The organism is Pseudoalteromonas sp. TAE56 (assembly GCF_000497955.1).
Taxonomy (GTDB): domain Bacteria; phylum Pseudomonadota; class Gammaproteobacteria; order Enterobacterales; family Alteromonadaceae; genus Pseudoalteromonas.
In genome coordinates this window covers 1-57,671 of sequence record NZ_AUTN01000157.1, presented here as the reverse complement: position 1 = coordinate 57,671, position 57,671 = coordinate 1, and the positions used below count along the sequence as shown (strand labels likewise).

Below are 57,671 nucleotides of genomic sequence, written 5' to 3'. Positions count from 1 at the left end.
CACGGTGTGACTGATAAAAAAATTGAGCAAACAATTGACGATGGTGCAACAACCATGCGTGAATTAACTAAAGAGCTTAAAGTAGGCAGCCAATGCGGTAAGTGTTGTGGTTGTACTAAAAAGATCCTTAATCGCAGACTTATTCAGATTGCGGATGTGACGGATCAAGTTGCTTAATTACATATAAAATTTAGATATAAAAAAAGCAGCTTTTTAGCTGCTTTTTTTATGCTTGTTACTATTTACAGTTGAGACTGCAAGTAGTTTTTAATGCCCGTATTTTTAATAAGTAATTGTTGGGTTTCTAACCAATCAATTTGCTCTTCTTGCTCATTTAAAATGTGGTCAAGGGCTTCACGGGTAATATAATCTTTTTTGCTTTCAGCCAGTTTAACTGCGCTTTGTAACTCACCAATAGTATCAAGTTCAAAACTCATGTTAGCTGCAATCATTTCTTCGCTGTTTTCACCAATACGCAGTCGGCCTAGGTCTTGAAGATTTGGTAAACCTTCTAAAAACAAAATACGTTCGATTAAACGATCGGCGTTTTTCATTTTTTGAATAGATACTTTGTAATCTGCTTTGTCTAGTTGAGTGAAGCCAAAATCTTTAAACATGCGTGCATGTAGAAAGTATTGGTTAATACCAACAAGCTCATTAGCGAGTACTTTATTAAGCGCTGCAATAACGTCTTTATCGCCTTTCATAATATGCTCCTACTAAGCCATTTGTGCTTGATGATAATTTTCAGAACCAATCTTATCAATTAAGCCAAGTTGTTGCTCTAACCAGTAAACATGATCTTCTTCGGTATCAAATAACAGTTTTTCTAAAATGCTACGAGATTGATAATCTTGTTGTTCTTCACATATTGCGATAACGTCTTTAACACACGCAACTACTTCAAGTTCTAGTGTTAAATCGTTTTGCATCATGCTTTTTACGTCGTTACCGATAAGTAAATCACGGCGCTTAGTCATATTTGGTACACCTTCTAAAAACAAGATGCGCTTAATAAGCCAGTCTGCGTGATCTTTTTCTTCTTCCATTTCGTGGTTAAGGCGCTCGTATAGTTTGTTTAAACCCCAGTCGTCATACATGCGCGAGTGTATAAAATACTGGTCGATTGCTGCTAATTCGTTAGCTAACAATGTATTAAACGCATCGATTACTTTTTGATTACCTTTCATGATAAATCGCCTTAACTATTTCAATTGTATGCAGTGTAGTACAAATAGCCTATATTGCAAGTTTTCTCTATAAAAATCATTGCGTTACTATTGGTTTTGATTCTTATTTAAGTTTGCGTTACTGCTTGGTTTATGGACAGTTTTTTATTTGCATTAGCATCTAATAGACGCCTTAAATAAAAAAGTGAGACGTCTATTTATGTGGGATTTGTTAATTAACCTGAACTCTGGATAATAAATCTATCTCGAGCAGCTATTTTCAGCGCTAACTGCGTTGAATTTACTTGCAATAGGCTAGCTATTGACGCGTAAAGTCGCCTTGTTTTCACTGAGAATCTCTGGCTAGAGAAAATCAATTTAAATATCTCCATGATTCTATACGTCAGTAAATCTCTTAACCAGAGCTCAGGTTAAGCATATAGGCATGCAGGGCATGCCTATAGTGTGTGTTTATTTGTTAAAATTGGTATGTAGCACCCAATGTTGCAGTTGTGCCTAATCCTTTAATGTTGTACCCACCGTAAGTATATGCTTGTGCGCGGGCTGGGTAGTAATCACTATTGAAAAGGTTTTCTATTCCCAAATAGCCACTCCACTTGGCGTTAACATTGTATTGGCCACTTAAGTTAAATGTGTTGTAGCTACTAACAGGGCCCTGATCGCCGGAGTATTGCCCTTGTGCGTTTTTATCAAAGCGCTTTCTGTCGCCTACGTATAAAAAGCTCATTGCAAGTGATAGTTCGTCATTTGTTTGCCATGTTACATTAGCTGTTGCTTTAGGTGGGCTAATTTGGCTTGCGCCTAAATAGTCATCTGTCTCGGTGTTTTTACCTTCAACATAGCTGTAAGTAGCACTTAATTTAAGGTCTTGGGTAATAGTGTAGTTAACTAGTCCTTCGTAACCCCATATTTCTTGTGGTGCACGCACGGGTTCGTAAACACCCGTTACTTCATTATATTCACTACTTGTACCAAGCTCTGAGGTACTTCTGTAAAGTGCAAATTCAAAACGCACGTTTTCAAACTGTGAGGTAAAACCAACTTCGTAATTATCGATTATTGAAGCTTGGGTTTGAATAAGCGCAATATCTTCAACGGTCGCAGAGCGAAGTAGGCGACCAATATCAGAAATGTCAGAGCCCTGTGAGTAACTAAAAAATGGACTAAACGCCTCTGTTAAATTGTATTTTATACCAGCGTTATAGGTTGTCGCGTCGTAATTAATACTGTCGCCACGCACACTCAATGGCACTGAGCATTGTGATTCGGTTCTGCACAGTTTTAATGTTTGATAATCACTTACGCTCAAATCGATGCTTTCGTTTCTTACGCCTGCTTTTAGGATAATATCATCGTTTATTACCCATTTTGTTTGTAAAAAGCCGGCAATACTTTCCATGTCCATTTCTGGCACCCACACTCGGCCATCTACTAAAGGTTGCGATGTTTTATCGTTTAAGGCATCAATGCCGTAGATTAGGGTGGCTGTTACATTTTCAAAATCAAACTGGCTATTAAACGTGGCTCGTGCACCTTGTTTATCTGACTTAATAACCGATTGACCACCGCTGTAACCTTCATCAAGATTGGCTAAAGCGGTTGAGAAAAAGAACACGTTTTCTATATTTTGTTTATATAGATCGAGGGTCATTTGTGTGTTTTCAAACAGCGCGTAATCAACATATTTTAGGGTTATATTCTCGTTGCCTTCAGGGCCTTGCGGTTTACCTTGTTTTTGAAGCTCTAAAGGGACGTGTATAGCGTATGTTTTTTCCCCTATATTGCCATCGCCAGTCACATCGCCTAAGTCTGTTTTTTGTTGTGAGCTGTAAAAGTTGTAGCTAAACTGAAGTTGTTTTTCGTCGTCAAAATCGTAACTTAACTTTGTAAAGTAGTTTTGAGTTTCAGAATCAGATAAACCATATTGCAAGCCTAAAATATCGCCCTGTGCATCGCGTTGTACGCCGTTTTCTTCATAGCTTGCTGTTAGTAGATAGCTTAGTTTATCAAGTTTACCGTTCACTGCTGCTGATATTCTACCGCCGCCACTTTCTGCTAACTTAACAGCGCTAAAGCGACTTGAAATACTTATTTCGCCTTCCGGTTTACCATCACTACGCGCTTGTTTTGTTATGTAGTTAATAATGCCACCTGAGGCACCATTACCATAAATAGAGGTTGCTCCTTTTATGACTTCAATGCGCGCTATTGCGCTTGCGTCTAACGTTTTTACACCTAATGAACCATTACGAAGAGGGGTTGATTGCGGTACGCCATCAATCATTATTAATGGCGCGCGACCACGCAGTGTTTGTCCTGAATTACTTGAGCTGCCAGTGTTAGGTGCAAGGCCTGGAACCATTTGCGCGAGTAAACTCCCCAGCTCTGAGCTTACTTTTAAATGCTGCTGTATTTGTTGCTGATTAATAACGGTAATTGAGGCTGGTACTTCGTCAATGCTTTCTGATATTCGGCTGCCAGATACAATCACATGCTCTAACTGATCAGAAGTGTATTCATTTTTATTATTTTCATTTGCTAACGTGTTAGCACTTATTGCAACAGCAATAAGGCAAAGCGAAGTTTTTAACATGGGAGGGTCTTAGTTGATAATAAGTTGCGTAATGGTAATTATTATCAACTAATGACGCAAGTGTTAATGAGATTTATTTCCATTTTTGGCGTTTTAACCAAAAATACACACCGCTTACAATAAAAAATGCGAGTGAAAGGGCTATTAATAACCATAAAAACTGCACTATAGGACCTGCAAAATCACCAATGTGAAATTTATACTTAAAGTTCCATGCTTGTGTTGTGAAGTTGGTTTTACTGGCGTCAAATGAGTTTAATACTTTACCAGTAAATGGGTTAGTCCAAACCCAGCTGTAAGCATGGCTTTCGCCAGGGTTTTGCATTCTCAGTGCAATTGCTTCATCATCTTTTTTAGGCAAGTAAATTCTATATGTTTTGCCATCAGGGAATACGCTCTCGGCATTTTTTATTGCTTCGTTATAATTTAAAACAGCTTGAGAAAGGGGGATTATTTTTGGCGCTTTAGGTCTTTGCTCTACTTTGTTAAACGTTACAAATTCTAATACAGATTGAGTTTGTGTTTTCCAGTTAAATGCCATGCCAGTAAAGGCAATAAGCATAAGGGGTATAAAAAAGTAAACACCAAGCACTGTATGTAATTGATACATGAGCACTCTAAATTTGGCTTTTGGTTTTATAGCTAAACGTTTAACTCTATTTTTTGGTTTTACCCATAAATAAAAGCCCAGTAATACATTTATTAAAAGTAGCAATGCACATACCGACATCCAATTTCGAAAGGTTTTTTCACCCTTACTATTTTCAAACAACAGCCAGCGATGTAAGCCTTGGGCAAACCCATAAATAGTATCGGTTGATTCATAGACGTTTAGTACACTCCCTGAATAGGGATTAACACTAGCGTAGTGTTTATCAGCTAACCTAAACTGCCATGCGGCGTTTGGTGCTTGCTCTGGCATAAAAAAAGTGATTTTTTGCTTAGTTTGAGTTTGTACATTTTGTATAAGCTCATCGTAATGCATAAAAGTAGCTTGTGGTGTTACTTGCCATTTTGCGGGTTCTATTAAGTGCTGAATGTCTTTTGCATAAATCATAACAGCACCGGTTAAGCTCACTATTAATAAAAATAGTCCGCTAATAAGGGCAAGGCCTAAATGAATTCTACGTAACCAAATTTTCAAAAACGGTATCTCATTATGAGTTAATAGTAATATTGTAAATGATAATACGAGCTGTTTTCAATTAAATAGTTGTGTATTTGGTTGGATTTCTATTATGCAATTTTCGATATTATAATTATCGTGTAAAAATATTTTTATGGCTTGCAAATTAATTGCTTGCTGAGTGCTAATAATAAGCTCGCAGTAGCTTTCTTTATCGTCTAATTGCCAAAGCTTAATACTGGTTACCGATTCGATATTAAATTTACTACTAATAGCATCCGATATTGCGTGTGTGTCGATGTTGTCAGGCGCTGCTTGCATTAAAACTTTGCAGCTTTGTTTTAAAAGTAAAATGCCATGATAAATTACATACATAGAAATAAGTACAGTGGCGATTAAATCAACAATATACCATTGATATAAAATAATTAAGGTGCCAGCAATGATTACCACAATAGATGCCATTGCATCTGATACGTTATGAATGAAGGCTGCTTTTATATTTATACTGTGATTTGCACCAGCTCGATAGGTTAAATACGCTGTTGCTAAATCAATCACTAACGCTATTGCGGCCACCCACACAACTATCCAGCCATTAATTGGTTGAGGGTTTAAATAACTCGAAATTGATTCAAAAATTAAATACACACCAATTATTATTAGTGTGCTGCTATTAAAAAGAGTGGCGAGTATTTCAGCGCGTTTATAGCCAAAGTGATGAGTGTCATCAGCTGGTTTATTGCCGATTTTTCGTGCAATCAAGGCTATAAAGATAGCGGCGGCATCACTTAAGTTATGAAGTGCATCTGCTATAAGTGACAAACTGCCCGAAAATAACCCACCAATAACTTGGGCTATGGTTAGTAATACATTAATAAAAACTGCAACGGTGAGCTGCTTATTACTTTGGTTTTCGTCTACATGACTATGTGAATGATCGTGCGCCATTGCCATAATCCCTTCAAATACATTGACTGAATATTGCTTATATCATGGGTGGTTTAAAACAGCTACAGAAGTTGTCGCGTACATGAACGTAATTTTAAGTTAATGATAAAGGCGTATTTTATTAAATGCGTGAATTTAAGTTTGTCGCGCTAAATGTCGAGTTTTTAAGGAGTTTACGGCTCAAAACTTGCGTCTTTATATATTTAGTGCATTAATGTAAGTAATATTAAATGATTAAAAGGTGCTGGGTATTAAGCATGGACAAAGGTTTAAACTTTGGTGAATTAACAGGTAAAGGACAATCTGTTCGAAGTAAGTTAATTATAACCTTTATAATTATAGCTTTAGTGCCACTTTGTATACTTACATGGTTTAGTCTTGAACACGTAAATCGCACCCTTAAACAAAATGCAGACACCGAACTTAACGAGCTTAATAATATAGGCAAGCAATTTGCTGATATTTGGTTTGCAGACCATGTTAAAGATTTATATTTGCTTAGGTCACAACTTGATATTAGCTCTGCTAAAAAACAAAAATTAATAAATCAATTTGTTGAGCAGTATGACTTCGTTAATCATGTAGAGCTTATAGATATAAACCTTGTTAACTCACGACCTTTATCACCTTTTTTTGATGTTATTAAAGAGCAGCGCTTTGACGACATACGCACAGGTATTAAAAATACAGGCAAAATTCAGTTTCGGTCAATGACTGCCTCAGGGCGCGACTATCATATTATTGGCTTGCCAGTATTAAATGATGAAAATAAGTTACAAACAATATTGATCGCAGATATAAATTTAAACGGCTTATTAAATAATTTAAGTAAAATACACGCTGCTAATAAAGACATAACATTTTATGTTATGTACAAAAATAAAATTCAAAAAAGTAATAATTCAGACGATACCCAACCACTATTTTTCTCTCAAAACGGATCACCAACACAACGTGTTTTTACTTATAGTGATAAGAATGAAGTCACTTTATATGGGTATATTAATTCATTAGAGTTTTTAAATGAATCTGGCTGGCAGCTACTCGTATCAAAACCAAAAGAAGTCGCACTACAAGGCGCCAATTACTATAAGCAGCTTGCTGTATTGACTAATACGGGGGCGTTATTGCTTATATTAACGCTGTCTTGGTGGTTTGGTCGCCGGCTTTCTCAGCCTTTAATTAACTTAGCTAAAATTGTTGAAAATATTACAAAAGGCGATTTGGTTAAAGTTCCAATAATAAACGACAGTATAGAGTTTAATCAGCTTTCATTAGGTCTTCGTAAGTTAGTGGACGTAAAAGCAGAGCAACAAAGTATATTACAAAAACAACGTTCGGCACTTCAAATTGCATTAAAACAATTAGCTGAACAAAAAAGCGCATTAGATGAACATGCAATTGTTGCTGTAACCGATTTGCATGGCACTATCACTTTTGTAAATAAGAAATTTTGTGAGATTAGTGGTTTTGATGAGCATGAATTAATAGGCGAAAACCATCGCCTTTTAAATTCGGGAAAACACGAAAAAGAATTTTTTAAAAATATGTATAAAACCCTTAAACATGGCGACATATGGAACGGGCAAATATGTAACAAAGCTAAAAATGGTGATTTTTATTGGGTAGATACGACCATCGTGCCATTTTTAGATGAAAACGGTAAACCACAAAACTATATCGCTATTCGTACTGACATTTCAGCACTTAAATTACAAGAGTTGGAGCTTGAACAGCACAAAACACAGTTACAACTAGTGATTGACTCAACAGCCGTGGGTATTTGGGATTGGTATATCGATTCTAAAAAAGTGACATTTAATAATCGCTGGGCCGAGATTATAGGTTACAAACTCAGCGAGCTTGAACCATGCACTATAGATACTTGGTATACATTTGCTCACCCTGATGATTTAGCTATATCGGAGAGAAAACTTAAAGCGTATTTTGCCGGCGAGATTGACTATTATGTTAGCGAAGCCCGCATGAAGCATAAAAATGGAGATTGGATTTGGGTTCTCGATACTGCAAAAATAGTTGAGTGGAATACCGATGGCTCTCCAAAACGTATGATAGGTACGCATTTAGACATATCTGATCAAAAATCTACACAGCATGAATTGCAAGGAAGTCGAGATAGGTTTGCATCTTTAGTATCAAATATACCGGGCATTATTTATCGATGTAAATTTGATGACAAATTAAGCATGCTTTATATGAGCGACCAAGCGAGTGAAATAACAGGCTATTCGCCTGATGAGTTGATACATAGCGAAGCCATTAACTTTTTTGATTTAATATGCAAAGACGATTCTACAAAAATAAAAGCTGAAATATTAAGCTGTGTCGGCGCCAAGCAACCATGGTCTGTTGAGTATAGAATTACAGCCCGCGATGGTTCCTTGCATTGGGTAAACGAAAAAGGCCAAGCGATTTACGCAGATGATGGCAACATATTGTATTTAGATGGGTTTATTTTAGATATTACGGATCGTTATAACACTCAATTAGAAATAAATCGTCAGCAAAATTTACTCGAATCAATGAGTAAGCAAGGTCAGATTGGCGCATGGGAAATTGACTTAGAGGCGCATACGCTTTATTGGTCTGATGAAGTTAAAGTTATTCATGAGGTACCAGAGGGTTATGAGCCTAGCATAGATACCGCAATTGATTTTTATAAACCAGGAATACACCGAGACACTATAAGTACCTTGTTTGAATGCGCTGTGACTTTAGGTGAAAGTTGGAGTGTTGAGCTTATTATTTTAACTTATTCGGGGCAGGAGCGTTGGGTTAAATCAATGGGCCAAGCAGAGCTTAGAGATGGAAAATGCGTACGTGTTTTTGGCTCGTTTCAAAGTATTGATGCGCATAAGCGACTTGAACTCGAAAGCGAAAAAACAAACAGGTATAACAAAAATTTAGCTGCACTTACTGTTGCCCCTGAAGTACAAAACAGTAATGTAGAGCAAGTTAAAAAGTTAGCAGTTAAATCTATGTGTGAAGTGCTAGATATTGCTCGCGCTTCGGTATGGATTTTTAACGATAAACGGGATGTGATGACATGTCATAGTTTATACATTAAAGGGCAAGGTTTTGTAGATACAAATGCTGTTTTAACTGCTAAAGACTACCCTGCATATTACAACGCCATTTATAAGCAAAACTTAGTAGCTATTGATGATGTTTATACGCACCCAGCAACTGCTGATTTTATAGAAGCGTATGCAAAACCACTAAATATTAAATCGATGCTTGATGCAGTGATAGCAACTGGCGATGGTAATTTAGGTATTTTGTGTGCTGAAACGGTAGACGAGCACCACAATTGGACGCAAAGCGAAGAAACGTATCTTCGATCATTAGCTACTTTAGTGGGAAGCTCTTTAGTTTCTCAGCAGCGTAAAGTAATCAGTGAGGAGTTAAAAGTAGCGCTTGTTAAGGCTGAAGATGCAGCGCTTGCTAAGAGTCAATTCTTAGCAACTATGAGCCACGAAATAAGAACGCCAATGAATGGTGTGCTCGGTATGCTAGAGCTTGTTCAATTAGAATCATTACCTAAGCCAATAGAGACAAAAGTAGACATTGCCAAAACAAGCGCACATTCTTTATTAGCCGTGATTAACGATATTTTAGATTTTTCTAAAGCCGAGGCTGGTAAAATCGAACTTGAAGAGATTAACTTTAATGGACGAGATTTAATTGGCGAAGTTGCTGCCGCGCAAGCATTTACTGCTCAAGACAAAGGCATTGAAATAATTTTAGATTTGTTAGCCTTGGAGCCTTCGCAATTATGTGGTGACCCCGGGCGAATTCGCCAAGTGCTTACTAATTTACTGAGTAACGCCGTTAAGTTTACGGCTAAAGGCGAGGTTGTGGTAAGTGCGAAAATTAATAAAGTGGTTCAAGGTTTAGAATTTGTTGTAAGTGTAAAAGATTCAGGCATAGGAATAAGTGAAGACAAACAACAGCAATTATTTACTCCGTTTTCTCAAGTAGATGCATCAACAACGCGTGAGTACGGGGGCAGTGGCTTAGGGCTTGCCATCTGTAAACAACTTTGCGAGTTAATGGGAGGAGCTATTTCTGTCACTAGCGAAGCAGGTAAAGGAAGCACCTTTACTGCCTCTATAATGCTAACACCGGGAGATCAAAAAGAACGTTATATTCCTAATATTAATATGGAAGAATTAACTGTTTTAGTTGTTGATGATAACGAAACTAATAGAATAGTAATTTTACAGCAGCTTGAACACTGGGGCGCGAAAGTTGTTCTGGCATGTGACGCACACCAAGCACTTGATATGTGTGCGCAGCAATATAAAAGCGAAAATTGCATGTATGATATTGCAGTGCTTGATATGCAAATGCCAGGAATGGATGGCATAGAGCTTTGTAAAGCATTAAAAGCACATGAACATTATAAATCAATGCCACTTGTAATGATGACTAGTATTGCTGGTATGGAAGGCGCTCAGCGCTATTCGGATGCTGGTTTTCAGGCATATTTCCCTAAACCAGTAACCACCGCCGATTTAATTTCTGCATTGTCCGTTATTACGAGTAATGGAGCAGGAGAAGCGCTTCCACTCGTTACGTCAGGTTATATTTCGTCACTCAAAAAAGAAAAGGTACAGGAGTCTTCCCAAATATTATTGGTAGAAGATAATCCCATTAACCAACAGGTGGCTAAATTAATGCTCAAAAAGCTTAATTGTGATGTTACGATTGCCGGGAATGGTCAACTGGCAATTGATATATTAAAAGCTCACGATTCAGGGTTCTTTAAGTTAGTACTTATGGATTGCCAAATGCCTGTTATGGATGGTTTTGCTTCAACCGCGGCTATTCGCAAAGGATTAGCGGGTGAACAGCACAAAAATATTAGAATTATTGCTATCACCGCTAATGCAATGGACTCCGATAAAGAGCGTTGTATTACAGCTGGAATGGATGATTATTTGAGTAAACCTATTCAATTAGATATTTTAAAAGATAAATTAGAGCAGTATATTTAAGGTAAAAATACGATGAGCCAACCCGTTATAATACGTGATGCAAAACCAAGTGACGCAAAAACAATTTTGCACTTTATTACCGAACTTGCCATATACGAAAAAGAACCGGATGCGGTAAAAACCGATGAACAAGCAATTTTAGATACTTTGTTTAGCGAAGGGGCAACCGCGCAAAGCATAATTTGTTTAGAGGGCGATGAGCCAATTGGTTTTGCAGTATATTTTTATAATTACTCTACTTGGTTAGGTAAAAATGGCCTATACCTTGAGGATTTATATGTAAGCCCAGATAGTCGTGGCAATGGTGCAGGCAAAGCCATTATGAAGCACTTAGCTAATAAGGCGATTAGTAATAACTGTGGTCGTTTTGAATGGGTGGTGCTTGATTGGAATAAACCCGCTATCGATTTTTACAACAGTATTGGCGCAAAGCCTCAAAACGAATGGATTATATATCGCTTAACAGGGCAGGAATTATTAGACTTCGCCAAATAGTTAATGAAAATCATTTGCATTTGGGTTGTTGGGTGTGTAAGTTAAATACACACTCAATAATTAAATGTGCAGATGATTATATGATCTCAGGTCAAAAACAGCCCCACCCAGATCTACTCTATCTTGAGCAAGCATTAAGCCCTTGGCAGTCGAACATAATGCAAGGTAATTATGCATTTGAGCAAGGTGCTTTACTCGAAGCACGCGATAAATACTTATTAGCCAAAACGCTTGCGGATCATCTCCTTCAGCAGTTTTTATATGCTCAGATTAATAACAATGCCATTCATGCTATTGAGCATTGTATACCCGCACTTGTTGTTGCGTCGCATAATTTAGCTGATACCTATATAGCTATGCAGCAGCCAGAAAATGCATGTAAATGGCTATGCGAAATACACCTAACGCTTTGTTCTTTAACAAAGCATACTCATTACGATATACAAAAAGTGAGTAAGCATCATTACATTAAAACTTCCTCTGAACTTGTGTCATTTGCACGCCGGTACCCTTCTCTTCCAGAACTGATTGAGCAAGTTAATTTTTGTTTAAGCTCAAACACACCTTCAAACAAACAATTGCACTAAAAAGGACTATTTATGACGTTTACTTTACCTAAACTAGATTATGAATACGATGCATTAGAACCTCATATTGACAGTAAAACGATGCATATTCACCACACACTGCATCATCAAACGTATATCAATAAAGCCAATGCTGCTTTAGCAGATACTGAGTATGAAAACGTAAATGTTGAAAAATTACTTAAGGGAATAAACAGCCTGCCTAGTAATCTGCAAAAAGCAGTACAAGAGCATGTAGGAGGGCATTTTAATCACAGCTTATTTTGGCAAGTAATGAGCCCACAAGGAGGCGGTAAACCTGAAGGTATTGTAGGTCAGGCTATAAATGAGCAACTAGGCGGTTTTGATAAGTTTAAAGAGGAATTTACAGCCGCGGCAATTAGCCAATTTGGTAGTGGCTGGGCATGGTTATGTGTCACGCCAGATAAAAAGCTGATTATACAAAATAGCGCTAATCAAGATAGCCCTTTAATGCAAGGTAATACACCTATTTTGGGACTTGATGTATGGGAGCATGCCTATTATTTGAAGTATCAAAATAAGCGCCCTGACTATATTGCCGCTTTTTATAATGTAGTTAATTGGCAAGAAGTACAAAGGCGTTATTTATTGGCTATTGGTTGAGTGCCGAATATGGCTAGTAATGTGAGTTTTTTTGTATAAGCTAGGCTCTATAAGGTTATTTTATAGAGTCGCTTATGGACACTTCACATTGGCAAAAAGCACGTCAGAGCCGCGATCCTCGTTTTGACGGGCTTTTTTACGTAGCGGTAAAAAGTACCGGTATTTATTGCAGACCTATTTGCCCTGCACCAACGGCTCACGAAAAAAACGTTGTTTATTATCAGTTTGCCCATAACGCGGCGCAAGACGGTTTTAGACCCTGCATTCGTTGCAGGCCTGATAGTGCCCCTGGCAGCGCAGCATGGCAGGGTACAAAAACGACTGCACTTAGAGCAAAACAGTTAATAGATCAAAATGATGAGCACGACTGCGAAAATTTAGCAGCTCGTTTAGGTGTAAGTAGTCGTTATTTAAGACAGTTGTTTAAGCAGTATTTTGGCGTGTCGATTACGCAATATCGATTGTTTAACCAATGTCACTTTGCTAAAAAGCTGATTCAAGAAACACATTTACCCCTTACCGAAATAGCGTTTTCCGCAGGCTTTAAAAGCATTAGGCGCTTTAATGATGCATTTTTACAGCAGTTAAATATAGCTCCCTCGAAGCTGCGTAGTAGCGATAAAAAACCAACGTCAACACTCACATTAACGTTACCATTTAGGCCGCCTTATAATTGGCCTGCTTTGCAGGGCTTTTTGCAAAGGCGTTTGATAAAGCCAATGGAGTGGATAACGCAAACGAGCTACGGACGTACTTTTGCAAGTGAGCAATATAAAGGAAGTTTTACCGCTGAATTTATAGCGAGTAAAAACCACTTTAGTGTGTCTATCAATATAGATAATACGTTGTACTTACAACCTGTTATAAATAATATACGCCGTGTGCTTGATTTAGACGCCGATATTAATTTAATTCAAATGCATTTAAGCGCTAATATAAATAATGCATTTACAGTGTGTGAAGGGCTCAGGCTTCCGGGGATTTGGTCAAGTTTTGAAGCAGGGATAAGGGCAGTACTTGGACAACAAGTGAGTGTTACTGCGGCGCATAATTTAGTAACAAAGTTAGTTGATGAATTAGGCGAAAAAGAGGGTGATGCTGTTTACTTCCCCACAGCTAAAATTGTTGCTGATAGTGATTTTGCTTTTTTTAAAATGCCACAAGCACGCAAAAATGCACTGCACAATTTAGCCCATTTTTGTGCACTAAATCCTGAAAATGACGATTTAGATGAATGGCTTAGCTTAAAAGGAATTGGCCCTTGGACAGTAAATTATGCAAAGCTGCGAGGACAAAGCCAACCCGATATATTACTTGATGGTGATTTAGGTGTTAAAAAAGCACAAGCAGCGGCAAACCCGTTCGAGCCTGCTAATTGCGCTCCTTTTCGCTCTTACTTAACGTTTCAACTTTGGCAGCAATTATAATGATAATTCAAACATCAATTTCGAGCCCAATAGACGACATAGTTATTCAAGCGACCGAAAAAGGCGTGAGTTATGTTGGGTTTTATCCACCAGTTGAACACCCTTATACGCCATTTGAGCAAGTCACTAACAAGGCGGTGCTTATTTGCGCTGCGCAGTTAAATGAGTACTTTGCAAAAAGTCGCACTACTTTTGATGTACCACTTGATACAAGCGGTACGGTATTTCAGCACAGTGTATGGCAAGCATTATTAACGGTACCTTTTGGGCAGTCGCAAACATACGGTTATATTGCAAGCCAACTCAATAACCCAAAAGCAGTGAGGGCGGTAGGTGCTGCTAATGGTAAAAACCCGATTAGTATTATAGTGCCTTGTCACCGAATTATTGGCGCAAATGCAAAGTTAACGGGTTATGCAGGTGGGCTTGATAGAAAACTATGGTTGCTGAAACACGAAGGATTAATGTAAATTAATTTAACGAATATTTTGTATGTTTAGTACTACATACTACACTGTAGATTTAGTTTATAAATAAAAATCACTATGAAAATTAGAACGTTACTTTATATTTTTGTTTTGAAGTGTATTGTGTTTTGCAATGGCGTTACGGCCAAAGAATTACTTTTTTGTTATGAAGATAAAAACGCAGCACCACTATTTTTAGGTGTTGATAAGGCTATACCTATTGATCAACCTGAGGCCTCAGTGGAGGTTTTAAGCTTATTAGATAAAGCGATTGATGGTGTTGAGATTAAATTTGTTCGAAAGCCATGGCGTAGATGCTTAAACGATTTAGAATTTAATCGAGTGAATGCTGTTATTGCAAGTTACCGCACAGGACGAGAAAATGTTGCTGTTTACCCTGTTGATGAACAAGGTAAGTTACAAGAAGAGTATGCAGTAAGTGAATTTGGTAGCTGCCTTATAGGGCGTTATAAATTTCATAAAGAGTGGGAGACTCGCGAAGTATTTCAAAATAAAGCATTTACGATAGCTATTCCTAATGGCTATGGGCTAAATAGCGCGTTAAAAGAAGAACCATTTTTTATTCATAATACGTTCTCTAAAAGCAAAGCTTTTGAGTTGCTAGATAAGGGCGTGGTGCAGGCGAGTGTCGATCTATGCCAAGTAAATGGCTTAAAAGTGTCGAGTTACCCTTATAAAAGTAAAAATGTTAAACCTATTTACCCACCGTACGAAACCAGCCATGGTTACCTTATTTTTTCAAAAAAATTCTACGAAGAAAATAGCACTCTAAGCTTGGAAATGTGGCAATGGTTATCAAAATTTGAAAGTGCACCTGTGTATATTAAATACTTACAAACACTTAAATAAAAGGGCCTGTTTATCTTTCGAGGTTAAATTTGCAGCAGCGTGTTTGGCTTTTAGGCTAGGCGGAGCCTATGTAGTGTGGTTAGTCCCCATAAATAAACGATAACGCATTATAAATGCCAAACACGCGCTGCCCCTGGGTTTGTCCTAGTAGGGATTTACTCTTTGTTGCTCGGTTTTTATTTAGCTCACTAGGTTACAAATCTCGCGCCGCGATTAAATCCCCCCTAGATAGAACAAATTACAATCCTGAAAGGTCACAGGCTCTGACAAAATAAAATTCGCGTTTGTAAATTGGTATTAATTTAATATTAAGGTAGCATAAGCGCACTTTTTATAAAATGGCACCGCAATGGCTCAATTATACTTTTACTACTCTGCAATGAACGCAGGTAAATCAACCACGTTATTACAATCTGCATTTAACTATAAAGAACGTGGCATGGAACCTGTCATCCTTACTGCGGCCATTGATGATAGACAAGGCGTGGGTAAAGTATCGTCTCGTATTGGCTTGCAAGCTGATGCGCATGTATTTGATGCTAGCAAAGATGTTTTTGATCTTATTCAATCACTCAACAATGATAAAAAGCGCCATTGTGTATTAGTTGACGAGTGTCAATTTTTATCAAAAGAACAAGTAATGCAATTAACCGATGTGGTTGATGAGCTTGGTATACCGGTATTGTGTTATGGCCTGCGTAATGACTTTAGAGGCGAGCTATTTATAGGGTCGCAATACTTACTTGCGTGGGCTGATAAGTTAGTTGAGCTTAAAACTGTATGCCACTGCGGGCGTAAAGCTAACCATGTACTTCGTACCGATGAAAATGGTGAAGCAATAGCCGATGGTAACCAAGTAGAAATTGGCGGCAATGACCGATATGTTTCGGTATGCCGCAAACATTATAAAGCCGCGTTAAATATGGGCCGACAAAGCATTTAAAAATGTATCAATATCTTCGCGCGTAATATCTAAATGCGTTACTAGCCTAAGCTGCTTGCTTGGGCTAAATAATATACCTTGTTGTTTAAGTGCCTCAGCAATCTTTTCAATGTTTATACTGTTAGTGTATGTTGCGTAAACCATATTAGTGGTGTTACTCATATCGACAGTAAAGCCACTGATTTCACTTAATTGTTGAGCCAAATAACGTGCATTTGCATGATCGTCTTTTAAGCGCTCTATATTGTGCTCAAGTGCAAACTGCCCAGCGGCTGCAAGCATTCCGGCTTGGCGCATACCGCCACCAAGTACTTTTCTCCATCGTCTTGCTTTATTAATAAGTGCTGGTGAGCCTATTAATAAAGAGCCTACGGGCGCTCCCAAGCCTTTAGATAAACAAATAGAAACTGAATCAAAGTGTTTTGTAATTTCAGTGATATCAACATTTAGCTCAACTGCGGCATTAAATGCTCGTGCGCCGTCTAAGTGCAGCGCTAAATTATGTGTGTTAACAAAGTCACGAGCTTGGGCTAAGTACTCAAGAGGAAGCACCTTTCCGCCAATGGTATTTTCTAAACTAAGCAATCGCGTTTTTGCAAAATGGCAATCGTCTGGTTTTATAGCCGCCGATATTTTACTAAAAGGTATACTGCCATCAGCATCGTTTTCGATAGGCTGTGGTTGCACAGACCCTAAAACAGCTGCACCGCCGCCCTCAAACTTATAGTTATGCGCATTTTGGCCACAAATGTATTCGTCACCTCGCTCACAATGCGCCATTATTGCAAGTAAGTTGGCTTGTGTACCTGAGCTACAATAAAGTGCGGCTTCAAAGTTAAAACGCTTACACGCATAAGCTTCTAGTTGGTTAACGCTTTCATCATCACCATATACATCATCACCAACCGGTGCGCTGTACATAATATCGCGCATTTCTTTTGTTGGTTTTGTAACTGTATCAGAGCGAAAATCTATCATGATTGCCTTATCCTTTTTATTGTTTTTAATAAAATTGGTATTAATCAAGCTCGCTACAAATTTGCTCGCGGGTTTCTTTATCAAAGTAGCTCCATGCAATAAAGCGGCTAATTTTTTGACCTTGTGCCATATCAACTATTTTATATTGTGCTATCGGGTGGGCTTTTAATACTTCTTCAAGGGCTGCAATATTATCTTTTTTGGATACTAACGACGTAAACCACAGTACTTGCTCTGCAAAGTCTTCGCTTTCTTTAATCATATTAAAGATAAACTGTACTTCACCGCCTTCGCACCATAATTCATTATTATGGCCACCAAAGTTAAGCGCGTTACTTGGTGTTTTGCCTAAGTTTTTCCATTTACGTGCACTACCTTTAGTCGCTTCTTCTTCACTGGCATGAAACGGAGGATTACAAAGTGTTAAATGAAATAAATCCTTTTGATTTATAACGCCTTTAAAAATATGTGATGCGTTTTTTTGTTGTTTTAGGGTTATTTTTAAACCATTAAACTGAGCAATTTGCTTTGCTATTTTTACTGAGGTTGCATCAATATCAGTCCCTGTAAAATGCCACTTATATTCACTTGTACCAGTAAGCGGGTAAACTAAATTAGCGCCAGTACCAATATCAAGTACTTTAATTTGCTTACCTAAAGGTATTTGTTGTTGATTATCATCACTTAATAAGTCGGCTAAGTAATGAATGTAGTCAACACGCCCAGGTATAGGTGGACATAAGTTGTGCTCGGGAATATCCCAAAAATCAATATTATAATGTGCTTTTAAAAGAGCTTGATTGAGTGTTTTAACGGCTTTGTTATCACTAAAATCAATGCTTTTAGTCCCTGCAGGTGTTGTTATAACAAACGGCAGTAGAGCAGGGTGCTCTGTTGTTAATAAATCGAAGTCGTACCCATTTTTATGTAGGTTACGAGGGTGTAATTTTGAACGTGCTTTATTTTCTTTCATGGCTTCATTTTAACAACAGATATGATGTAGTGATTGTAACAAATGCTGATGAGTAAAGTGCAGACATTTCCTTTGGTATATTTAATATTGCTGGTAGGATGAGTTGAAAATAATAAAAAGGAATAACTGTGGCGATTTCTCAGCAATCAATAATTATTAATTTAGCTGATCAACAAACACTTCATTTACGCCGTATTAGCGATGAAAATCAGCAAGGGCCTGTCGTATTTTTTATGCATGGAGCTGTAGAAAACGGTAAAATTTTTTATACCCATTCAAATAAAGGACTTGCCCCTTTTTTGGCTGAGCATGGATATAGGTGTTATGTGGCCGATTTACGTGGCCGAGGTGGTAGTAAACCGGTTATTTCAAGTGACGCTAAGTACGGGCAAACTGAAGCCATTTTAGAAGATATTCCAGCGTTTATTAAGCAAATAGAGTCGATTGAAGGCAAGAAGCCTGACTACTGGGTTGCTCACTCTTGGGGCGGAGTATTAATGAACAGCGCGTTTGCACGTTTCCCTCAATATATTAATGATGTAAAAGCGTGTGTGTATTTTGGCTCTAAGCGTTCTTTATTTAATAATCATCCTCAAAAACTATTACAAGCCAATTTAATTTGGTATTTTATGGCGCCTTTACTTGCTAAAAAACATGGTTATTTAAATGCTAAGGGCTATAAGTGGGGAAGCGATAACGAAACTCAAAAGTCGCATTATCAAAGTATGCAATGGGCTAAAAAGAAGCCATGGATAGATTCTGATGATAATTTTGATTATGCAAAAGCGCTAAACAGCCTGCATTTACCGCCAACGCTTCATATTGCTGCGGTAAAAGACAAAGCACTAGCTCAACCAATCGATATTCAAAAATTTATGGACGAATCTGGGCCTGGCATTCAAAAAATGCGAATTTACGGTCGTAAACACGGGCATAATTTTGATTACGATCATATTAATATGCTTACCCACCCAAGTGCGCGTGATGATCAATTTAAAGATTTACTTAATTGGTTTAAAGCACGTCCGTAAGGGCCTGTTAACCTTTCAGGATTAAAATTTGTTCAATCTAGGGGCGATTTAATCGCGGCCCGAAGTTTGTAACCTAGTGGGCTCGATAACTGCTCCTGCGTTATTCTACTGGCTTACGTCCATGTAAGAATAAGTAAAAACCGAGCAAAGCTTCCGCGTCCTGCTCACGCCCCTTACCTACGTCCATGTAGGCAACAAAGAGTTAATCGTCCCTAGAAAGAACCCGAAGGCAGTGGATGTTTGGTCTTTATGCTGCGTTATCGCCTATTTATGGGGAACAACCACACTACATAGGCTCTGCCTTGCCTAAATACCAAACAGCCTACTGCAAATTTAACCTCGAAAGATAAACAGGCCCTAATTAATTCTCATCAAGTAACTTTAAAAGCGGTGTTTTGTAACGCTCCCACTTAGCGATTGCGGCGTTATTAATAGGTTGGCGAATAGCATGTTTACTCAACGTGGTTACCGGTGTTTTTTGTTTATAAAACGCTAAGCAGCGCTCTTCAAAATGACAGTTTAAAAAACCAAGTAACTGCGTTAGCTGCTCTTTTGGGTTACTCACTAAATCTTCGTAACTGACATCATAAATTGGCATATCTTTAAAGGAGTGCCAATGCCTCATCATTTTTTCATACAACTTATGATAAAGCTTAAACTCAGATAGTGAGCAAAAATAAGGCTCGTTTTCAGCAAAGTAATTAGTGAAGATAGAAAATGCGGTGGCATTAAAATCACGACTTAAGTTTATAAATTTAGCATTAGGAAACAGCCTATATATAAGTCCTAGCGATTGATAATTACTAGGCAGTTTATTTATTATAAAAGGTCTGATGGGCGATGCTGTTTTTAAAGTTGTGATATACAGTTCGCGGGCTTTTTTTATTAGGTCAGGCGTTAAATGCGCTAAACATTGCGGGTAAGCAACTCCCGTTTTTTGTTCAATAAAAGCAACTGCGTTATTACTAATACTTGTACTCTCTCCTAGGCTCGAAAACTGACTATGGCTTGCCAACATTTGCTCCAGGAGGGTAGAGCCACTACGAGGCATGCCAATGATAAAAACAGACGTAATATTACCTGTAAACTTTTCATCGGCAGAGGCAATAAATTCCTCGGTGTTGTATTTTATTATTTCATCGTAAAAAGGGATTAAATCTTTAGTGTTAAATTCACTTAATTTTTTTTGTAATTTATTCGCCAATATAAAGTAATTAAATGCTTGCTCGGTATCTTCAAGTGCATCGTAACTGTTTGCTAATGCGTAGTAACACACCATTTTTAAACGTAAATTGCTCGTTTGAGTTAATAAGTGGTGTAAATTACTTACATAATTATGCTCTTTATTAAAGCGGCCTAACTGTACAAGTTCAAATAAAATATAGGCTGTTACTGGGTAGGTGCCAATACTGAGAGCTTGGGCAAACGTTGTATGGGCTTTATCTAATTCGCCATATGTTAAGTAGTGTTGGGCTAGGTAGTAGTGGGGTTCTGGGTTATGACTCGCTAACTTTTTTGCATATTCGAGTACAGTTAACGCATCGTTTGGCGAATTAACACCGTTGAACGCATCTGCTAGTGCATGTAATGGTTCAAGCATATGAGGCATTCGCTCACATGCTTTTTGGAGTAAGTATACAGCAGAGTCATAGCGTTCTAGTCGTAAGGCAATTCTGCCTAAGCCAAATAAAGCTTCACCATTTTCAGGATTACTATTTAATAGCGTTTTAAAATGAAACTCAGCTTCTTTGAGTTTATTTTGTTGCAGTAGTTGGTTAGCTTTATTAAGTAGCATAGTTATACCAATTTTATTGAAAAACAATCATTCTATCGCATTAAATAGCGTACTCACTACGTTAAAAATTATTCATATAGAGCAACTATATATCATAATTTTCGCCTTGTTATTACGCTATTTTCTGAGCGCTATAATAGAACACTTATTCAATGCAATTGGTATTGTTCATTATTATTTTTATTAACTATAAAATTAAAAAGGCGAAATGTCTTTAACATTTCGCCTTTGGTTCTTCATGAAAATAGTTTAGAAAGTATATGTTGCTTTAGCGTAGTAAAAGCCACCGTTAATACCAAACGGAGATGTTTCATAGTATTGACCACCCCAGTTGTTATTAGGAATTCCCGTTGCATCTGCAAAATCAAGTTTTTCAGCATCTTGGTCAAACAAGTTTTGAGCGCCTACAGAGAAGCTAACTGATTCATTTAAGAAGTAAGTTACTTCAGCATCAATAGTGACGGCAGCATCTGCTGTTTTAGCTGTTGCATCATAATCAACGTGAACACCTTGGTATTCGCCGTAGTAGTTTGCACGAGCAAATGCAGAAACTGATTCCCACTGCTGAGATAATGTGAACGTTGCACGATGATTCGGTAAGTCTTCTTCTAAGCGCTTAACCTTAAACGCACCTGTAATCTCACTAAATTGAGTTACTTCAGTATCATTCCAGTTATAAGCAAGGCTAAATGTAGAGCTACCGCCCATTAGTTCAGCTGTATAGTTTGCAACTAAATCGATACCTTGTGTTGTTGTATCAAAGTCATTTGTAAAAAAGCTTACTTGAGCAAGGCCTTGTACATTAGGAACTCCAGCCGCTGTAAGTGTATCTTTATCTGCTTGGCTTAAGTTGATTTTATCTGATTGGCTAATACGGTCATCTACTTGAATGTTGTAGTAATCAAGTGTTAAAAATAACTCGCCGATTGTGTATACAGCACCAAGCGTATAGCTTTGCGATTCTTCCGGCTCAAGCTCTGTACCACCTAATTGCACTGCAATTGGGTTTGTTGGTGGAAGAAGCGCTGAATCTTGTAATACGCCGCTGTCTAAGCTTGTTTGTACGTTACTTACGTTAGCTTGACCAACTGTCGGTGCACGGAAACCGCTACTTACAGAGCCACGAATATTTAAATCTTCAGTTAAATGGTATTGAGCCATTACTTTGTAGTTAGTTGTAGTACCAAAGCTGTCGTAGTCTTCAAAGCGAAGCGCCACGCCCATTAGGAAATCTTCAGTGAACGGTGCTTCAACATCAACGTATGCTGCATAGTTACGACGAGAAAACTCACCTGCTTGTGATGGTTTAAAACCAGGGAAGCCGTTAGAGCCAATACCAAAACCTTGTTCTGTTAAAGGGCCTGCAGTGTACGATGCTTCATCACCAGAAATGATAGTGAATGTTTCTTCGTGCCATTCAAAACCACCGGCAATATTTACATCATAAGCTAAACCAAAGTCGACACCCTTTGATAAATCAAAGTTAAAGTTTTTCTCTAGTTGCTCATATTTACCTGGGCTGAAATCACGTGGTGTATCTGCACCTAAAGAGGCATTAACTGTATCGTAAATAAAGTAACGTGATTCATTTAAGCCCACAGTACCGCTTAAGTCATAGTAAGTATCTTTTAAGAAACCACCAGTGAATCGCCCTTTAGTACCGATAGTTAAAGAAGTATCAGTAATGTTGCCGCCAAAGTTAGGTGTAAAACCACCTGGAAGCGATTCGTTAAATGCAAAACAATCTGGGTTGTTCGCTACACCATTTATGTAAGCTGGATCATCTAGTACGTTGCCATCTGTTATTGCAATAGTAGGACAGTTAGCGCTCATATCAGGTGTTAAATCTGCAACAAGCAGAGTTTCGCCACCATCATTTGAATAAACACCAGAACGCGTTTGTGGGTTACGGTAGTAAAAGCCACCACGTACATCACGTTCAGAGTAGTTACCAAACATGTAAAATTCAGAATCGTTAGTGAGCTCTAAACCCACGTTACCAAAAATTGTAATATCGTCATCAACTTCTGGTGCGCCCCATACTTGTGCTAGCGAAGATACATCAGGAACACCGGCAGCTGAAAGAGCTGCAGCATCGGCACGCTGAACTGAGCGGCTTGTTGCATCTGCTGTTTTGTATTGAAAACTTAAATTAGCAAAGCCATTGTCGGTAAAAGGTAAACCCACGTTACCCGACACTTGTGTTGTATCCCCATCGCCTTCATAAAATTGACCATGGCGAATTTCTAATTTACCGCCTTCTGAAGCGTCTTTTAACTGGAAGTTCATTACACCGGCAATTGCATCAGAACCATACTGTGCGGCTGCGCCATCACGAAGTACTTCTACTTGTTTAATAGCAATGCTTGGAATTACTGAAATATCTGCACCTTGGGCACCATCATTAATACCACCGCCTAAAAACGCAATTACAGAAGCACGATGACGACGTTTGCCGTTTAAAAGAACTAATGTGCTGTCTGATGGTAAACCACGTAAGTTAGCTGGGCGAACAAGAGAGGCTGCATCGCTAATAGGGTTTTGATGTACGTTAAAAGATGGCACGGCACCTTTTAAAAGTTCAAGCATGTCAGTGTTGCCCGACTTTTCAAGCTCTTCGCCACCAATGATATCGATTGGCACCGGTGAATCACCGATTGAACGTGGAGCTGAACGCGTACCTACTACGGCAATTTTCTCTACGTTTTTGTTTACTTTAGTTTGTTGTTGTTGCTCGTCTGCTGCAACAGCAGTACCTGAAAAAAACAACCCTGCAGTGGTTGTAGCTAAAGCAAATTTGATTGCTTGGTTTAGCGCATTATTTTTTAATTTCATTCTAATTTTCCCCAGTTAGAATAATTCTTATTTTTGATGCTAATTTCACATCATTTATTTTTTACTTAATTTTTGTTTCACATAAGTTTGAGGTCTTACCTCAAAAGCCTAATCAATTAAGCTTACTTTTTGTGAAGTCCTATCTACAGACTATAGGTAAAAAACGAGGAGAGCAATTGTTAATTAACCGTTTGATAACAAAAAGGTTCAATTTAATAAAAAATGCAACAGTGGTGCAAAGTGAAGTGGAAATGAACTAAATAAGTGCAAATAGGGTTGTTAAGAGGAATTTTAATGCGTTGGAAATATTAAAATGTTATTTATTTGTTTCTTTCTTGTGTTTTTTAATGTTTTGTATGCAGCGCCAAGCCACTAATTTTTCTTTATATTCATCCCACACACAGGGGCAGCAACTACCGCCGCCACAGCATTCATCAGATTTTGGTTTTTCAGGCTTTTGCGGTATTTGACTTGATAAATTTTGCATTATTGTATGTATTTAATACTAATTTGGTGCAATAAGAGTAAGTGAAAGGCCGTAGCAAGTAAATTATTCTTTGTGAACCTGCGCCGCTGTGTGAAAATAAAAGCTATGCGATTATATAAAGTTATTCACCGTGCGCCTTGGCGGGTAGTTAAAATTAGTAAGAAACGCCAACAGCTGCGTTTTCGTCGTGCTATGGTGGCGCTTAAAATCGCACTTGCTCAAGAAAAACAAGAAACCAAAGAAATGCTCTCTATTTATAGGCGCTATACCCAAGGCCAAACAAGTAAAGAGGAGTTAAAACGCGCTAATGAACAGTTTGTTGATATTCTAAAAGGGCTAGGGCTGGGTGTGTTTGCTGTATTACCTTTTGCCCCGCTTACAATTCCTTTAGTTGTTAAATTAGGGAGTTTAGTGGGAGTTGATGTACTGCCAAGCTCGTTTAATATAAACAAATCTATTAAAGAACTTGATGCTAAAATAGATCAAGAAAATCAAAAGCAAGAATCCAAAAACAGCTTAAAAAAGTAACTAAAATCCCTTCAAATTAGCGATACCTTTTAGGTGCGCTTATTGATATGCTCTTAAGTACCATTTTTATATTATATGAGCTTTTTAATGAGTGCATTACTACGTCATACATCTTCTGGTATTCCTTTATCTTTTATTCTTAAAAACGAATTATCTGACTGGCAAGCACAGCAGCCTGCATTTATACAAAATTGGTTAACTAATACAGGTTTTGAAAAGCAAGGTGTTGCTTTAATCCCTGATGCTAAAACTGGCGAGTTAAGCCAGGTATTTTGTTTAATGCAAAGTAGCGATGATTTTTGGGCTGCGGGTAATTTAGCAAATACACTTCCTACTGGTACTTATCAAATTCAAGGCGAGAGCGCTTTTGTAGAGCAAGTTGCTTTAGGGTTTGTGCTTGGTGGTTACGAATTTAGTGAATATAAAGAAAAACCAACAGCAAAAGCGCAATTAGCCATTAGCGATAAAGCGTTGTTTGACCGTATTAGCCAACAAGCTGATGCCATTACACTTGCACGTGATTTAGTTAATACTCCAGCGGTAGATATGATGCCGCAACATTTATCGCAAGTAATGGAAGATTTAGCTGCAACTTACAATGGCGAATTTTCACAGTGGATTGGCGATGAGTTACTAGAGCAAAACTACCCGACTATTCATATGGTGGGTCGTGCAAGCGAAAACAAACCGCGTTTACTCGATTTAAAATGGGGTGCAACAGATGCTCCATTAATTACGCTAGTAGGTAAGGGCGTATGTTTTGACTCTGGTGGACTTGATTTAAAACCAAGCTCTGGCATGCGTAACATGAAAAAAGACATGGGCGGCGCGGCGCACGTAATTGCACTAGCGCAGCTTATTATGGCAGCTAACTTACCAATTAGATTACGAGTGCTTGTACCCGCTGTTGAAAATGCAGTATCGCGAAATGCATTTCGCCCTGGCGATGTTGTTAAAACACGCAAAGGCATTATGGTCGAAATTGATAATACCGACGCGGAAGGGCGATTAGTATTGTGTGATGCATTAAGCGAAGCACAAAACGACAACCCTGAGCTAATTATTGATTTTGCTACTCTCACGGGCGCATGTCGTGTTGCACTGGGCACGGAGCTTCCGGGCTTTTTCTCAACAGAGCGCGATGTAGCAAATGGTATTATTGATGCAGGTTTAATCGTCCATGATCCTGTTTGGCAGCTTCCGTTGTTTGAACAATACAAAAACTTACTAAAAAGTGATGTAGCCGATATGGCAAACTGTGCAAGCACACCGTTTGGTGGTGCTATTACCGCAGCGCTTTACTTAAAAGAATTTGTTGAACCAACAACACCATGGGTGCACTTTGATGTAATGGCATGGAACTTACGTGCATTACCAGGTCGTCCAACAGGTGGTGAAGCGTTAGGTATTCGCGCGGTGTTTACTTACTTACAAAACCGTTTTAACTAATCTTATATGACTATACGGGGTTAAACCTCGTATAGTTCAAGTGGTAAATTATCTGGATCGGCAAAAAAGGTAAACTTTTTGCCGGTTATTTCATCCACTCTAATATCCTCAACGTCTACATTACACGACTCTAAATACGTTTTTGAAATCTGTATATCAGCTACCTTAAAAGCTAAATGTCTTAAGCCTTGTGCTTCGGGATAGCTTGGTCTCGTAGGTGCGCCATAAAACGAAAATAACTCTATTTGACTACCATCGGGCATGGCTAAATCTAATTTATATGAATTACGATCAGCTCTAAAGTGCTCATTAATAACGTTAAGTTTAAGTACGTTGCTATAAAAGTGTTTAGAACGTGCATAGTCACTGCAAATAATGGCAGCGTGATGAATACCTAAAAGTTTCAAATTTAATTCCTTAAAAAGCAAAAACGCACTTAAATAAGTGCGTTTTAAATGTGGGTTATTACATCTTTTGTTAGCTTGGCTGCGCTTCTTTACATGCTTTAACAGCTGGTGCTACAAGCTCTAAACCAGTTTTATCACATGGTGGTAAAGCAGCATCGCTTACACTAATAGGCGTTACGCGCTCGCCCCATTTTATGTAACTTGCAGCCCATGTTAGGCCTGCACCAAATGCAGCAGACATAATATTTGAATGCGGTTTAATTAACCCTTGCTCAACGGCTTCACATAACGCAATAGCAATAGTTGCAGCAGAGGTATTACCATACTCACCAATGTTAACCATTACTTTTTCGTCAGGTACTTTTAAACGATGTTGAATAGCCTGAATAATACGTAAGTTAGCTTGGTGTGGAACGAGTACATTAATGTCATCAAGGCTCAAATCGGCTTGTTTAAGTACGTCGTCGCACGCTTCGCTCATGCCTTTAACAGCACGTTTGAAAATTTCACGACCTTCAAATAATAAATCAGATGGACCAATTGGTTCATATTTATTTAAATCACTACCAAAGTTAGTGATGTGTAAAATGTCGCGGTCTTCACTGTCACAACCGGTTTTAGTACCAAGTAGACCCGCTGGTGTATCTGCTGCTTCAAGTACGACCGCACCTGCACCATCGCCAAATAATACAGCGCTGTCACGGCGTGCCCAGTTTACGTACCAGGTCATACGCTCAGCTGCAATGACCACTGCTTTTTTGATCATACCCGCTTGAATTTGTGCTGTAGCAGCTTGCAATGCATATAAAAAGCCCGAACATGCCGCGTTTGTATCCATTGCGGCAGCGCCAGTTGCACCAATATTTTTTTGCACTTGTGAGGCGGTATTTGCCACAACAGTAGAAGGTGTACAAGTGGCTAATATCACTAAATCAATATCTTTAGGATCAACGCCCGCGCACGCAATAGCATGCTTAGCAGCAACGGTTGCCAGCTCGGCGGTACTTACATGGCTCACTCGGCGAGATTTAATGCCTGTACGCGTGGTTATCCACTCGTCGGTGGTATCAACTATTTCACTAATTTCATCGTTGCTAATGCTTGCTGGTGGAATGCATTTACCCCAACCAGTGATATGTGCGTAAGGCATAGTATGTTCTCTTAAGGTGGTCTGACATGTATTTCTAATGGGTGAGTTATACCAAAAAACGGCTTTCAAGACTAGTTTATAGCATGCTTTGTATCGTAAATATTCGCAATTACGGGTTATTTAAGGTAATGCTAGTATAAAAAAGGAGCAAGTATGAAAACAACACTAATAACAACATTCACTTCAATAGCGCTGGCATTAATTGCAAATGGGGCTTTTGCTCAACAGCATAAAATTATTTATGCGGGCAGCTTACTTGCATCCGAGGATCAAAAAGTAAAAACAGAGCAAACGTTAGTCATAACAGATAATACAATAACAGCCATTAAAGACGGCTACCTCACAAAAGCAGAACTTAACCTATCTGATGCCGATATTATCAATCTTAAAAATCAATTCGTAATGCCTGGTCTTATTGATATGCATGTTCACGTTACGTTTGAGCGAGATGCTAAAGCAAACCCTCACCGCTGGGCAACAGAATATGATGCCGACTATGCTTTGCGCTCAATTAAATATTTGCAACGTACGCTCGATGCGGGTTTTACATCAGTGCGAGATTTAGGTAGCGATCATAAAGTTATATTTCCGCTAAAACGCGCTATCGAGAGAAATGATATTAACGGCCCTCGTATTTTTGCAGCGGGTAATACAATATCGCCTACCGGTGGACACGCAGATATGCACGGTTATCGAAAAGATATTACAGATGCGGTTACAGGTGGGATTGGTATTTGTAATGGCGCGGATGATTGTAGCCGTGCGGTACGCGAGGTAATAAAAAGTGGCGCTGATGTAATTAAAATTACTGCCACAGGTGGAGTATTGAGTAATACCGCCGCAGGGGTTAACCAACAACTTACAGATGCAGAGCTGATTGCAATTGTTGATACTGCTCACCACTTAGGGCGTAAAGTTACAGCGCATGCGCACGGTACACAAGGTATAAAAGCGGCCTTAAAAGCCGGTGTAGATTCTATTGAGCATGGCTCTTATTTAGATAAAGAGGCAATAAAGTTATTTAAAAAAACGGGAGCTTATTTAGTACCGACGCTTTTAGCGGGTGCAACGGTAAGCGAAGAGGTGCTTACAAATCCAAATATGCCGCCGGCAATAGCCGACAAAGTGCGTGAAGTGACTCCAAAAATGCAGGCTTCGTTTAAACTTGCACTGCAAAACAAGGTTAATATAGCCTTTGGAACAGACTCTGGGGTGTCGCGTCATGGGCTTAATGCTAACGAATTTAGTTTAATGGTAAACAATGGTATGAGCGAAGCCCAAGCTATTAAGTCAGCAACCATACATGCAGCTAAACTACTGGGGCAAAGCGCACTCATTGGCGACTTGAGTGTTGGTAAGCAAGCAGATATTATCAGTGTGAATGGCTCACCGCTTAAAAATATCGACGTACTTAAAAACGTGCAATTTGTTATGAAAGCCGGGCAAGTTTATAAACAATAGGGAAGGTTATGAGCAGCAAAATAAAAGTGTCGTTGTTTAATCATTTGATTGACGCTGAGCGCCAGTTACTAGACCCAGAGATTCGCCAATCTGAGCGCGCATTAGATGCTTTACTCGATGATGAATTTATCGAAATTGCAGCCAACGGCACTACATTTAATAAATACCAAGTACTTACCCGCTTACCTACCGAGGTTGTGCCACAGTTTTATAATCAGCATTTTAAGGGCCGAATGCTGAGCGATGATGTAGTGCAACTTAGTTATCAAGCTGCTTATAGGCGCTCTGCTCGCAGTGAATTTAATTATTCATTGCGTATGTCGCTTTGGCGTCAAACTAACGAACAATGGAAAATGGTGTTTCATCAAGGAACGCCTTGTGCACCGTTTTCAATTTCGATGGATGATGATTAAAAATCATATAACCGTTAAAATAACCTTATTAAACATTTGATTGGGCAATTACCTCTTGTTAATGCGTACAGACCCCACCATTAGTCGACTATTAATGCTGCGTAGCGGCGCAATTGCCGTGCAATTAATTGCTGTGCTTAGCGTTTATTTTTTACTAGAACATCAGATTGCATTACTGCCTTTGCTGATTGTTATTGCCGTTGAGGCTGTGTTTCAGCTTATTAGCCTGTTTGCTTATCGTAACGTAAGCCAAGCTAAGCCCTTGGGTATGTTAATGCAGTTAACTGCTGATGTGTTATTTTTAACGGTATTGCTCTCACTAAGTGGCGGTGCAACTAATGCATTTGTATCGTTGTTATTACTCCCAATAATGATAGCTGCTGTTACGCTCAGAGAAAAAGGATTAGCTTATATTGCAGTGTTAGCCATTGCCGCATACAGTTTTTTATTGATAAAGATGCCCGATCACAGTATGCATCAAATGAATATGAGTGGTCACTTTATTGGCATGTGGGTTAATTTTGTTTTAAGTGCCAGTGTAATTGCACTTGTTATTGGCGCAATGAGCAGAGCACTTAAAGAGCGAGAGCGAATTATTGCAAATGTGCGAGAAAAGCAATTACGTAATGAGCAGCTTGTTACCCTTGATGGGGCCGCAGCACAAATAACTCATCAACTAGCGACCCCAATTGCAAATTTACAGTTACTGTTTGAAGAGTTATTAGAAGAGCAACCAAACAATCCTATTGTTAAGCACATGCAAGCGCCGCTTACTCAGTGCAGTACACAGCTTAACGACTTTAGAAACCTCTCAGAGCAGTTACGCCTTAAAAATTCACAAGAGCATACAACGGTAAAGCAACTGCAAACACAAATTACCGACACACTTTTACTGCAATACCCTGATCAGCACATTAAATGGATTACGCCACCTATTGCTGCAACGCTATTGAGTGATGCCATGTTATTGCCCGCTATTTTAAATTTATTGCAAAACGCCGCGCTCGCTAATCAAAAGCAAAGCCAAACGCAGCTAGAATTGAGTTGGCAGCAAGACAACTTACATAGCGAATGCGTTTACTTGCTAATTCGTGATTTTGGCTGTGGCTTTTCGTCATCGCAATTAGCAGAGCTGGGCGGGCAACTTATGCCAAGCGATCAAGGAATGGGGCTTGCTGTGCTTTTATCAAATGTTACTTTTGAGCGTTTAAATGGCTCACTTACCTTGTTTAATCATGCAGATGGCGGCGCTGTTGCCAAAGTTAAACTCGCTATTGTAAACACTGAGAATAACGCCTCATGAAGTTACTTATAATTGAAGACGATATAAATTTAGCCAGCACACTAGCAAGGCGCTTAACTAAACAGGGCTTTGCCTGCGAGGTAGCGCATAATCAAAGTGATGCATTACTTATAGCCCGCCAGCACTTACCTGACTTTGTATTACTAGATATGAAACTAGGCGATGACAATGGCTTGGCATTAATAAAGCCATTACGTAGTTTGCTCCCCCAAACACATATTGTTTTACTAACTGGGTTTGCAAGTATAGCAACCGCAGTAGAGGCAATGCGTTTAGGTGCAAACGACTACCTTACTAAACCGGTTGATATGGCAACGTTATTAAAAGCGCTTAACACCGAGCCTGTGGCAACGGCATCGAGTGCTATTGATGATGCAGTTATGTCGCCGGAGCGCTTAGAGTGGGAGCATATTCAACAAGTCCTGCACAGCAATAATGGCAATGTGTCGGTAACCGCAAGGCAACTTAATATGCATAGACGTACTTTGCAGCGCAAGTTACAAAAAAAGCCGGTGCAGCAGTAAAGTACTTAATTAAGGAGGTGTTATGAGCGATGATGCAGCGACATTAATGCGTAATCAAAAAATTATATTATTCGATGCGCAGTGTAAGCTGTGCAGCGCGTGGTGTAACTTTATTATTGCTCACGACACTAATACTATTTTTAAATTATGTAGTGTGCAATCTCCAAAAGGAGAACTGTTGTTAACGCATTTTGGTTTTTCAACAAGTGAATATGCTTCAATGGTGTTTGTTGAAAATGGTAACGCGTATACACAAAGTCATGCTTTTTTTAACGTTGTTAAGCAGCTAGGTTACCCATACAAGCTAGCAAACGTATTTAGTATTTTGCCAAATAGGTTTAATAATTGGTTATACGATAGGGTTGCTTTAAACCGCTATACCTTATTTGGTAAATATCAGTATTGCAGAATTCCCAACCCAGAGGATGCCAAACATTATTTATAAATTAGGCGTTAATACACTGCAGTATAAGTAGATGCCAGGCTTATGAGGTTGTGTTAAAATCGCCGCGTTTAATTTTAGCTAACGGTATAAAAGGCTTTTTTCATGGCAAACACAGCACATGCACTTCACATTTTGGTTAAGCACAAAGAAATTGCAGAAGATATTATTAAGCAATTAGGTAAAGGTGCGAAGTTTCAGACCTTAGCTAAAAAGTATTCGTCATGCCCATCGGGTAAAAAAGGCGGTGACTTAGGTGAATTTAGACGCGGACAAATGGTTCCACAGTTTGACAAAATTGCATTTAAAGGCGCAATTTTAGAACCCCACCTAGTTAAAACAAAATTTGGCTGGCATGTAATTAAAGTACTTTATCGTACTTAGTTTATTTAAACTGTTTAATAATTGACGCGTCTTAGCAAGCGTCTATTTCATCACCTATCCTAAACTTACACTTTGACGAACTAAGAATTAGGATGGGTGTCATCTTAGTTTATTGCCTTAGGAACTTCAGCCACAGTTGTTACAAATCCTTCTGGATGGATAGGACACTTGGCCGGTGATTTATTGGGCTTGTCTGCGCCCACCTGTATACCAGTAAAACATCAGTTCAAATACCACAGAATTACAGGAGTAAAGGTTGATTATATCCCTCGGTAACATACGATTAGTAAAATATATTGTCCCAATACTTTTACTGTGTGCAAATAATGTCTGGTCTTGCTCAAAGTATGCAGAGATGGTTCAAACGGCTGACTTGAGTGAGGTCGGTGAACTTGCCCGACGAGAATTGGGGCATGAACTTATGAGAGAGTATGATTTCCCGAGTAAGGTATTGAAGAGACTGATGAATAATGAAATGGAATTTGAAAAAAGTAATATCCTTCATAAATATGGGGATGTTTTGCTTGATATGGCTGTTTATCGTTCAAACTATGAAGGTGTCAGGTATTTGCTAAGTAACGACATATCCTTATTTTCAAAACGGAGATTTATAGAAAGCCCAATATTTGTTGCTACAAGTGCTAAGGACAAAAAAATGTTAAAGTTACTTTTAGAGATGACAAGCTCTGAACATACTCAATTGTTTAAAGTGGCAAATAAATATATTGATTGTGCTAACTCTTTGTAAGGTTAAGTAGGTTCATGAAAAATTAACGTGGCACCCACTTTAATTAGGATAGTTTTGCTTGTTAAAAATAGGTGCCTGTCTTGCTTAATATCTACCACAGTTCGATAAGGTTGCATTTAAAGGCGAAATTTTAGAGCCACACCTAGTTAAAACAAAATTTGGCTGGCATGTAATTAAAGTGCTTTATCGTACTTAGTTTATTTTTAAGTAAAGAAGTAACCTTCGCTGTATAGAAAAAGGCTGCAATGTGCAGCTTTTTTTAGTTTTAGTTAGTTATTATTTTGCCAAATTAAAATCTATAGTCATTTCTAAGTCTTCATCAACTACCGCAATACCATTAACTACTTTAGGTGCGTAACGCCATTTAGAAAGAGAGCGAATCGCTGCTTTATCAAAAATTATCACAGGCTCAGCTTTAATCACTTTAATATTAACTGGCTTACCAGATGTATCTACATCAAAAGACATTGTCACACTACCTTCAATTTTTTCACGGACACTTTTAATTGGATACTCCGCAGGACTGGGCATTATCAGTGTAGAGTTAGGGCTATCAGGTAGATGTGTTGTCGAACATGCGGTTAAAAGAAACAGTGACGTCAAAGTTGTAATTATATATTTCATTATAAATCCCTTTATAGGTATTATTATCGATTTGTTAGATGTCGTTTCTATAATGACACCAAAAGAGATTCAAGGTAAATAATAAATTTGTATTTTTTGAACTGATGAATATACAAGAAAGGCTGCAATGTGCAGCCTTTCTTAATTTTAAACTTTATTTGTATATTAAGCGTCTTCCTTGGCTTCTTCTTCACTAATTTGTTTTAGTGCTTGAATGAATGAGTCGCTTGGTTGTCCGCCAGTAAGTGCATATTTATCGTTTATGATAAACGTAGGGACTGACGAAATGCCCATTTGTTTAAAGCGGTCTTGCTCTTGGCGTACGTCTTGTACGTATTTGTCTGAATGTAGGATACTGCGCGCAGTTTCTTTATCAAGACCCACTTTTTCAACAACGTCGAGCAACGCTTCTTCTTGGTTTAAGTATTTTAAATCTGTGAAGTGCGCTTCAAAAAAGGCGAGTTTTAGCTTCGTTTGCTTACCTTCTTCACGTGCCCACATTAATAAACGATGCAAATCAAAGCTATTGATCATGATACGTTTGCCATCAAAATTAAAGGTAAACCCAGCACGTTGACCTGCTTCGAACATGTTTTTACGATTTTCGTCGCCTTGCTCTTCTGTTAGGTTGTACTTTTGCATTAAATGTTCGTTTAAATCCTGACCTTCAATTGGCATATCTGGATTTAGTTCAAAAGGATGCCACGTAATATCTGCGCTCATTTCGTCTTTGAGTTGCTCTAGTGCAGTTTCTAGGTTTTTATAACCCACTACACACCAAGGGCACATTACGTCTGAAACGATATCAATTTTAAAGTTTTTCATATTTATCCTTTTGAGGATTGCTTTGGTATAACAAACAATATTGGGATGAACTGCACTTTATCAATCCTCAAACTAAAAAGAGCAGCTAATGGCTGCTCTTTATAAAGGGCTTAAGCGTTAAGCCCAAACGGGTCGTCAATGCTATAACTTGGTTGTGTAAACCAATGAGGACCGTTGTCCGTCATATAAAAGTGATCCTCTAAACGTACGCCAAATTCATCAGGTATAACTAACATTGGCTCGTTACTAAAGCACATGCCTGGGGCAAGTGGGGTTTTATCACCGCCAACTAAGTATGGCCATTCGTGAATGTCTAGCCCAATGCCGTGGCCCGTTCGATGCGGGCAACCCGGTGTTTGGTACTGCGGGCCTAACCCTTGCGCCGCTAAATAAGTACGTGCGCCCTCATCTACGTTTTCGCAGGTAGCGCCAATTTTAGCTGCATTAAACGCCGCCATTTGCGCTGCCTTTTCATGATCCCAAAACATGCGTTGGCGCATTGTTGGTTCACCAAATACATAGGTACGGGTTATATCTGATAAGTAATCGTGTACTTTACAGCCGGTATCAATTAATACCATATCGCCTTTTTTAAGTACTTGGGCGTCTTTAACACCGTGCGGGAAAGACGTTGCAACACCAAATAAAACAATACAAAAATAGTTACCAGGCGCACCTACTTTTTGGTGTGCTTGTTTAATAAAGGCTTCTACTTCGGTGGTGGTTATTCCCTCATAAAGCATGCTTGCTGTGGCTTGATGTACGGCTAAGGTCATATCCATCGCGCGCTGCATTAAGCTAAGCTCATGAATTGACTTATGCATGCGGCAATGCGCCGTTACGGGTTGTGCGTTTATGAGTGTTAAACCCGTTTGCGCTTTATTAATCCCGTCGAATATAAAAAACTGTGCGCTTTCATCAATGCCAATGGTTGCGTTTGCATTAATGTTTAACTTTTTTAATACTTCGACAAAAAGTGCATAAGGATTTTCGTGCTCTTGCCACCCATGAATAGGCCCCTCTATTACTTTAAACCCGTTTAGTGAACCAATTTCGAAATAAGGTGCAATGTATTGTACTTCACCAAGGGCGGGTAATATCGCGCCAACCATGCGCTCGCTCGCGTACCATTTCATACCTGTAAAGTAGGTTAGGTTGGTGTCAGCGTTTAAATAAATTGCATCTATGTTGTTAGCTAGCATATACGCTTGCGCCTTGGCTATGCGCTCTAAATGTTCGTCAGCTGCAATAGGGGTTAGCGTTTGCGTCATATTACTTAGGCTTGCCAGCGCTTGCTCGCTTGATTGTGTACCTATGCCTATAGTGGTCATGTTTTTCTCCTTGGATTTTTAGCTAGTGTGATTAATACCAAGGTAAAATTCAATGTTATTCGATAAGAGGCTAATAGTTTATAGCCTCTTAAAAGGTCATATTATTTTTTAGCGTAAGGTAAACGCGTGAGTTTATTGCTTGTGTGGTAGCTATCAAGCCCGGTTACTGCCACTGTTTCTATTGCTTGTAAATCTAAAAAGCCATCGCTTTGCAGCGCGGCTTTATCAACAAAAACATCCATAATTTCGCCAATAACGAGCTCAGTCCCATTGATGGTTAAATGTTGGTTTTCTACAAATTTAACCGAGTACTTTAAGCGGCTTTCTTTTACAAAAGGCGCTGCAAAGTCGTTTAAGTATTCAGGCGTTAAGCCTGTAGCATCAAACTCAGATTCGTCTTTATCGTAACGGGCTGAGGTTTGATGAGCTTGTTTATAAATCGACTTATTCACTTGATTAATGGTGTAAGTGCCCGTTTGTAAAATATTTTCAAACGTATGACGCGGCACACTATGAGGACGCATTATCATTGCGACTAACGGTGGGTTAGCCCCAAGGTGAATAACGGAGCTGACAATCGACAAGTTAGTATTGCCAAGTAAGTCTTGTGTACCAATTAAGTTAGCGCTTTTAAAACCCGAAAGAGAGTTGATTAAGTGAGTACGGGTATGTTTTTCAAGTGCGTCTATTCGCGCTTTAGTAAAATGCATTAAAAATCCTTACCACGGTATGGTTGAACCTTGCCAGTCTAAATAAGCAGGTTCACCGTTTAGTTTTAAATCAGGGTTGTTGTTTGTTAATTCAAAAAGTTGCCCAGCTACAAATTCAGGCGTAAATAACTTACCTGCAGGTACGTTTTTTTGAAAAGGCTTTGAGAGTTCGGTATCGGTAGTGCCTGGATGAAACAAAATGAGTTTGGTGTTTTTAGCACGACGAGCAAGTTCAATAGCCGCCGTTTTAAATAGCATGTTAAGCGCCGCTTTAGATGCGCGATAAGTATACCAGCCACCTAATTCATTGTCGTTTATGCTACCTACGCGCGCACTTAATGCTGTAATAGTACACTGCGTTTTGTGGGTTAATAGAGGCAATATGCTCTGTAAACACAATAATGGCGTGAGTGTATTAGCATTTAGTAACTCGTTAAAATAATCAGCGTTTAAATCTTCTAACTTTTTCTCTGGCATGTGCTGAGTGTTATGAAGCTTTCCGTTGAATATAACAACTTGATGTAATTCAGCTTGAGTGTCTTTTAAGTGCTGGGTAAAAATAGCCAAGCTTTGAGCGCTGTAGTCGGTGCTAAAGTACTCAGTATTTGTAGGGGCGCTGCTGTATTCACTTGAGCTGACACACAGAACCTTAAATTGTGATGCATGGTTATTTAAGTGCTCAACATACGCTTTTGCAATCGCACTACTAGCGCCAAATAAAACAATGGTTTTCATTTACTACCCTTATTTTTTAAACTGCATTGCCCATTAGAACACGTTGTGTTTGGCATTAAAATTTTACTAAGGGAATGTCTGTATTTTGCAAATAACACATATCCACAGTCAGCGAAAAAGCTAATTATTGGCAAGCGAAAAATTTTCAACCAGCCGTGTTTACCCACTATTTTCCATGCCTCGTAAGTTACATCAAGCCCGTAAATCATTTCACCTGATTGCTTTTGAGCTTGTAGGTAAGTCATTGCTTTGTCTCTATCGATATACGGGTAGCGCTCACTGAAGTCGGTCGCGTTAAGATCTTCAAGCGTAATTAGGTTTTTAGTATCTGCGTGCTTTAGTTGCTGCATTTCAGTGCTACAAAGAGGACAGTTACCATCGTAAAAAATGACCATGTGAATGCTTTGTGATTATTTTATATATACTTTTTTACGACAAGACATTGCAAATGGATCTATTAAATATCTCTTCATAATGATATTAATAGTGTCCTACGAAAAAATGGAGACTGATAAATGAGTGAACAATACGCCGCCTTGCGAGGTAATGTAAATTTACTAGGGCAACTACTAGGACAAACAATTAAAGATGCCCAAGGTCAAGCGATTTTAGATAAAGTAGAAGAAATTCGAGCTTTATCAAAATCATCTCGCAGTGGTAACGAAGACGACAGACAAGCGCTTATAGAAGTTTTACATGCGCTTAGTGACGAAGAGCTTTTACCGGTTGCCCGTTCATTTAATCATTTTTTAAATCTTGCTAATGTAGCAGAGCAATTTCATACCGTTTCGCGTTTTAATGACGTTGGCCTTGGTCAACAAAACCCTCTCACTCAAACATTAAAAACGTTAGCTACAAAAGCAGAACAAGGCCAGCTAGACAGTAATCATTTGGCCGAAACACTCTCAAAACTCCACATAAATTTAGTATTGACCGCTCACCCAACCGAGGTTACGCGCCGTACTATTATTAACAAACACGTTGAACTAAGTGACTGCCTTGCATCATTAGAGCGAAAAGATAACTTACCGCAAGAGCGTGACAATATTTTAAATCGTATTGAACAGCTGATTAGCCAAGCGTGGCATACCGACGATATTCGTCGCTCTCGTCCAACACCTGTTGATGAAGCTAAATGGGGCTATGCCGTAATAGAAAATAGCCTTTGGCATGCGGTACCGCGTTTTTTACGTGAATTTTCAGCCAATGTTAAAGACCAATTAAGCTTAGAGTTACCGATAGATTACAGCCCAATTGAGTTTACATCTTGGATGGGTGGAGACCGTGATGGTAATCCATTTGTAACATCGCAGGTAACAAAAGAGGTGCTTGATCATGGTCGTTGGATGGCACTTAACTTATACATTCAAGATTTAAAAACGTTGTGCGCTGAATTATCTATGTCAGATGCCAGTGATGAGCTTATTGAGCTTGCAGGGCAAGAGTTTGAACCATACAGAGCGGTAATCAAAAAGCTTAAAAATCAGGTTGCTGAAACAGTGGCGCACTTAGGTGCTAAAATTAAAAATAAGCGCAGCGATTCACAAGACTTAATAACTGATATTAATCAGCTTAAACACCCGGTTGAAGTGTGCTATCGATCGTTATTAAAGTGTAATATGAAAGTAGTTGCGGATGGCTTATTACTTGATTTACTGCACCGTATAAATAGCTTTGGTTTGCGTTTAGCTAAACTTGATGTGCGCCAAGATTCGTCTCGCCACGGCGATGTGTTTTCTGAGCTAACGCGTTACTTAGGTTTAGGCGACTATAACCAATGGCAAGAGCAAGACAAACAAGCATTTTTACTTGCAGAGCTTAACTCACGCAGACCGCTTATTCCAAAGCATTGGCAACCAAGCCCTGATGTACAAGAAGTACTTGATACCTTTGATGTGATTGCCAAGCAAGACGAAGCTACATTTGGTTTGTATATTATTTCGATGGCGCGCACAGCGTCAGATATTTTAGCGGTACAACTATTGCTAAAAGAAAGCGGCTGCAGCTTTGATTTACCAGTAGCACCGCTTTTTGAAACACTTGACGATTTAAACGCAGGCAGTGATGTAATTACCACATTGCTTGATAATGTTTGGTATCGCGGGCACATTAAAAACACCCAAAACGTAATGATTGGTTACTCTGATTCAGCTAAAGATGCCGGCATGATGGCAGCAGGTTGGGCACAGTACGAAGCAATGGATAAACTAGTACAACTTGCTGATGCACGTGGTATTGAGCTTGTTTTATTCCACGGACGTGGTGGCACAGTAGGTCGTGGTGGTGCACCCGCTGCACAAGCACTGCATTCACAACCGCCAGGCTCTTTAAAAGGGGGTTTACGTGTAACCGAGCAAGGCGAGATGATTCGCTTTAAATTTGGTTTACCCGATGTAGCACTGCAAAGCTTAAATATTTACGCAGGCGCAGTTCTGCAAAGTAACTTACTACCGCCACCGGAGCCAAAGCCAGAATGGCGCGAAGTAATGAAGCTAATAAGTGAGGAGTCGTGTGAACACTACCGTAATGTAGTTCGCCATGATGAAAACTTTGTACCTTACTTTAGAATGGCAACACCTGAGCTTGAACTGTCTAAGCTACCGCTTGGCTCTCGCCCTGCAAAACGTAATCCTAATGGCGGTGTTGAAAGCCTGCGTGCTATTCCATGGATTTTTGCTTGGAGCCAAAACCGTTTAATGCTTCCAGCATGGTTAGGTGCGTTAACTGGTTTAAAAGCTGCGCTTAATAAATACGGCGCAGAAACTCTAAACGAAATGAGCTTACAGTGGCCGTTCTTTAGATCGCGCCTAGAAATGCTAGAAATGGTATTTAGTAAAGCCGATTGTTGGTTGAGTGAGCATTATGATAATGCGCTGGTGGAAGATATGTACAAACCACTGGGTGTAACACTTCGTAAAGAGCTTCAAGAAGCCATTAGCTTAGTGCAATCACTTAGCCCACAAAAAAGCTTATTAGCCGAACAGCCTTGGATTAAAGAGTCGATTAGTTTACGTAACCCGTACACCGATCCACTTAACTTACTACAGGTTGAGCTTTTACGCCGTGCTCGCTCACAGGAAAAACACAGCGAAGGTGACATTGATAATGCATTAATGATCACAATGACAGGTATTGCAGCAGGTATGCGTAATACCGGCTAATATTTTGTTATGTATACCAATCAATTATTTTTTTAGGTATACCAATTAAAATTAAAGGGAGCACGCGATGTGCTCCCTTTTTTTGCGTTGAATAGGCTGGTATTTCGCATCCTAAACTTTTAAACTACTTAGCCATTGAATAATTAAAAAATGTTATGGCTTCAGCAACTTTTACTGTACAGCAAGATACAGCACTTACAAATTCGCACATCACATTAAGCGTAGCGCAAACAGCGTCATTACGTAGTCAATTAAAATCACAGCGCGGCATATTAAATTCTAGTAATATTAAACAGTTATGTGCACAGCTAAATGTGTCTGATGATGCATTATTACAAGGTTTAGTACCTTTAGCTTCGGAGTATGCTGTTGCGCCGATATCAGATTTTCATGTAGGTGCAATAGTTAAAGCACTTGATGAAAACAATGAGGTAAACTTTTACTTTGGTGCAAATGTAGAGTTTGATCATCAAGCGTTGAGTTTAGTGGTTCATGCAGAGCAATCGGCTATAAATAACGCCTGGTTAAACGGTGCTAAAAAAATAGTTAAAATAGCGATTAGCGATGCACCGTGTGGGTATTGTCGCCAGTTTATGAACGAACTTGCTGATGCTAAAGAGTTTGATATTTTATTGCCAGAGCAACACTTTAAATTAGCAGAGTTATTGCCTCATTCGTTCGGGCCGACTGATTTAGGCAATGCGTTTAGCTTGTTTAATCCAGAGCCTCACCAGCAAGTATTCGTAAATGCTCAACTAGATGAAAAACTAGCAAGTACAGCATTAAACGCATACGTACCCTATAGTAAAAACTTTAGTGCAGTAAAAATTAGTACATTTGAAAATGGTGATTTTTACGGAAGTTACGCAGAAAACGCAGCGTACAGCCCAAGCTTGTCGCCACTGCAAAGTGCACTTAGTCAATTATTTATCGCAGGGCTTAGCTTTAACGAAAGTACGGTAAAATCAATTACACTTTTAGAAACCGCAGGCCATGAAAACCAAGCGGGTGTAGCACGTGCTGTACTTGCAAGTTTTAACAACCTGCCGGCAATAGAAGTAATTAGTGCACAGCTAAAATAACCTTTCAAAAACAACAAAGCACAGGCAGAGCTGTGCTTTATTAAAATGTGCCATTCTATCGAATTAAATAACTCACTAACTGCGTTAAAAATTATTCATATAAGACAACTATATTTCATAATTTTTGCCTTGTTACTGAGCCATTTTCTTATCGTTATAATAGCCCATTAATTAATAGAACTTATATTAATCAAGCAACACTTTAGCTGCTTCTAATACTACTGCTACAGATTTACGCTCAATTTCACCATGGTCAACATTTGGTATTTCTTGGCGAGTACGGTTAACAAGTACGCCAGCTACACAGGCAGCTTGTAAGCCAAGGGCAGCACACATAGTAAATAACGTTGCTGATTCCATTTCGTAGTTCATTACGCCCAGCTTTTGCCACTCTTCGCAGCTACCTTGTAGCGACTTTGGAACGTAACCAGAATGCGTATCGTAACGCTCTTGTCCTGGGTAAAATGTATCGCTTGATGCAGTAATACCAATATGGAAATCGATATTTAAGTTTTTACATGCTTGTACCATAGCTTGTGTTGCATAAAAGTCAGACACCGCAGGGTAGCTAAGCGGAGCAAAATGCTGGCTTGCACCGTCTAAACGTACAGACGCTTGGCTAATTAAAATTTCGCCTTCGTTGATATGTGGCTGAATCGCACCTGTTGTACCAATACGTAAAAACTTACGCACGCCAAGTTGTGCTAATTCTTCTACTGCAATCGACGTAGATGGACCACCAATACCCGTAGAACAAACAACCACAGAATGGCCGTTTAATTGACCTAAGTAAACATGAAACTCGCGAGTTTGAGCAAGGCAGGTTGGGTTGTCTAGGAATTGTGAAATACGTGCAGCACGATCTGGGTCACCCGGTACAATCGCAAGTTTTGCACCTTTAAGATCGTCAATACATAGTCCTAAGTGAAATACCTTTTCCATAACTAAGCCTTTTATAATAATTTGTTGTCAATCTAGTATCATTGCTAGAAACGTTTATCAAGTACAGGACGATTGTCCGTTTTACCTTAACTTCTCCAATTAAGTCTTAATAATTTTAAGGATTAATTTGATTTATTCATCAACTATGAATATTCAATCAAGTGCTTATATACGTAGGCTTATTGTGCTGTTGACATGTTCAAGCAGGCATAATAAGTATCACACAAGCGCGTAACTACAATTAAATAGTTCATGGTAAATATTCATTAATATTAAATAAATTCAATGTCTTAGGTTTTTGTTGAGCACGTAAAAGCTAACGTGTTTATTTATATTAGGCACAGAGTTATTTAGCAAAGTGGGATTTATTTGAAGTTTAGGCACTTTTGGTGATTTTGCATAACTAATCAAAAGTAATTAGCTACGTACAGAATAAAAATCGAAGGAGTTTATTATGAGCACACAATTTGAAGCATTTAAAAACAAAGTTGAGCACTGTTTGTGCGCACCGGGTGATGGCGTATATACAGTAAATACTGCAAAAGAGCGTAAAGCTGCGCTGCGTAATAAGCTATACGGGCAAACTGAAAACGTTGATAACTTATGGCGTGAGTCTTTAGATGAATTACCAAATTCTCTACATAAAGCGGTTATGTTAGGTATTAGCTCAGACTGTGGCGGTGGTATTTTACGCGGTGCAAACTGGGGGCCACTGTTTGTGCGCTCAGCATTAATTGACCAGCAACCGCAGTGTCACTCGTTTGATTTAGGTGATGTACGTGTAATCCCACATTTACTACATGATAAATACCTAAATGATGCGACCATTTCTAATTGCCAAAAAGCCCTATACGGTAATGAAAATAATGACTATTACGTTAGTCCGTTATCAATCACAGAGGATGTATGCGACAGTTTTTATGCAACGTTTAAAAACAAAGGCATTTTTGGTATTGGTGGAGACCACTCAATTAGTTACCCACTTACCAAAGCGTATTTAAAAGCAAAGCGTGAGCAAGGCAAGCGCACAGCCATTATCCACTTTGACGCGCACACAGACTTACTTGTTGAGCGCTTAGGCATTGATTTATGTTTTGGCTCGTGGTGTACACATATATTAGAGTTTTTACCAGCACCGCATCATTTAATACAATTTGGTATACGCTCAAGTGGCAAGCCTAAAGCGCACTGGGAAAGTACCTTTGGCGTTAAGCAACATTGGGCACATGAAATCATTGAACGCGGCGCAGCAGCGGTTGCTGCCGACGCTATTGCACAATTAAAAGCTGATAACGTTGATGAAGTATACGTAAGCTTTGATATTGATGCGCTTGATGCAGAGTTTGCATCTGCCACAGGTACGCCAGAACATAATGGTTTAACACCACAGCATGCGCTTGATATTTTATCAGCCATTGCGGATGAGTTCCCGATTACGGGTGCGGATATGATGGAAATAGCGCCATTTACCGACAGCTCTTTAGTTGGCCAATCAAGCTCTGAAACGACACTTAGAGAAGGCGCTAAAATTTCAGCCTTTTTAATTAGTGCGATGAACAAGTAAACTGTAGGAGCTATAAATACTAGCACTATCAGCGTATAAGTGTGCATTACATGACTAAAAACTAGCAGTTCATAAAGCCTCAGCTATATTTATTAAGTACTTATAATGAGTTAGTTGAGGCCTTGCTGAATGAAATTATTGATCTTTTTATTGTTCATTAGCTGTATTAAAGTTGATGCAACTGAAATCACAATAGTAACGGAAGTATTTCCGGACTTTCAGTATCTCAATGAAGATAATAAACTCGTTGGCCGTTCCGTCGATAAAGTTCATAAAGCGCTAGAAGGCACTGGTATAAAATACACTATGTTGGCGCATAGTTGGGCCATATCTTACAACGCGGCGCTACGCGATAAAAACACCTGTATATTTTCGATTGTTCGATTACCTAATAGAGAAAGTAAGTTTAAGTGGGTAGGGGAACTTGAAAGCTTTGACTCAGCGATTTATGCTCTTAAGTCTAGAAGTATAAAGTTAAATACTCTCAATGATGCTAAAAAATATAAAATAGCAGTACTGCGTGATAACTTTAGTCATCACTATTTGCTTGAGAGGGGCTTTAGTGAGAACAAGCATTTATTACTCATCGATAGCCTAGATAAAATAGATAAACTTATAAGCACTCGTCACGATATTCTTGATTTTGTTATCCTCAACAAAAAGCAATTTAGCTATCGAGTTAAAACAGAGCCTAGGCTTGAGCTACTCGAGCCATTACTAAATCTAAATACAGCTCAATCTCCATTATTTTTTGCTTGTAATATAAATATGGATCCTGCCTTAATTACTCAATTAAAAGTCGCCTTCAGCAAAGTTTCAGTACTTTAAATCTCCTTTTTTACCTCTCAACCAATTGAAAATTAATGGTTTAAATATATTTAGTAAATTTAAATTGCTGCGTTTAAAAAACAGATTATAATCCAGCTGCTTTTTGTTTAAAAAAGCCTAACTTTTGGAGCATTAAATGGGTGATTTAATCGGGATTAGCTTATTGATCTTGATCAGTGCGTTGTTTGCTATGTCAGAAATAGCAATTGCAGCGTCGCGTAAAATAAAACTGCGAGTAATGGCAGATGAAGGGAATATAAAGGCAGCAGCGGTACTAAAGCTACAAGAAAATCCAGGGGCTTTTTTTGCCATGATCCAAATAGCGCTCAATGCGATAGCGATATTGGGTGGTATTGTGGGTGAGCAGGCTTTATCGCCTTATGTTGAAAGTGTGTTGGTATTATTTTACCAAGGTGCGCATTTAGAAAAAATTAGCTTTTTATTCTCGTTTTTTACTATTACATCTTTGTTTATATTGTTCGCCGATTTAATGCCAAAGCGTTTAGCGATGATCATGCCTGAAGCCGTGGCTGTTAGAGTGGTTACAATAATGCGCTGGGTTACCTTTGCATTAACTCCACTGGTGATGTTTTTTAATGGCGTCACTAACTTTGTGCTGCGTTTGTTTAAAGTGCCCGCTGAGCGAGAAGACAATGTAACAACAGAAGACATTGTTGCCATGATGGAAGCAGGTGCTGCTTATGGTAGTTTGCAAAAGCAAGAGTATGAACTCATTGGCAATGTGTTTGACCTAGAAGCGCGATTTTTATCAAGCGTTATGACTCCACGCGACCAAATTGTCTATTTTGATTTAAATGAATCTAGCCATGATATTGCGACTAAAATTATTGACCATCCTCATAATCATTTTTTAGTGGTGTCAGGAAATTTAGATAAGTTGCATGGCTCTGTTGAATCTAAAGATATTTTACGACAAGTACTAAAAGGCGAAGCCGCCAATATAAACGATGATCTGATTGATAAAGATGTTTTTTACTTACCCGAAACATTAAGTTTATCTGAAGCTTTAAACGCGTTTAAAAGTGCAGCGAAGCCGTTTGCTGTTGTAGTAAACGAATATGCACTTTCGGTGGGTATTGTTACCGTTAAAGACTTAATGAAAGGGTTTATGGGTGATTTAATCACTCACCAAGGCGACGAACTAATCATAGAACGCGATAAAAATTCATGGCTTGTAGATGGTTTAACCCCAATTACCGATTTAGCAAAAGTACTTGATATAGAAGAATTTCCTGACCAGATGCTTTACGAGACGGTAGCTGGATTTTTAATTTATAACATGAAGCGTATACCTAAACGTGCGGAACATTTTACTTTTTCAGGCTTTAAGTTTGAAGTAGTTGACGTAGAAGGGATTAGGGTAGAGCAGTTGTTAGTTTCAAGGGTTATTAACCCACAGAGCGCTAATACCCTTTAAAAAACTAGATATGACACTAGTCCTTTATATAAATAGCCAGGCTGTATTTGCTTGGCTTTTTTGTGCCTATTAAAAACTTAGCTTCTAAAATGAGATATTATTTCAAGATGTTAAGTTGTTTTATTTTCATACAGTCTTGATTCTATTTTCATCTAATTAACATTAAATGCAACCTAAGACGTATATTGTACTGGGGAGTGTAAGTTTGTGTAAATTTCTTCTAATTAAGATTCATTATCAGTGCGTTTTAATTTAGAATGATCGTTCACTCTAAACTAAAAGGTATTTAACATGCAGCGTTCCCGCATCGCTTTATTTGTATTGTCAGCCCTCGTCGGTTCTGTTGCTTTAACTGGTTGTGATCAAGCAACTGAGCAATCACAAGCTTCAGCTCCTAAAGCTGTACCAGTGGGTGTACTTACATTAAAAAGCCAAGCGCTTACTCTCAAAAAAGAACTTCCTGGTCGTATCAGCGCATTTCAAATTGCTGAAATTCGCCCACAAGTAAGTGGTATTGTTCAATCTCGTTTATTTGTAGAAGGTAAAGAGGTTAAACAAGGCCAGGCTCTGTATCAAATAGATCCTGCGACATTTGAAGCCGACTTAGCAGCAAGTGAAGCAAGCGTAGCACGTGCAGAGGCAAGCATTGCTAGCTCTAAATCAAAAGCATCGCGTTATAGTGAATTATTAAAAATCAAAGCCGTGAGCCAACAAGATTTTGACGAAGCAGATGCTGCTTACAAGCAAGCAAACGCTGAATTATTAACAGCTAAGGCACAATTAAAGTCAGCGCAAATTAACCTTAATTACAGCCATGTGTCGTCACCAATTAGTGGTCAAATTAGTAAATCAAGCGTAACAGTAGGTGCACTAGTCAGTGCCAATCAAAGTACTGCACTTGCTACAGTGACTCAGCTTGATCCAATTTATATCGATTTAACACAATCAAGTAATGAGCTTACCCAACTTAAAAAAGCAATATCATCAGGTGCGCTAACGGTTGACTCAACTAGCCAAACTGATGTTGAACTTATTATGGAAGATGGCTCTGTTTATCCTCATAAAGGCACATTACAGTTCTCCGAAGTGACGGTTGATCCAAGTACTGGCTCAGTAACGTTACGTGCTAAATTTTCAAATCCAGAAAAACTATTATTACCAGGCATGTATGCCCGTGCCTCTATAGTAGAAGGTGTTAAAGCTGGCGCTATTTTAGCTCCGCAACGTGGTGTTAGCCGCAACTCAAAAGGCGAGCCAACAGCAATGGTTGTGAGCAAAGAAAATACAGTTGAAAGTCGTGTTTTAAAAGTAGACCGCACAATAGGTTCTGACTGGCTTGTTACCGATGGTCTAATGGATGGCGATAAATTAATTGTTGAAGGCTTACAAAAAATCCGCCCTGGTGCACCAGTGAATCCTTCTGAAATTCAATCGTCTACTAAAGCCGATAAAGCACAATAACGGAGAGTTTTAATGTCACGATTTTTTATCGATAGACCGATATTTGCTTGGGTACTCGCTATTGTAGTGATGCTTGCAGGTATTTTGGCGATTAGGAGCTTACCTATTTCGCAGTATCCTTCAATTGCACCGCCTGCAGTAAGTATTACTGCAACGTACCCTGGTGCATCTGCACGTACACTTGAAGATACTGTAACGCAAGTTATTGAGCAAAAAATGAAAGGCCTTGATGGCTTGCTTTATATGTCATCTACATCTGAGTCGAGTGGTTCTGCTACGCTTACACTTTCGTTTAGCGCCGAAACAGACCCTGATATTGCTCAGGTTCAAGTGCAAAATAAACTAGCGACAGCGACTCCACTTTTACCAGAGGCCGTACAAAGGCAGGGTGTTGTAGTTGCAAAATCAGCGCGTAACTTTTTAATGGTTTATGCATTTGTGTCTAAAGATGGCAGCATGACCAATATTGATATTGGTGATTACGTTTCATCAAATGTGCAAGATATTGTATCGCGCGTAGAAGGCGTAGGTGAAGTGCAGCTGTTTGGTTCTCAGTACGCGATGCGTATTTGGTTAGACCCTGCAAAGTTACAAAACTATAAGCTTACACCCGCTGATATTAGTGCATCAATTAGTGCGCAAAATGCACAAGTATCTGCTGGTCAACTTGGTGGTATGCCAGCGGTTGATGGTCAGCAGCTTAATGCTACAGTAACGGCGCAAAGCCGATTACAAACGCCAGAGCAATTTGAACAAATCTTAGTTAAAACCAATCCAGATGGCTCTTTTGTGCGTCTAGAGGACGTTGCTAGAGTAGAGCTTGGTGGTGAAAGCTACCGTGTTGTTGCACGTTACGATGGACAACCAGCATCAGGCTTAGGTATCAAATTAGCCAGTGGCGCTAATGCACTTGATACAGCTGAAGGTGTTAAAAAAGCAATTGAAGAGCTAAAACCGTTTTTTCCTGAAGGGCTAGATGCGGTTGTACCTTACGACACAACACCATTTGTATCGTTATCTATTGAAAAGGTTATTCACACCTTAATTGAAGCGGTTGTACTTGTTTTTGTAGTTATGTATTTGTTCCTACAAAACTTTAGGGCAACGCTTATTCCAACTATTGCGGTACCAGTGGTTTTACTAGGTACATTTGGTATTTTATACACCTTTGGTTATTCAATAAATACGCTAACAATGTTTGCTATGGTACTTGCGATAGGCTTATTGGTAGATGACGCAATCGTTGTTGTAGAAAACGTAGAGCGCTTAATGACCGAGGAAAAACTCTCCGCGCTCGAAGCTACGCGTAAGTCTATGGATGAAATTAAAGGTGCACTGGTAGGCATTGCCATGGTGCTTTCTGCGGTATTTATCCCAATGGCATTCTTTAGTGGCTCTACCGGTATTATTTATCGTCAGTTCTCTATTACACTGGTATCGGCGATGGGTCTTTCGGTATTGGTTGCACTTATTTTGACACCAGCACTGTGTGCTACGTTATTAAAACCAAGCCATGTTCACGACGATAGCTCGTTTATTGGCAAGTTTTTCTCTGGATTTAACCGAGGCTTTGATAAAACGAATCGCGGCGCACAAGGCTTTGTAAGCCGTATGATCAATCACTCTAAGCGTTACTTACTTATATACGCTGTGATAGTGGGTGGTATGGTTTATGTGTTTTCGCACTTACCAACAGCATTCTTACCAGACGAAGACCAAGGTATTTTGTTTAACCAAGTTTCATTGCCAGCAGGTTCTACAACACAACAAACTTTAGAAGTTGTTAAAAAAATGGAGAACCATTACCTAAATGAGCAATCTGAGGCTGTTAACGGTATTTTTACTGTAACAGGGTTTAGTTTTGCAGGTTCAGGTCAAAATGCTGCAATTGGTTTTGTTAACCTCAAACATTGGGATGAACGTCAGCGTGATGAGTTATCTGTCCAAGGTGTGGCTGGTAAAGCAATGGGGTACTTCTCAACGATAAAAGAGGCGTTTGTGTTTGCGTTTCCGCCGCCTGCAATTGTTGAGCTTGGTACTGCAAATGGTTTTAATATATTTTTACAAGACCGTGTAGGCTTAGGCCACGACGCACTGTTAGCTGCACGAAACCAGTTGTTAGGTTTAGCAAGCCAAAGTCCAATTTTAGCGAGCGTACGTCCAAATGGACAAGAAGATATGCCTGAATTACAACTTGACACAGATTTGGCAAAAGCTGAAGCGCTTGGTGTTTCACAAGGTGATATAAACAGTACGCTTGCCACTGCGTGGGGTAGTAGTTATGTGAATGACTTTATTGACCGTGGTCGAGTTAAAAAAGTGTATATGCAAGGTGATGCACAATCGCGCATGGTGCCAGAGGATCTAAATAAGTGGTATGTGCGCAATGATAGTGGCGATATGGTGCCATTTTCAGCGTTCGCTAGTGCTTATTGGACTTACGGATCACCACGTTTAGAGCGTTACAATGGTTTTTCTGCAATGGAAATTCAAGGTAGTGCAGCACCAGGTTACAGTACCGGCCAAGCAATGGATGAAATGGAACGCTTAGTAAAACAATTACCTAATGGTATTTCGTCTGAATGGACCGGAATTTCATTCCAAGAGCGCTCTAGTAGTGGTCAAGCTCCATTACTATATGGTTTGTCATTATTATTTGTATTTTTGTGTTTAGCCGCACTTTATGAAAGTTGGTCAGTACCGTTTGCGGTAATGATGATTGTGCCATTGGGTATATTTGGTGCAATTATGGCGGCACTTGGCGGTGGCTTATCTAACGATATTTACTTACAGGTGGGCTTGTTGACCACCATAGGTTTAGCGTCTAAAAATGCGATATTAATTGTAGAATTTGCTATTCATAAAATGGATGAAGGGTTGGGATTAGTTGATGCAGCCGTTGCTGCTGTACGCCTGCGTTTACGCCCAATACTCATGACTTCAATGGCATTTATTTGTGGTGTAATTCCACTGGCGATTGCCTCAAGTGCGGGATCTGGCGCCCAAAATGCGCTAGGTATTTCGATTATTGGTGGCACACTTGCCTCATCAATATTAGTTGTTGTGTTTGTACCGTTATTCTTTGTGTTAGTTCGCCGTGTGTTCCCAGGCAAAACTAACGAGACAACGAAGGAGAGTGCAGAATGAGCATTAAAACATTCAGCCTAAGTGCCATTGCTTTATTAGTACTGAGCGGTTGCCAACTTGCACCAGAGCAAAAAGACCTTGCTTTACCAGTATCTGATGCTTATGCATCAGGTGCTGAGCAAAGCGTTGCGCAGCAATTAAATTGGCAGCAGTTTTTTAATGATGAAAAACTACAAACGTTAATTACGCAAAGCCTTGAGCATAATAAAGATATGCAAATTGCAGTGCTTAATGTGCAGCGTGTTCGTGGTTTGTATCAAATCGAAGATTCTGCTTTGTATCCGTCACTTGATTTAAATGCTTCTGGTACGCGCCAGCGTTTACCGGCTGATTTGTCGGGTACTGGCGATGCAGCTATTAGCTCGCAGTACAGTGCAACAGTAGGTATTACCTCTTACGAGTTAGATATTTGGGGCAAAGTGCGCAACCAATCAGCGCAAGCACTCCAAAATTTATACTCTACAGAGCTTAGTCAATACAGTACGCAGGTGTCTTTAATTTCTGAGCTTGCAAATGCGTGGCTTAGCTACGCGACGGACTTACAACTGCTAGAGCTGGCAAAAGAAACGCTCACCTCTCAGCAAGAGTCATTATCGCTTACGCAAAAAAGCTTTGATTTGGGGGCTACGTCTTCAATTACCCTTGAGCAGCTTAAAAGCACAGTAGCTACAGCAAAAGTAGATATAGCAACATATAAGCGTTTGTTAAAGCGTGATAAAAGTGCCCTAGATTTATTAGTAGGGAAATCTGTTTCAGCCGATTTGCTGCCTAACAAAGACCTAACTAATTTGATCAGCATGCCAGAAGTGCCAGTTGGTTTACCGTCTGATTTGCTATCGCAACGCCCTGATATTAAAGCCGCTGAGCATTTAATGCTTGCTGCAAATGCCAATATTGGCATTGCACGTGCGGCGTTTTATCCGAGCATTAGCTTAACGGCCAATGCCGGCACTGCTTCAAGTGACTTAAGTGGTTTGTTTGATTCAGGCTCAGGGACATGGAGTTTTGTGCCGACAATTAGCTTACCTATTTTTAATATGGGACGTAACCAAGCAAATCTTGATGTGGCAAAAGCCGATCAAGCAATTGCGGTGGCAACGTACCAGCAAAAAATTCAAAATGCGTTTCGCGAAGTTGCCGATGCACTTGCTGATAGAGAAGGTTACCAAGAGCAATTAAGTGCGCTTGATATGCTTATAAGTAGCCGACAAATCACGTTTGATTTATCAAAAATGCGTTACGAAAAAGGCGCAGATAGCTACTTGCAAGTACTTGATGCTCAGCGTACGTGGTACGGCGCGCAGCAACAGTTAATTTCGGGTCAGCAAGCATATCTTGCAAGCCAAATTAATTTGTACAAAGCGCTTGGTGGCGGATGGAACGTAACCAGTGAAACAGCTCAGGAAGAGAAATAATATTTGCGGCTTTTAAAGCCGCATTACATATTTATATAGCGAGACTATTTATAGCTCTTGCTTTACTGAGTTTATGACTTGGTAGTGGAGTTGAACATGAAGCCTAAAGCAAAAAGGCAAACAGATCCCGCTATAGCGCAAGCTAGGCGCGAACAAATACTAACAGCTGCTGCAGAGTGTTTTCGCCGAAAAGGTTACCACGGTGCAGGCATGGCTGAAATATCTAAAACGGCAGGGATGAGTGCAGGCCATATTTATAATTACTTTGAAAGTAAAGAAGCAATTATAGAAAGCATTATTGAAAAAGACATGGAAGAAATGTTTTCTATCTTCCAACAGTTTGAAGATCACCCTGGTGATGTTTTAGCAGCTCTTTTAGATGGCTTAAACATTGGTGTGCAAAGGCACATGGACACAGGGGCATGTGTAGTTGACTTAGATATGATGGCTGAAGCAGGTCGAAATGTTAAAGTAGCTTCATTGCTACGTGATATGGATACTCAAGCACGCGGGCGCATGAGACAGCTTTTAACAAGCGAGCGAAGTGCGCTCAAAGACATTGATGAGCTTGAACTTGAAAGTCGAATTAATGTTATTTTTTCGATGATGGCAGGGTTATTACTTAGAAAGTTACTCTACCCTGAGCTAACCGAAAAAACAGTGTTAATAGCGCTTCGCCCTGCGATGAAAACATTACTAATGCCATTTGATAAAGCATAGTAAAGCGCAAAATAGATAAACTAAAAAGTAAGCTAGCCAATATTTTGGCTAGCTTTTTTATTTGGGCTATTTAAAAACGCTCGATTGACCACTGAAGTGCAATGATTGCGATGGCAACGGAGCCCATTGGCATTAACCACTTTTTATACCAGGTGTAGTTTCGTACATAAATGAGTATTGGCAGCGCAACCAGTAATATACTGAGCTGACCAATTTCGACCCCTAAATTAAATGCTAAAATGCTCAATAATTGATAGTCACTCGACAAGCCAAGCTCACCAAGTACGCTCGCAAATCCCATGCCGTGCAGTAAACCAAAAGCAAAAGTAAGCCAACCTAAACGAAGTACCAACGGCCACACATTATTTAATGCTGCAAATAAAACCGATATAGCAATTCCAAGCTCTACCCAGCGACTATTTGGTGAGACTAAGTTCATAGCTGTTGCTGTAAGCGTAATAGAGTGCGCAAGCGTAAACGCGGTTACTATCCATGCTGTGTGTTTAATAATGTGTTTTTTAGAGCTAATACCTTGCCATGTTTTGTTACTACGTTTTAAAACACAGGTAAGTAATAGGGCGATTAAAAATAAAATATGATCAATACCTATCCAAATATGTAAAACACCTTGATAAACGTATTGATTGAACGTGCTTAAATAACTGGATTTCTCAAAGCTAAATGTTTGTTGTGCCTCGTTGATATTAAATACACGAGATACACCGTTTATATTTACAACAGATTTATGATTAGCATCGCTTTTAAAAAAAGCAGAATACGAAAGAGAGATTGTTTCACTATCATTGCAGCTAAACAGCAGCGGAATAACCAAATAAGGCTGGTTAAAATGGTTATCTAGCTGATAGATACCTTCACTTTTTAAAGGGCATGCTTGCGCGTTTTGCGTGATATTTAAACTTTCTGTAATGAAGTTATTAATTGAGCTGCGTTTTGCTTTTATTTCAGCCCACGAAATTTGCCCGTTTTTATCTAAATCTAGAGGCACTGCGTGCTCTAAGTCGGCGATATTAACTTGCCAGATACCCGTGTATTGGCTTTTGTTGGTGTCGTTATCGTTCTTGCTATTTAGGGTTATATAACTTGTACTTAGTTGATGGGAAAAGCTGTAAGTTGAGAAAATACACAGCATTAAAGTGAGTATAAATAGATAAGGCGTTTTCATAGTGTATCTCGTTGCATCGCTTTTGCTTTAATAAGTAATTGCTCATCGGTGCTCATTTTAGCCTGTTGCCAATTAATATGAGCCCAGTAAAGTGCTTTTTCACGATTTGGTTGTACATCAAGGTAATATTTAGCTAAGTCACTCGCATGAAAAGAATCTTTACGAAGCTCTCTAAGTGTAACTCTTTTCGCCATTGTATTTTGCCATTTTTTATCGCGTTTATTTAGTTTTTTTTCTGCGATTGAAAGCCTTAGCAAAATAGCATCTTCTAAATTACTTTTATCTGGAAGCAGTACGCTTAATGTATTTAATACTTGTTGAGGTTGATTTAGCGCAATTTGAATATCGGCCCATAACACAATGAGGCTCACAGGAGCTTGAACTAAATCTACGCTTTGTAAGTGAGACAAAGCTTGCTTGTAGTTACTTAGACGGTAGCTCATTTCACTTAAAACATGGTTTGTAGCTAAACTAGTTTGGTTATTGTTTATAATTTTAACTAATGTTTGGTAGCTGTCTAAAACACTTTCATGCTGGCTTTGTACGTCTAGCACACAAGTGCTAGCAGTAATGGTGCTTACTTGACCAATCAAGGCAACACAGTGTTGTTTTGCTTTTGTAAATTCACCTTGGGTCATCAATATATTGGCCAGCAACAAATGGCTATTACTGTGCTTTGGTTCGGTAATCAAAACGTTGTTGGCAACGTTAATTGCTTCGTCAAAAAGGTGCTCTTTTTGTAAAACACGAGCATATAAGTAACCAATTTGAGACGTGGGTGTTTGGTTATATAACTGAGCTAAGCGGGTTTTAAGTAGCCCTTGTAAGCGCTCTGTTTGGCCTGCATATTGGCTATTAGTCACTAAAGTATTTATTTCGTCAACAGAGAGAGAGGCACTAAATGTTGAATTACTTGAGGCAATAACTGCGTCATCTTTTGGAGTATAAGGAGCCGCACTCACCGCGAAAGAGGTTAAGCAAATAGCAATAATAGTGAGGGGTTTAAGTACTGATAAATGCATTATAAATATCCTTTGAAAAAAGCCATCCGTGGCCTGTCAGCTTAATGACTTGGTTAGTTACCGCTTGTAGAAATTAATCCATCAACATCGGTATCAGTGTTTGTAAACACCCGACCATTAACAGTTAACGGCTCTGCATTTGGCGCTTGATTAAATGCATCGGTTGCAAATTGAGCAAAGTCAACTTGCAGCGCCTCAATTGTAATACTTACTGTTGCAGTAACTTGCGAATTAACGCCATCACTTACACCAAACATAAAGCTATCTGAACCTGTTGCTTCTTTATTAGGTGTATAAGTAAAGTTACCATCACTGTCAACATTAACAGTACCGAGCATTGGCTCGCTTGTTAACGAGTAAGTAAGTGAGTCGCCATCATTATCGCTTGCGTTAAGCATATCGGTAATGCTTACTTCAGTTTGTGTTGTTAGCATTGCATCGCTTGCTGTAGGTGCGGTGTTTACAACCGGTGTAGGTTGTTTTTTATCGTCATCGCTACTACATGCACCCAATGTTAATGCACTGAGGAGAACACAAATATGGGTAGTTTTTAAATTACGCATTAGTTAACTCCTTATTTAGATCCTGCAATAGGTGTTGCAAGGTATGGGAATGTTGAGTCCATCATTGTTGCATCAATAGGTGCGCCATCAGTAAATGGAACTGTACCCGTATTAGCATCCTCTGGTGTACAAAGACCTAAGTCAGTGTCTTCGCCATTTACAGGAATAGGGTGACATAAGCGACCCATCACAACGCGCAGTGCAATATCAACTACATCATCACCCGGGCGACGACCATTTGGGAAACCAGCTAAGTCATTGCCAGCTACACCAAATGCAGATTGATCAGCTTGTGCTGTTGCTGCAATGGCTGTGTTTAAACGCAGCATTTCTGAAGGTGTGACCGTTGCTTGTTGATTAACGCCTGCAAAACCCGTTAAAAATGCAGTGATTAAATCAGTACGCGGGAAGTTAGTGGGTGCCAGAGTTTCTAAGTTTGCGCCAAGAGTGGTATTAACAGCATCTTTAAACAAAATATTTAATAACTCTGGTAGTGCTGGGTGAGATACATAATCTAAAAATTGTGCATCGTCTTTAGGGTGCGCAGTAGAAAATGTGTCCTTGTCTTTAATGCCAATTACAAGCTCATTTACAAGCGGGCTACCTAGGCGTGAAACCTGAGTTAATGCACCACCGTTTACCGCATTATTAGCAAATTTAGCATTGGGGTTTAATACACGTGCTTGAGGTAAGCTTGCTGTTGTCCACGAACCTATTACGCCGTTACCTTCACCGACAATACAGCTTTTAGGTATTTCGATAGCGATTGATGTTACGTTTTTATCTGCAAGGTCGTCATTATCAGCTGATTGCGTTATACCACCTGGAAAACCACCGCCGTCACCAGCACCAGGGGCGCTATCACCTTCTACAGGTACATAGTTAACTAAATCAAATGTTTTACCTAGGTTAACTACAAACGGGTCTTTACGCTGTCCTACAAAAACTTGTGCCATGCTCTCACAGTTAGGAATTGAAACCTGATAAACAAATTGATCTGCATAAGTTTGATAATCACTCATCGATCCAAATGTTTTATCACCTACATAATCAAGCGGTTTAGAAAATGAGCTTGAGTTTGATGCAGTGTTATTTAATACCGTTGTTTCGCCAGTACGCTGCGCGCCGCTAATCATGGTCATTGTGTATGATTCACTAAAATTTGCTGCGCTGTCATCACCTGCAGCCACGCCGCCAACATTTTTAAGTGGTACCGAAACTGTACGTTGATTACCTTCAGGTCCAACTGTTAATTGCACGCCTTGATTGTCGTTAGGGAGCATGCTTTTAAAGTTAAACGCAAATGTAATATCTTCAACAGCATCGCCGTCGTTATCTATATGAATGCTGTAGGTAGCATCTGGGTCCATTGCAAAGTAATTAGGACCGCCGTATGCATCTTGCAGCGGGATATAGTTAGCTATTAGTGTTACAAAATCACCACGACCTTGTTCGTAACTATTAAATACATAAAAATCGGTTGAATCTAAAGTCGGGAAACGGCTTATATTTGGCGCTTCTCTGTGGCTAGATGCTTCACTTGGTGCACTTACAAATGTACTACATATTACTACTGCGAGTATTGATGGAGTTAAAGCTTTCATGACTTTGTCCTTTAGTTTTGATTGAAGTCATAGCTAATAACGGGGCAGGATTTAAATTGGATGCAAAAAAGTTAAATTAATTTTATATTTTGTTAAAAACTTAAATTGAGGATT

General features: G+C 39.1%; 51 protein-coding genes and 1 pseudogene (1 of these 52 running past the window's edge). 29 read left to right on the top strand and 23 right to left on the bottom strand.

The features are described 5' to 3' along the window. Positions 1 to 177: the 3' portion of a (2Fe-2S)-binding protein gene (locus L656_RS0120180; protein ID WP_002960627.1), read on the top strand. The gene continues 18 nt to the left of window position 1, outside the view; 177 of the gene's 195 nt are visible here — the last part of the coding sequence; its start codon lies beyond the left edge, outside the window; the stop codon is at positions 175 to 177. 65 nt (positions 178 to 242) lie between these two features. Here L656_RS0120180 and bfr (L656_RS0120175) read toward each other — a convergent pair whose 3' ends face one another. The 5 genes from bfr (L656_RS0120175) to L656_RS0120155 form a co-directional block, all read right to left on the bottom strand. Next, positions 243 to 707, bottom strand: coding sequence for a bacterioferritin (bfr, locus tag L656_RS0120175; protein ID WP_024593101.1), 465 nt, complete (start codon positions 705 to 707; stop codon positions 243 to 245). A 12-nt stretch (positions 708 to 719) separates the two neighbouring features. Then, on the bottom strand, positions 720 to 1,190 hold the full coding sequence (gene bfr, locus L656_RS0120170; RefSeq protein WP_002958985.1) for a bacterioferritin: 471 nt from the start codon (positions 1,188 to 1,190) through the stop codon (positions 720 to 722). A 457-nt stretch (positions 1,191 to 1,647) separates the two neighbouring features. Then, on the bottom strand, positions 1,648 to 3,783 hold the full coding sequence (locus tag L656_RS0120165) for a TonB-dependent receptor (protein ID WP_024600555.1): 2,136 nt from the start codon (positions 3,781 to 3,783) through the stop codon (positions 1,648 to 1,650). A gap of 73 nt (positions 3,784 to 3,856) precedes the next feature. After that, a complete protein-coding gene (locus tag L656_RS0120160) occupies positions 3,857 to 4,927 on the bottom strand; it encodes a PepSY-associated TM helix domain-containing protein (RefSeq protein ID WP_024600554.1) in 1,071 nt (356 codons plus the stop codon). Positions 4,928 to 4,984: 57 nt separating this feature from the next. Beyond that, entirely contained in the window at positions 4,985 to 5,860 is an 876-nt protein-coding gene (locus tag L656_RS0120155; RefSeq protein ID WP_024600553.1) for a cation diffusion facilitator family transporter, read from the bottom strand. 257 nt (positions 5,861 to 6,117) lie between these two features. On the opposite strand from L656_RS0120155, the gene L656_RS0120150 reads away from it, so the two are divergent. The 8 genes from L656_RS0120150 (at position 6,118) to L656_RS0120115 (ending at position 16,294) form a co-directional block, all read left to right on the top strand. After that, positions 6,118 to 10,881 carry a PAS domain-containing protein gene (locus tag L656_RS0120150; RefSeq protein ID WP_024600552.1) on the top strand — a complete coding sequence of 1,588 codons (4,764 nt, stop codon included), beginning with the start codon at positions 6,118 to 6,120 and terminating at the stop codon, positions 10,879 to 10,881. Between the two features lie 12 nt (positions 10,882 to 10,893). Continuing rightward, positions 10,894 to 11,376, top strand: a complete 483-nt coding sequence (locus tag L656_RS0120145) for a GNAT family N-acetyltransferase (RefSeq protein ID WP_024600551.1) — start codon at positions 10,894 to 10,896, stop codon at positions 11,374 to 11,376. Positions 11,377 to 11,456: 80 nt separating this feature from the next. Then, positions 11,457 to 11,963, top strand: a complete 507-nt coding sequence (locus L656_RS0120140; protein WP_024600550.1) for a hypothetical protein — start codon at positions 11,457 to 11,459, stop codon at positions 11,961 to 11,963. Positions 11,964 to 11,975: 12 nt separating this feature from the next. Further along, the gene (locus tag L656_RS0120135; protein WP_024600549.1) at positions 11,976 to 12,587 is read left to right on the top strand and encodes a superoxide dismutase; all 612 of its coding nucleotides are present in this window, start codon (positions 11,976 to 11,978) and stop codon (positions 12,585 to 12,587) included. Positions 12,588 to 12,661: 74 nt separating this feature from the next. Next, positions 12,662 to 14,014 carry a DNA-3-methyladenine glycosylase 2 family protein gene (locus tag L656_RS0120130; protein WP_024600548.1) on the top strand — a complete coding sequence of 451 codons (1,353 nt, stop codon included), beginning with the start codon at positions 12,662 to 12,664 and terminating at the stop codon, positions 14,012 to 14,014. Continuing rightward, positions 14,014 to 14,484 carry a methylated-DNA--[protein]-cysteine S-methyltransferase gene (locus tag L656_RS0120125; protein WP_024600547.1) on the top strand — a complete coding sequence of 157 codons (471 nt, stop codon included), beginning with the start codon at positions 14,014 to 14,016 and terminating at the stop codon, positions 14,482 to 14,484. Before L656_RS0120130 ends, L656_RS0120125 begins: the two co-directional genes overlap by 1 nt. A gap of 75 nt (positions 14,485 to 14,559) precedes the next feature. Continuing rightward, entirely contained in the window at positions 14,560 to 15,351 is a 792-nt protein-coding gene (locus L656_RS0120120; RefSeq protein ID WP_024600546.1) for a hypothetical protein, read from the top strand. Positions 15,352 to 15,700: 349 nt separating this feature from the next. Beyond that, positions 15,701 to 16,294 (top strand): thymidine kinase, encoded by a 594-nt coding sequence (locus L656_RS0120115; RefSeq protein ID WP_007582344.1) that lies wholly within the window; start codon positions 15,701 to 15,703, stop codon positions 16,292 to 16,294. Here L656_RS0120115 and ltaE read toward each other — a convergent pair. After that, positions 16,268 to 17,272 (bottom strand): low-specificity L-threonine aldolase, encoded by a 1,005-nt coding sequence (gene ltaE, locus L656_RS0120110; RefSeq protein WP_024600545.1) that lies wholly within the window; start codon positions 17,270 to 17,272, stop codon positions 16,268 to 16,270. The genes L656_RS0120115 and ltaE overlap by 27 nt on opposite strands. A 40-nt stretch (positions 17,273 to 17,312) precedes the next feature. Continuing rightward, positions 17,313 to 18,245: a 23S rRNA (adenine(1618)-N(6))-methyltransferase RlmF gene (rlmF, locus tag L656_RS0120105; RefSeq protein ID WP_024600544.1), complete on the bottom strand. Its 933-nt coding sequence runs from the start codon at positions 18,243 to 18,245 to the stop codon at positions 17,313 to 17,315. Between the two features lie 128 nt (positions 18,246 to 18,373). Between rlmF and L656_RS0120100 the strand changes: the two genes are divergently transcribed. Continuing rightward, positions 18,374 to 19,276, top strand: a complete 903-nt coding sequence (locus tag L656_RS0120100) for an alpha/beta fold hydrolase (protein ID WP_024600543.1) — start codon at positions 18,374 to 18,376, stop codon at positions 19,274 to 19,276. Positions 19,277 to 19,637: 361 nt separating this feature from the next. Here the strand turns inward: L656_RS0120100 and L656_RS0120095 are convergent, their stop codons facing one another. From L656_RS0120095 to L656_RS1000000122905, 3 genes are all read right to left on the bottom strand, one after another. Further along, complete coding sequence (locus L656_RS0120095; RefSeq protein ID WP_024600542.1) at positions 19,638 to 21,071, bottom strand: tetratricopeptide repeat-containing sulfotransferase family protein; 1,434 nt, start codon at positions 21,069 to 21,071, stop codon at positions 19,638 to 19,640. A 249-nt stretch (positions 21,072 to 21,320) separates the two neighbouring features. Next, on the bottom strand, positions 21,321 to 23,906 hold the full coding sequence (locus L656_RS0120090) for a TonB-dependent receptor plug domain-containing protein (RefSeq protein ID WP_024600541.1): 2,586 nt from the start codon (positions 23,904 to 23,906) through the stop codon (positions 21,321 to 21,323). A gap of 316 nt (positions 23,907 to 24,222) precedes the next feature. After that, positions 24,223 to 24,393, bottom strand: a complete 171-nt coding sequence (locus L656_RS1000000122905; protein WP_076915784.1) for an oxidoreductase-like domain-containing protein — start codon at positions 24,391 to 24,393, stop codon at positions 24,223 to 24,225. 105 nt (positions 24,394 to 24,498) lie between these two features. Here L656_RS1000000122905 and L656_RS0120080 point away from each other — a divergent pair, with 105 nt between their 5' ends. Both L656_RS0120080 and L656_RS0120075 read left to right on the top strand, forming a co-directional pair. Further along, positions 24,499 to 24,921: a hypothetical protein gene (locus tag L656_RS0120080; protein WP_024600540.1), complete on the top strand. Its 423-nt coding sequence runs from the start codon at positions 24,499 to 24,501 to the stop codon at positions 24,919 to 24,921. Positions 24,922 to 25,008: 87 nt separating this feature from the next. Next, the gene (locus L656_RS0120075) at positions 25,009 to 26,370 is read left to right on the top strand and encodes a leucyl aminopeptidase family protein (protein ID WP_024600539.1); all 1,362 of its coding nucleotides are present in this window, start codon (positions 25,009 to 25,011) and stop codon (positions 26,368 to 26,370) included. Positions 26,371 to 26,390: 20 nt separating this feature from the next. Here L656_RS0120075 and gloA2 read toward each other — a convergent pair whose 3' ends face one another. Together gloA2 and L656_RS0120065 are read right to left on the bottom strand one after the other, a co-directional pair. Beyond that, the gene (gene gloA2, locus L656_RS0120070; protein WP_024600538.1) at positions 26,391 to 26,777 is read right to left on the bottom strand and encodes an SMU1112c/YaeR family gloxylase I-like metalloprotein; all 387 of its coding nucleotides are present in this window, start codon (positions 26,775 to 26,777) and stop codon (positions 26,391 to 26,393) included. 70 nt (positions 26,778 to 26,847) lie between these two features. Then, positions 26,848 to 27,927 carry a ketoacyl-ACP synthase III gene (locus L656_RS0120065; protein ID WP_024600537.1) on the bottom strand — a complete coding sequence of 360 codons (1,080 nt, stop codon included), beginning with the start codon at positions 27,925 to 27,927 and terminating at the stop codon, positions 26,848 to 26,850. Between the two features lie 153 nt (positions 27,928 to 28,080). Between L656_RS0120065 and L656_RS0120060 the strand changes: the two genes are divergently transcribed. The 8 genes and pseudogenes from L656_RS0120060 to L656_RS1000000122900 form a co-directional block, all read left to right on the top strand. Further along, positions 28,081 to 29,388 carry a metal-dependent hydrolase family protein gene (locus L656_RS0120060; RefSeq protein ID WP_024600536.1) on the top strand — a complete coding sequence of 436 codons (1,308 nt, stop codon included), beginning with the start codon at positions 28,081 to 28,083 and terminating at the stop codon, positions 29,386 to 29,388. Between the two features lie 8 nt (positions 29,389 to 29,396). Then, a complete protein-coding gene (locus tag L656_RS0120055; protein WP_024600535.1) occupies positions 29,397 to 29,801 on the top strand; it encodes a nuclear transport factor 2 family protein in 405 nt (134 codons plus the stop codon). A 61-nt stretch (positions 29,802 to 29,862) separates the two neighbouring features. Then, a complete protein-coding gene (locus L656_RS0120050) occupies positions 29,863 to 31,104 on the top strand; it encodes an ATP-binding protein (protein WP_029750962.1) in 1,242 nt (413 codons plus the stop codon). Then, positions 31,101 to 31,628, top strand: a complete 528-nt coding sequence (locus L656_RS0120045; protein ID WP_024600533.1) for a response regulator transcription factor — start codon at positions 31,101 to 31,103, stop codon at positions 31,626 to 31,628. Before L656_RS0120050 ends, L656_RS0120045 begins: the two co-directional genes overlap by 4 nt. A 22-nt stretch (positions 31,629 to 31,650) precedes the next feature. Continuing rightward, positions 31,651 to 32,073: a thiol-disulfide oxidoreductase DCC family protein gene (locus tag L656_RS0120040; RefSeq protein ID WP_024600532.1), complete on the top strand. Its 423-nt coding sequence runs from the start codon at positions 31,651 to 31,653 to the stop codon at positions 32,071 to 32,073. Positions 32,074 to 32,175: 102 nt separating this feature from the next. Further along, the gene (locus tag L656_RS0120035) at positions 32,176 to 32,454 is read left to right on the top strand and encodes a peptidylprolyl isomerase (protein WP_002959014.1); all 279 of its coding nucleotides are present in this window, start codon (positions 32,176 to 32,178) and stop codon (positions 32,452 to 32,454) included. A 355-nt stretch (positions 32,455 to 32,809) separates the two neighbouring features. Further along, positions 32,810 to 33,202 (top strand): ankyrin repeat domain-containing protein, encoded by a 393-nt coding sequence (locus L656_RS01000000122465; RefSeq protein WP_033037352.1) that lies wholly within the window; start codon positions 32,810 to 32,812, stop codon positions 33,200 to 33,202. Positions 33,203 to 33,293: 91 nt separating this feature from the next. Further along, a pseudogene (locus L656_RS1000000122900) lies at positions 33,294 to 33,398 on the top strand (peptidylprolyl isomerase); the annotation flags it as partial. Between the two features lie 80 nt (positions 33,399 to 33,478). Here L656_RS1000000122900 and L656_RS0120025 read toward each other — a convergent pair. The 6 genes from L656_RS0120025 to L656_RS0120000 all read right to left on the bottom strand — a co-directional run bounded on the left by L656_RS0120025 (position 33,479) and on the right by L656_RS0120000 (position 37,822). Next, complete coding sequence (locus L656_RS0120025) at positions 33,479 to 33,826, bottom strand: energy transducer TonB (protein ID WP_024600530.1); 348 nt, start codon at positions 33,824 to 33,826, stop codon at positions 33,479 to 33,481. Positions 33,827 to 33,991: 165 nt separating this feature from the next. Then, complete coding sequence (locus L656_RS0120020) at positions 33,992 to 34,651, bottom strand: DsbA family oxidoreductase (RefSeq protein ID WP_024600529.1); 660 nt, start codon at positions 34,649 to 34,651, stop codon at positions 33,992 to 33,994. 110 nt (positions 34,652 to 34,761) lie between these two features. Continuing rightward, entirely contained in the window at positions 34,762 to 35,982 is a 1,221-nt protein-coding gene (locus L656_RS0120015) for a M24 family metallopeptidase (protein ID WP_024600528.1), read from the bottom strand. A gap of 101 nt (positions 35,983 to 36,083) precedes the next feature. Further along, entirely contained in the window at positions 36,084 to 36,692 is a 609-nt protein-coding gene (locus L656_RS0120010; RefSeq protein ID WP_024600527.1) for a flavin reductase family protein, read from the bottom strand. A 9-nt stretch (positions 36,693 to 36,701) separates the two neighbouring features. After that, positions 36,702 to 37,427, bottom strand: coding sequence for an SDR family oxidoreductase (locus L656_RS0120005; RefSeq protein ID WP_024600526.1), 726 nt, complete (start codon positions 37,425 to 37,427; stop codon positions 36,702 to 36,704). After that, a complete protein-coding gene (locus L656_RS0120000; RefSeq protein WP_024600525.1) occupies positions 37,424 to 37,822 on the bottom strand; it encodes a thiol-disulfide oxidoreductase DCC family protein in 399 nt (132 codons plus the stop codon). The genes L656_RS0120005 and L656_RS0120000 overlap by 4 nt, the downstream gene beginning before the upstream one ends. A 120-nt stretch (positions 37,823 to 37,942) precedes the next feature. Here L656_RS0120000 and ppc point away from each other — a divergent pair, with 120 nt between their 5' ends. Then, positions 37,943 to 40,588: a phosphoenolpyruvate carboxylase gene (gene ppc / locus L656_RS0119995; protein WP_024600524.1), complete on the top strand. Its 2,646-nt coding sequence runs from the start codon at positions 37,943 to 37,945 to the stop codon at positions 40,586 to 40,588. A gap of 155 nt (positions 40,589 to 40,743) precedes the next feature. Further along, positions 40,744 to 41,670 (top strand): cytidine deaminase, encoded by a 927-nt coding sequence (cdd, locus tag L656_RS0119990; RefSeq protein ID WP_024600523.1) that lies wholly within the window; start codon positions 40,744 to 40,746, stop codon positions 41,668 to 41,670. Between the two features lie 186 nt (positions 41,671 to 41,856). On the opposite strand, the gene udp is transcribed toward cdd, so the two are convergent. After that, a complete protein-coding gene (gene udp, locus L656_RS0119985; protein ID WP_007582384.1) occupies positions 41,857 to 42,612 on the bottom strand; it encodes a uridine phosphorylase in 756 nt (251 codons plus the stop codon). Positions 42,613 to 43,066: 454 nt separating this feature from the next. On the opposite strand from udp, the gene L656_RS0119980 reads away from it, so the two are divergent. The 7 genes from L656_RS0119980 to L656_RS0119950 all read left to right on the top strand — a co-directional run bounded on the left by L656_RS0119980 (position 43,067) and on the right by L656_RS0119950 (position 53,185). Next, complete coding sequence (locus tag L656_RS0119980) at positions 43,067 to 44,176, top strand: arginase family protein (protein WP_024600522.1); 1,110 nt, start codon at positions 43,067 to 43,069, stop codon at positions 44,174 to 44,176. Between the two features lie 129 nt (positions 44,177 to 44,305). Beyond that, a complete protein-coding gene (locus tag L656_RS0119975) occupies positions 44,306 to 45,004 on the top strand; it encodes a transporter substrate-binding domain-containing protein (protein ID WP_024600521.1) in 699 nt (232 codons plus the stop codon). Between the two features lie 136 nt (positions 45,005 to 45,140). Continuing rightward, positions 45,141 to 46,442 (top strand): hemolysin family protein, encoded by a 1,302-nt coding sequence (locus L656_RS0119970; protein ID WP_024600520.1) that lies wholly within the window; start codon positions 45,141 to 45,143, stop codon positions 46,440 to 46,442. 291 nt (positions 46,443 to 46,733) lie between these two features. Continuing rightward, a complete protein-coding gene (locus L656_RS0119965; RefSeq protein WP_024600519.1) occupies positions 46,734 to 47,903 on the top strand; it encodes an efflux RND transporter periplasmic adaptor subunit in 1,170 nt (389 codons plus the stop codon). A gap of 12 nt (positions 47,904 to 47,915) precedes the next feature. Next, positions 47,916 to 51,050 carry an efflux RND transporter permease subunit gene (locus L656_RS0119960; RefSeq protein WP_024600518.1) on the top strand — a complete coding sequence of 1,045 codons (3,135 nt, stop codon included), beginning with the start codon at positions 47,916 to 47,918 and terminating at the stop codon, positions 51,048 to 51,050. Continuing rightward, positions 51,047 to 52,465, top strand: coding sequence for an efflux transporter outer membrane subunit (locus tag L656_RS0119955; protein ID WP_024600517.1), 1,419 nt, complete (start codon positions 51,047 to 51,049; stop codon positions 52,463 to 52,465). The genes L656_RS0119960 and L656_RS0119955 overlap by 4 nt, the downstream gene beginning before the upstream one ends. Before the next feature lie 96 nt (positions 52,466 to 52,561). Continuing rightward, on the top strand, positions 52,562 to 53,185 hold the full coding sequence (locus L656_RS0119950; RefSeq protein ID WP_024600516.1) for a TetR/AcrR family transcriptional regulator: 624 nt from the start codon (positions 52,562 to 52,564) through the stop codon (positions 53,183 to 53,185). 70 nt (positions 53,186 to 53,255) lie between these two features. Here L656_RS0119950 and L656_RS0119945 read toward each other — a convergent pair whose 3' ends face one another. Genes L656_RS0119945 through L656_RS0119930 form a run of 4 tightly spaced genes read right to left on the bottom strand, consistent with a single transcriptional unit; the run spans position 53,256 to position 57,557 of the window. Further along, entirely contained in the window at positions 53,256 to 54,368 is a 1,113-nt protein-coding gene (locus tag L656_RS0119945; protein WP_024600515.1) for a HupE/UreJ family protein, read from the bottom strand. Next, a complete protein-coding gene (locus tag L656_RS0119940) occupies positions 54,365 to 55,390 on the bottom strand; it encodes a hypothetical protein (protein WP_024600514.1) in 1,026 nt (341 codons plus the stop codon). Before L656_RS0119940 ends, L656_RS0119945 begins: the two co-directional genes overlap by 4 nt. Before the next feature lie 53 nt (positions 55,391 to 55,443). Beyond that, positions 55,444 to 55,953 (bottom strand): Ig-like domain-containing protein, encoded by a 510-nt coding sequence (locus L656_RS0119935; RefSeq protein ID WP_024600513.1) that lies wholly within the window; start codon positions 55,951 to 55,953, stop codon positions 55,444 to 55,446. An 11-nt stretch (positions 55,954 to 55,964) separates the two neighbouring features. Next, complete coding sequence (locus L656_RS0119930) at positions 55,965 to 57,557, bottom strand: DUF4331 domain-containing protein (RefSeq protein WP_024600512.1); 1,593 nt, start codon at positions 57,555 to 57,557, stop codon at positions 55,965 to 55,967. Positions 57,558 to 57,671: the final 114 nt, after the last annotated feature.

Bases quoted from the DNA above. Each gene is read 5' to 3' on its own strand.
- bfr (WP_024593101.1), bottom strand. From the start codon at position 707: ATGAAAGGCGATAAAGACGTTATTGCAGCGCTTAATAAAGTACTCGCT.
- bfr (WP_002958985.1), bottom strand. From the start codon at position 1,190: ATGAAAGGTAATCAAAAAGTAATCGATGCGTTTAATACATTGTTAGCT.
- L656_RS0120165 (WP_024600555.1), bottom strand. From the start codon at position 3,783: ATGTTAAAAACTTCGCTTTGCCTTATTGCTGTTGCAATAAGTGCTAAC.
- L656_RS0120155 (WP_024600553.1), bottom strand. From the start codon at position 5,860: ATGGCGCACGATCATTCACATAGTCATGTAGACGAAAACCAAAGTAAT.
- L656_RS0120150 (WP_024600552.1), top strand. From the start codon at position 6,118: ATGGACAAAGGTTTAAACTTTGGTGAATTAACAGGTAAAGGACAATCT.
- L656_RS0120145 (WP_024600551.1), top strand. From the start codon at position 10,894: ATGAGCCAACCCGTTATAATACGTGATGCAAAACCAAGTGACGCAAAA.
- L656_RS0120140 (WP_024600550.1), top strand. From the start codon at position 11,457: ATGATCTCAGGTCAAAAACAGCCCCACCCAGATCTACTCTATCTTGAG.
- L656_RS0120135 (WP_024600549.1), top strand. From the start codon at position 11,976: ATGACGTTTACTTTACCTAAACTAGATTATGAATACGATGCATTAGAA.
- L656_RS0120130 (WP_024600548.1), top strand. From the start codon at position 12,662: ATGGACACTTCACATTGGCAAAAAGCACGTCAGAGCCGCGATCCTCGT.
- L656_RS0120125 (WP_024600547.1), top strand. From the start codon at position 14,014: ATGATAATTCAAACATCAATTTCGAGCCCAATAGACGACATAGTTATT.
- L656_RS0120120 (WP_024600546.1), top strand. From the start codon at position 14,560: ATGAAAATTAGAACGTTACTTTATATTTTTGTTTTGAAGTGTATTGTG.
- L656_RS0120115 (WP_007582344.1), top strand. From the start codon at position 15,701: ATGGCTCAATTATACTTTTACTACTCTGCAATGAACGCAGGTAAATCA.
- ltaE (WP_024600545.1), bottom strand. From the start codon at position 17,272: ATGATAGATTTTCGCTCTGATACAGTTACAAAACCAACAAAAGAAATG.
- rlmF (WP_024600544.1), bottom strand. From the start codon at position 18,245: ATGAAAGAAAATAAAGCACGTTCAAAATTACACCCTCGTAACCTACAT.
- L656_RS0120095 (WP_024600542.1), bottom strand. From the start codon at position 21,071: ATGCTACTTAATAAAGCTAACCAACTACTGCAACAAAATAAACTCAAA.
- L656_RS0120090 (WP_024600541.1), bottom strand. From the start codon at position 23,906: ATGAAATTAAAAAATAATGCGCTAAACCAAGCAATCAAATTTGCTTTA.
- L656_RS1000000122905 (WP_076915784.1), bottom strand. From the start codon at position 24,393: ATGCAAAATTTATCAAGTCAAATACCGCAAAAGCCTGAAAAACCAAAA.
- L656_RS0120080 (WP_024600540.1), top strand. From the start codon at position 24,499: ATGCGATTATATAAAGTTATTCACCGTGCGCCTTGGCGGGTAGTTAAA.
- L656_RS0120075 (WP_024600539.1), top strand. From the start codon at position 25,009: ATGAGTGCATTACTACGTCATACATCTTCTGGTATTCCTTTATCTTTT.
- L656_RS0120065 (WP_024600537.1), bottom strand. From the start codon at position 27,927: ATGCCTTACGCACATATCACTGGTTGGGGTAAATGCATTCCACCAGCA.
- L656_RS0120060 (WP_024600536.1), top strand. From the start codon at position 28,081: ATGAAAACAACACTAATAACAACATTCACTTCAATAGCGCTGGCATTA.
- L656_RS0120055 (WP_024600535.1), top strand. From the start codon at position 29,397: ATGAGCAGCAAAATAAAAGTGTCGTTGTTTAATCATTTGATTGACGCT.
- L656_RS0120050 (WP_029750962.1), top strand. From the start codon at position 29,863: ATGCGTACAGACCCCACCATTAGTCGACTATTAATGCTGCGTAGCGGC.
- L656_RS0120045 (WP_024600533.1), top strand. From the start codon at position 31,101: ATGAAGTTACTTATAATTGAAGACGATATAAATTTAGCCAGCACACTA.
- L656_RS0120040 (WP_024600532.1), top strand. From the start codon at position 31,651: ATGAGCGATGATGCAGCGACATTAATGCGTAATCAAAAAATTATATTA.
- L656_RS0120035 (WP_002959014.1), top strand. From the start codon at position 32,176: ATGGCAAACACAGCACATGCACTTCACATTTTGGTTAAGCACAAAGAA.
- L656_RS01000000122465 (WP_033037352.1), top strand. From the start codon at position 32,810: ATGGTTCAAACGGCTGACTTGAGTGAGGTCGGTGAACTTGCCCGACGA.
- L656_RS0120025 (WP_024600530.1), bottom strand. From the start codon at position 33,826: ATGAAATATATAATTACAACTTTGACGTCACTGTTTCTTTTAACCGCA.
- L656_RS0120020 (WP_024600529.1), bottom strand. From the start codon at position 34,651: ATGAAAAACTTTAAAATTGATATCGTTTCAGACGTAATGTGCCCTTGG.
- L656_RS0120015 (WP_024600528.1), bottom strand. From the start codon at position 35,982: ATGACCACTATAGGCATAGGTACACAATCAAGCGAGCAAGCGCTGGCA.
- L656_RS0120010 (WP_024600527.1), bottom strand. From the start codon at position 36,692: ATGCATTTTACTAAAGCGCGAATAGACGCACTTGAAAAACATACCCGT.
- L656_RS0120005 (WP_024600526.1), bottom strand. From the start codon at position 37,427: ATGAAAACCATTGTTTTATTTGGCGCTAGTAGTGCGATTGCAAAAGCG.
- L656_RS0120000 (WP_024600525.1), bottom strand. From the start codon at position 37,822: ATGGTCATTTTTTACGATGGTAACTGTCCTCTTTGTAGCACTGAAATG.
- ppc (WP_024600524.1), top strand. From the start codon at position 37,943: ATGAGTGAACAATACGCCGCCTTGCGAGGTAATGTAAATTTACTAGGG.
- cdd (WP_024600523.1), top strand. From the start codon at position 40,744: ATGGCTTCAGCAACTTTTACTGTACAGCAAGATACAGCACTTACAAAT.
- udp (WP_007582384.1), bottom strand. From the start codon at position 42,612: ATGGAAAAGGTATTTCACTTAGGACTATGTATTGACGATCTTAAAGGT.
- L656_RS0119980 (WP_024600522.1), top strand. From the start codon at position 43,067: ATGAGCACACAATTTGAAGCATTTAAAAACAAAGTTGAGCACTGTTTG.
- L656_RS0119975 (WP_024600521.1), top strand. From the start codon at position 44,306: ATGAAATTATTGATCTTTTTATTGTTCATTAGCTGTATTAAAGTTGAT.
- L656_RS0119970 (WP_024600520.1), top strand. From the start codon at position 45,141: ATGGGTGATTTAATCGGGATTAGCTTATTGATCTTGATCAGTGCGTTG.
- L656_RS0119965 (WP_024600519.1), top strand. From the start codon at position 46,734: ATGCAGCGTTCCCGCATCGCTTTATTTGTATTGTCAGCCCTCGTCGGT.
- L656_RS0119960 (WP_024600518.1), top strand. From the start codon at position 47,916: ATGTCACGATTTTTTATCGATAGACCGATATTTGCTTGGGTACTCGCT.
- L656_RS0119955 (WP_024600517.1), top strand. From the start codon at position 51,047: ATGAGCATTAAAACATTCAGCCTAAGTGCCATTGCTTTATTAGTACTG.
- L656_RS0119950 (WP_024600516.1), top strand. From the start codon at position 52,562: ATGAAGCCTAAAGCAAAAAGGCAAACAGATCCCGCTATAGCGCAAGCT.
- L656_RS0119945 (WP_024600515.1), bottom strand. From the start codon at position 54,368: ATGAAAACGCCTTATCTATTTATACTCACTTTAATGCTGTGTATTTTC.
- L656_RS0119940 (WP_024600514.1), bottom strand. From the start codon at position 55,390: ATGCATTTATCAGTACTTAAACCCCTCACTATTATTGCTATTTGCTTA.
- L656_RS0119935 (WP_024600513.1), bottom strand. From the start codon at position 55,953: ATGCGTAATTTAAAAACTACCCATATTTGTGTTCTCCTCAGTGCATTA.
- L656_RS0119930 (WP_024600512.1), bottom strand. From the start codon at position 57,557: ATGAAAGCTTTAACTCCATCAATACTCGCAGTAGTAATATGTAGTACA.